Here is a 52,709-nt window from a genome sequence, read left to right as displayed (position 1 = left end):
CGATCTATGCCGCGTCGGCGGTGTTTGCGACCGCCATGTTGGCGCGCTACCAGCAGCCCGGCTGGGTCGTCACGCATGTCATGAACTGGGCCGTGGCGCTGCCGGCGCTGGTGCTGATGGCGCCGGTGTTGACCAAGCTGTATCGCCAGGTGATCCTGGGCGAAGACGATCGGCCGCTGCTACGGCTGGATTTCCGGGTGCGGCGGGTGCTGCTGGTCACGCTGGTGCTGTCGCTGATCGTGATGCTCGGCGGGCTGCCTTTCGCACTCGTTCTGGATGCGGCCCCGCGGCTGGCAGGGCACCGCGTCATCATCTGGGCGATCCTGACGGTCGCGATCCTCAGCAAGCTGGTGGCATGGTGGCTGACATTCCGGCTGGCGATCGCCCCGCCTCTGGGCGCGGCCGGCATGCGGGCGAACGCGATGGACACCGCGTATTCGTACACGCGCGGCGCGGTGCTGCGGATCACGGCGCTGAAGTTGGTGATCTACCTCCCGGTCCTCTGCGCCGTCGGGGGGCTGATGCTGCTGGGCGGCCTGTCGCCGCTGGCGCAGGCGGCGGTGCTGTCGCATCCGGCGGCGGTCGCGGTGGTGACCCTGCTGACCGCCTGCACCGAGTTCGTGGATGCCGCCGCCATGGCGCTTGCGGCCAGGGCGCTGGCGCGGCCGCGCCGGCCGGCGGAAGCCGCCGACGTGGCTGGCGTGCTTTCCGCGTGACGGTGCGCGCCGGAAGCGCTCGGTCTCAACAAGAAATTATATCAGGCGGATGAAGGCAATCCGCGTGATGCCGAGCCACGCCCCGGGGTGAGGCCGAGCAGGGCAGCGATGTCGCGGCGCGGCGCCATCAGGTCGGCGAGGGTGTAGCGGTCGAGCACCGCGAGGAACGCGTCGAGCGCTTCGTGCAGGACGTGCTTCAGCGCGCAGGCCGTATCCACGCGGCAGGCGCCGCCGTCAAAGCATTCCACCAGCGTGAGATCGGGCTCGGTGCGGCGGATCAGCTGGCCGAGATTGATCTGGTCCGGCGGCCTGCCCAGTCGCAGCCCGCCGTTGCGGCCGCGTATGGTCTCGATCTCGCCGCCCTGGGCCAGCAGGTACACGACCTTGGTCAGATGCGCCTCGGAGATGCCATAGGCGGCGGCGATATCGGCGATCCGGGCCAGGTTTTCCCGGCCCGGCTGCTCGGCCGCCAGATACATCAGGGCGCGCAGCGAATAGTCGGTGAAGGCGGTCAGGCGCATGCCGGGCTCCCGAGATCAGGCGGCTGGCCGGGGCGAAAGAACACCGCGATCCGCAGACTCTCGGCAATGCGCTGGGCCTTGGCAATGAATTTCGCCGCTTCCGCCGGCACGAACAGGGCCTGCGCCGTGGTCGCGAACAGCGCCAGCCAGTGCGGGAACAACTCCGGCGCGATGCCGGAGACGGCCCGGTGCACGGCGACGGGATTGCCGTTGTAGCGCCCGGAGGCGAGCATCACCGAGGACCAGAAGCGGCACATGGTCTGCAGATGCGCCGGCCAGTCCTCGGCGGCGATGGCGGTGTCGAACACGGGGCCGAGTGCCGGGTCGGCGCGGACCCGGTCGTAGAAGCCGTGCACCAGCAGGCGGATGCTGTCCTCGTTGATGGCGATGAGCGGGGCGGGAACGGTCATGGAGGCCTTAATAAAGCAGGAAGGCGCCGACGACGATGACGATGTTCCACACCAGCATGTTGACCATGGTTCGGATCATCATCCGGTCATCGGGCTCGGCGGCGTGCAGCAGATTCCCGACGATGTTGCCGGGCAGCAGGAACAGGTTGAGAACGAGCCGGCCCATTGCGGCGCCTTTCGGATAAGATGCATTGCCAGCACATCTTATCCCGGGCCGGAAGGAAAGCAATATTAAAAATAATCCTTATCGCCTCACCGGTCGTACAGCACGCGAATCACCACGAACCACGGATACCGCGTGTCCAGCGGCGCACCCCTGGGGGCGGCGAGCGTCCCGGCCGCAGTGACGGGAACGTGCTTCATGGTCACGGCATCGTCGACATTGCCGCCGATCACCGCGAGCTGCCCGGGGACGGCGCTGACCACGATGTCGCAATGGCTTGGAAAGTGCCGGGCCGGCAGGTCGGCGAAGCGCATGCGCCGCGCGTTGTGGCGGCCATAGCAGATCAGGTCGCCGGGCTGGGGCGCCGTCGTGTCGATCGGCTCGGCCCAGACGACCCAGCCGGCGGCCTGGCCCAGCGACATCTGCCGCGCGATATTGATGTAGGTGACGTGGGAGGGCGAATACGGAAAGCGCGGACCGGCGCCGGACATGCGCATCACGTAGCTGACGAAAGCGGCCGACCAGGCGTAGTCCTCGTCGCGGCCGGCGTCGAACACGACGTCGTCGTCATCGTGCTTGCCGGTCCAGGCGGCTTCCGTGCGGCCATTGTCCTGGCTCAGCCACCAGTACTCGCCCACGCGCTGCCACATGCCGGGCATCCGCTCGGGCTTGTCCTCGGGCGCCGGGGGCGGCCGCTCCTCGGGCGGCGCGTCGTCGACCATCTGGCCCCACGCGCGCCATTCCCGCAGCGCCATCGCCACCGCATCGGCGCGGCCGAACGGCTCGTACGGCACGCGCGCGAAGGGGGGAATGCGCAGCGGCTGCTCGGCGGCCGGCGGCGGCGTGGGGCCGGGTGGGGCGGCCTTGCACCCCGCCAGCGTCAGCACCACCGGCAGCGCGATCAGCGCCGCCCGGCGAGCGCGCGGTTCTCGAGGCGGCTGAGCAGACGGACAACGGGCCATAGCAGCAGGAAATAGATCACCGCCGCGGCGACGATCGGGGTTGGGTTGTAGGTCAGGCTTTGCGCCTGGCGGGCCTGGAACAGCAACTCCGGCAGGGCGACGACGCTGGCCAGCGAGGTCAGCTTGACCACCTCCAGCGTGTTCGACAACAGGTCGGGCATCACATTGCGCACGGCCTGGGGCAGCACGACATGGGCCAGCGCCTGCAGCCGCGACAAGCCGGTGCTGCGCGCCGCCTCGATCTGGCCGGCCGGCACGCTTTCGATGCCGGCGCGCAGCACCTCGCCGTAATAGGCGCCGGTGTTGAGGAAGAAGGCCACGGCGACGCAACCGAAACCGCCCATTTCCAGCCCGGCAAAGGGCAGGCCGGCATACAGGAAGATCAGCAGCACCAGCGGCGGGAAGGCGCGGAAGAAATCCACCCAGGCCATCAGCGGCCAGCGCACCCACTGGACCCGCACGGTGGACAGCAGCGCCAGCACCACGCCGCCGGCGAGGCCCAGCGGCACCACCAGCAGGGACAGCGCCAATGTGTTGCCCAGCCCGGCCAGCAGGATCGGCCAGGCCGCCTTCAGGATGGCGGCGTTGAGAAAGGTCTCGATCATCGCTTCCAGGCGAACCGGGTCTCGATCCAGCGCCCGAGCACCACCACCGGCAGGAACAGCACGAGATACGCCGCCGCCCCAAGCGTGAGCGGGGAGGGGTTGTAGCTGTTCGACACCGCCGACGAGGCCTGGCCCAGGATCTCCGACACCGCCACCACCGAGCCCAGCGCGGTGCCCTTGGTGATGGCGATGGTGCGGTTGGTCAGCGGCGGGATGGTGATGCGCAGCGCCTGCGGCAGCACCACGCCCAGCAGCGTCTGGCCGAAGGACAGCCCGGTGGAGCGCGCCGCCTCCCACTGGCCGCGCGGCACCGCGGTGATGCCGGCCCAGAAGATCTCCTCGGCAAACGCCATCAGCACCAGAGCGAGGCTGATCCAGGTGGACACGAAGCCGGAGGGGACGAGATCGACGCTGGGCAGGCCGAAATAGATCAGCACGATGATGACCAGCGGCGGCAGCGCGCGGAACAGGTCCACCACAAACACGATCAGCCAGTTCAAGGGCCTGATGCCCAGGCTGCGCAACAGCGCCAGCGCCAGCCCGGCGATCAGGCCGGTGACGACGATCAACGCCGCGAGCTCGATGGTGACGAACAGGCCGGAGAGGATGTCGGGCCAGTATTTCGCCATCACCTTCGCATTGAAGAAGGTCTCGACGAAACGGTCCCAGTTGCCCATCAGTGATGCTTGATCTGGCTGATGAAGGCCCGTGTCCGCTCCTGCGCGGGCGCTGCGAAGATCTGCGCCGGCGGTCCGGCTTCGACGATCATCCCTTCGTCCATGAACAGCACCCGGTCGGCGGCGGCGCGGGCGAACCCCATTTCGTGCGACACCACCACCATGGTCATGCCGCTTTCGCGCAGCTCGCGCATCACCTGCAGCACGCTGCCGACCAGCTCGGGGTCGAGCGCGCTGGTCGGCTCGTCGAACAGCATCACCCGCGGCTCCAGCGCGATGGCGCGCGCGATCGCCACGCGCTGCTGCTGCCCGCCGGAAAGCTGGGCGGGCATGTGCCCGGCGCGGTCGGCGAGGCCGACGCGGGCCAGGGCCGCCTGGCCGATCGCGTCGGCCTCGGCCCGGCCGCGCCCGGCGACCTTGCGCAGGGCCAGGGTCACGTTGCCGAGCGCCGTCATGTGCGGATAGAGGTTGAAGGACTGGAACACCATGCCGATGCGCTGGCGGGCGTGGTTGATGTCCGTGCGCGGGTCCAGGAGGTCGATCCCGTCCACCACCACGCTGCCGGAGGACGGCTCCTCCAGCCGGTTCAGGCAGCGCAGCAGGGTGGACTTCCCCGAGCCGGAGGGGCCGATCACGAACACCAGCTCGCGTTCGGCGACCTCCAGGTCGACGCCCTTGAGCACATGCAGGGCGCCGAAATGCTTGTGGATCGCGGTGGCGCGAACGATTGGTGTCGCCGCTGGGGGCGTCACCGCCGGCCTCTCAACCCTGGCACTTCAGCTCGTGCGGGGTGGGGTCGTAGCCGGGCATCCCGGGCACGCCGTAGCCGGGTGTGACCACGCGTTCCAGGTCGTCGGCGGCGGGCGCCACGCCGAACCATTTCTCGGACAGCTTCGCGATCGTGCCGTCCTTCTTCATGCAGTCGAGCGCGTCCTGCATCTGGTTGCGCAGCGCCACGCTGTCCTTGCGGAACGGCGCCGCCCAGTGCGCCTTGGTGTCCTGCAGCACCAGGTCGGCGACGAATTGCGGGTTCTTGCTGGCGGCGTATTTGATCACGGTGTTGCCGCCGAGGGTGGCGTAGGCGCGGCCCGACAGCACCGCCTGGGTCGCGTCCGGCTGGGTGTCGTAGACCTGCACGGTCAAGCCGATCTTCTCGGCCATGCTCCGCGACAGGGTCTCGTACGGCGTGCCCTTGTTCACCGCCACCGCCTTGCCCTTCAGGTCCTCCCACCCTTTGATCGGGGCCGAACCCTTCTTGATGCCGAACTCGTAGGCGGTCCACAGATAGCCCGAGGTGAACAGCATGTTCTCGGCGCGCTCTTTCGTCGCCGTCGTGGGGGCGGCGATGAAGTCGTAGCGGCCGGCCTGCAGGCCCGGGATCAGGCCGCTGAAGCTGGTGCTCTCGATGACGATGTCGCGGTGCATGCGCCGCGCCGCCTCGGTGAACAGATCGACCTGGAAGCCTTCGATGCCGCCGCCCAGCTTCGGCATGGCATGCGGGGCGAAGGTGCCGTCCACGCCGGTGCGCAGCGGCGGCAGGGCGGTCTGGGCGAACGCCGCGCCGGCGCAGAACAGCAGCGCGGCCGCCAGCGACATGCGGCGAAGGATCATCGAGGAGGCTCCCGGTTTTATTGTTTGTCGGCGAACGATGCCGTGTCGCCGGTGCGCCGGCAAGGGCCGTTGCGCCGGGATCTGGAAAATGGCACGCTCGACAGTATGTTGATTTTAATACGACAAATCGTCGTGAAATAACGATGTCCAAAGGAGACAACGCGATGCCCGACCGCAAACCCCTGACCTTCGACCGTCCGCTGCGCGGCCGCATCTATGACAGCATCGCCGAAACCATTGGCAACACGCCGCTGGTGCGCATTCCGCAGATCTGCGCGGACCACGCCATCACCGCGGATATCTGCCTGAAGCTGGAGTTCTTCAACCCGATCGCCAGCGTGAAGGATCGCATCGGCGTCAGCATGATCGTGGCGATGGAGGAGGCCGGAAAGATCGGCCCCGGCGCGGTCATCATCGAGCCGACCTCCGGCAACACCGGCATCGGGCTTGCTTTCGTCTGCGCCGCGCGCGGCTACCGGCTGATCCTGACCATGCCGGAATCGGTGTCGATCGAGCGCCGCAAGATGCTTGGCTATCTTGGCGCCGAGCTGGAGCTGACCCCGCGCGAGAAGGGCATGAACGGGGCGATCGCGCGTGCCAACGAGCTGCTCGCGGCAACGCCGGGTGCGGTGATGCCCAACCAGTTCGCCAACCCCGCCAACCCCGCCATCCACGCCCGTACGACCGCCGAAGAGATCTGGTACGACACCGAGGGCCAGGTGGACGTGGTGGTATCCGGCATCGGCACCGGCGGCACGCTGACCGGCGTGGGGCAGGCCCTGAAGCCGCGCCGGCCCAGCCTGAAGATGATCGCGGTGGAACCGGAGGCGAGCCATGTGCTGTCCGGCGGCGCGCCGGGTCCACACCCGATCCAGGGCATCGGCGCCGGCTTCGTGCCGGAGGTCCTGGATCGCAGCCAGATCGACGAGATCATCCAGGTGGGCAACGACGAGTCGTTCGAGATGGCGCGCCTGCTGGCCCGGCGTGAGGGTATTCCCGGCGGCATCTCCTCGGGTGCGGCGGTGGCGGCGACGTTGAAGCTGGCGCGCCGGCCGGAGATGGCGGGCAAGCTGATCGTGACGATCATCCCGTCCTTCGCCGAGCGCTACATCACCACGGCGCTGTTCGAAGGCTTGTGAGGAGGGGGGCTCAGACGGCGGGCTTCGTGCTCGCCGTCCGGGCCGTGCCGCGCCACATGCGCAGCACCAGCGAGCCGATGATGGCGAAGCCCACGGCGCCCAGCAGCCAGTAGACGCCCTCGGCGCCCAGCCACGCCGCGAGGTACCAGCCAGCGCTGACGAAGCTCGTCGCCCAGATGCCGGCAGCGATGAAGTTCAACACGGCGAAGCGCGCCCAGTTCATCCCCGCGACGCCGCAGGCGGCCGAGGCGACGTTGCGGATGCCGTAGGCGAAGCGGAAGGTCAGCACGAAGGCAACGCCGTAGCGGTCGAGGAAGCTGATGGCTTGCGCCAGGCGGCGTTCGGCGCCCGGGAGGCGGCGCACGGCGCGGGCGCCGTAGCGGCGGCCCAGGGTGAACCACAGCTGGTCGCCCAGGAACGAGCCGATCCAGACGCAGAACGTGAGCATCCAAGGGTCGATCAGGTCGGTGGCGCGTCCTGCCGCTGCGGCCAGCAGCACGAAGGTTTCGCCTTCGAAAAAAGCCCACCCGGCGGCGCCGGCGTAAGCCAGCATCCCCCACTCGGCCCAGAATTCCGCCACCCCGATACCGTCTCCCATCCCGACACCTGACGCGTCAGTGTGCCCCACCATACGGCGACCGCAAGTTGAAAATATGGCTTATCGCGAACCGAAACGGGTTTGCTCCGGAAAGCGTCGTGCCCGCCGTTGCCGTCAGGGGGCTAGGCCTGCTCCGGGAACAGGCCCAGCAATCCGGGTGCGCTGGCGGCACAGCGCCCACGCTCGGTCACCAGGCCGGTCACCAGGCGCGCGGGCGTCACGTCGAAGGCGGGGTTGGCGGCGGGGCTGCTTGTCGGCGTGATCCGCACGGTGGCGATCGAGCCGTCCAGCGCCCGCCCGGTGACAGTCGTCACCTCGTTGCCGCTGCGCTCCTCGATCGGGATCTCCGTGACGCCGTCGGAGACCGTCCAGTCGATGGTCGAGGACGGCACCGCCACCCAGAACGGAACCGCGTTGTCATGCGCCGCCAGCGCCTTCAGGTAGGTTCCGATCTTGTTGGCGACGTCGCCGGTGCGCGTTACCCGGTCGGTGCCGACGATCACCAGGTCCACCTTGCCGCGCTGCATCAGGTGCCCGCCGGCATTGTCGGCGATCACGGTATGGGCCACGCCGTGCTTGCCCAGCTCGAACGCGGTCAGCGCGGCTCCCTGGTTGCGTGGCCGGGTCTCGTCCACCCACACATGCACGTCGAGGCCGCGCTCATGGGCCATGTAGATCGGCGCCAGCGCCGTGCCCCAGTCCACCGTCGCCAGCCAGCCGGCGTTGCAATGGGTCAGCACGTTCACCCGCCGCCCGGTGCGGGACGCGGCCTGTTCGATCAGCTCGACGCCGTGGCGGCCGATGGACTCGCACATCGCCGCGTCCTCGTCGGCGATGGTGGCGGCCTCCTCGTAGGCGGCGCGCACCCGCTCGCCGGTCGCCGTGTTGCGCAACCGGGTCAGCATGCGGTCGATCGCCCAGCGCAGATTCACCGCGGTCGGCCGCGTCTGCGCCAGCATCGCGGCATCGCGCTCCATCGCGGCCGTCGAGGCGTCCTGGCGCAGCGCCAGGCACAGGCCATAGGCGGCGACCGCGCCGATGAGCGGGGCGCCGCGCACCTGCATGGAACGGATGGCGTGCGCCGCCTCGTTCACGCCGGTCAGCCGGATGATGTCCAGCGCCCACGGCAGCCTGGTCTGGTCGAAGATCCGGACCGACCAGCCGTCCTGCTGGTCAACCCACACGCTGCGATACGGGGTGCCATCGATCTTCATCTCAAGAAAGTCCCTGAACTCGTTGGTGTAGAACGCAAACCAAGGTGAACAGCCGGCGCGCTGTCGCAAAGTCGATGGCGACCTTGCCGCCCAGACGCTGCATCATCAACGCCGCTCCCTCGTTGTGCAGGCTGCGGCGGCCCATGTCGATCGCCTGGATGCGCGCCTCGCGGCCTTCCTCGACCGCCTTGATGTGGCTTTCCACCAGCAGCTGGTAGTCCTTGATCAGGCGGCGGAACGGCCCCAGCGCCAGCAGAAGCGTATACAGCGGCGTGTCGTCGATGCGGCGGATGTCGAAGGCGAGCCGGCCCTCCTGGATCGACAGCCGCAGGGCGTAGGGGCCGGGCTCGGCGGCGCCGGATGCGGTGCGGGCGGGCGCGAACCGGTTCTCCGCCTGCAGGTCGGCGACCGCCTGGGCGCGGTCCGCTTCCAGCAGCGGCGACAATCGTGTCAGCGCCTCGCCTTCCAGCGAGATGCGCGCCAGCCTGGCGTCCGGTCCGGCCCTGTCCAGCGTTTCATCCATCCAGCGTGTCATTCCTGCAGCCGGTCATCCGTCCGGTTCGGACTTGAGCAGCCCCAGCTTCAGCATCAGCCCCACCGTGGCCCCCTTGATCGGCCGCAGCAGCGCCAGCGACAAGGCCAGGGTCAATGGCACCCAGATCGCCGCGTGCACCCATAGCGGCGGCGTCTCAGCCTTCTCCAGCCACAGCATGCCCGGCACGACGATGTGGCCGACCACGACGATGGTGAAATAGGGCGGCGCGTCATCGGCGCGCGCCTGCCCCAGCGGCGCGTGGCAGTTGGTGCATTCCGCCACCACCCGCAGGTAGCCGGCGAACAGGCTGGTCTTGCCGCAGGCCGGGCAACGGCAGGCGAAGCCGCGCCCGAGCGCGGTCAGCAGCGGCGGCAGGGGCCAGGGCGGCTGCTTCGGGGTTCGGTCTGGGTGCCATTGGACCGGCGTGATCTCGGACAGGAGCTTGGCTTCCATGCGGGACGGGTTTCGGGTGCGGCATGCCAAAATGGGCCACCGCAGTGCAGCATTACTTGATTTGGCCGCCCCTGACGATCAAGGATTCGCGGATGGCACGGATCCTCATCGTCAATCCCAACTGCAACGGCGATTGCAGCGCCGGCATCTCCGCGGCCGTGGCGCCGTTCCGCCTGCCCGGCGGGCCGGCGCTGGACGTGGCGACTCTGGCCGAGGGGCCGCCGGCCATCTATTCCTGGCGCGACTGGCATGGCGTGGTGGAGCCGCTCTGCCGGCTGGTGGAGCGCGAGGCGGCGGACCTGTTCGTCATCGCCTGCGCCTCCGATCCCGGCATCGAGGCGGTCCGCGCCGCCACGCCCCGCCCGGTCCTGGGCGTGTTCCGCTGCGCCGTGGCCGCCGCCGCGGCGCGGGCCGAGCGGTTCGGCGTGATCGCGCTGGTGAACGCCTCGAAGGCGCGGCATTTGGCCGCTCTCCGGGCGATGGGCCTGGAGGGGCGCTTGGTCACGGAGATCGCCCTGAACGTGACGATGGAGACGCTGCTCGATCCGCACGCCGCCCAGGCCCGGCTGATCGAGGCGGGCCGCGCCCTGGTGGCCCAGGGCGCGCAGGTGGTGATCCTGGGCTGCACCGGCATGGCGCAGCACCGGCCGTTCATCGAGGCGGCCATCGGCGTCCCGGTGATCGAGCCTTGCCAGGCCGCCGCCGGCCAGGCGCTGGCAGTGGTGATGGCGGATATTGCGCCAATGACGTTGGCGGCGGATTAGCCGGGGCCGAAGGCCGGACAGCCGTGCCTGCGGTCTCTCGCGGGCGGCTGTCCCGCTACGGTGCGGCGTCCGCCGCCGGCAGGCGCCCTGCTGTCAGGCGGTGGTGTCGAGCGCGCGGGTGCTCCTGGTCGCGGTGGCGGCCGCGGCCTTGGCTTCGGTCGCGTCGTTGTCGCCATCCCCGTCATCGCGTTTCACCGTGGGCGGCTGTGCGTGCTGGATGGCCGGGGGCGAACTGGACGAGATGCCTGAGATGCTCATGGAGCGGAAACCTTCTGCAAGGGAGATGCGGAATTTTTCCGCTGGACCGTCGGTGTTTCGTCCGCCGGTGATGCGGATTATTCCGCCCCTTTGCTAATGCCGGCTTAATACCAGAGGCTACGGCTTCGACCACACCGGCGGTTCGACCGCGCCCACCTGCCCGGTGATGCGGCCATAGGCTTCCGGCCGCCGGTGCTTGTCGAAGGCGAAGATCGTCGTGCGGCCCAGGCGGCACATGTCGAGGTCGCAATCCGCGGTGATCAGCTCGTCATCCCAGCTGGTCGCCTGGGCCATGATCTCCCCTTGCGGGTTGACGATGATGGAGTGGCCGAACAGTTCGCAGCCGTCTTCGGTGCCCGCCTTGGCCACCGCCACCGCGAAGGTCGCGTTCTGGTAGGCGCCGGCCTGCACCGACAGGTGGCTGTGGAACACCCGCAGGTGATGCGCCTCGAAGCCGGCTGCCGCCTGGTTCGTGCTGGGTGTGTTGTAGCCGACCATCACCAGCTCGACGCTCTGCAGCCCCAGCACGCGCCAAGCCTCGGGCCAGCGGCGGTCGTTGCAGATCATCATGCCCATGTTCACGCCGGGCTGCCCGCCCATCGGCGCGCGGATCACGGGAAAGCCGAGATTGCCGACCTCGAAATAACGCTTCTCCAGGTGCTGCACGGCGCGGTTGGGGTCGAACTCGGCGTGGCCGGGCAGATGAACCTTCCGGTATTTCAACAGAATCTCGCCGGCGGGGCTGACCAGGATGGCGGTGTTGAAATGGCGGCGGCGGACGAGGCCGGCCGCGTCGGCCTCCTGCGCGATCTCGGCATAGCCGAGATGGAAGCCGATGCCGTAGCGCCTGGCGGCCGCGAACAGCGGGGCGGTTTCGTTCGAGGGCATGCTCTCCTCGAACCAGCGATCGGCCTCGGCGCGATCGGCGTGGTAGTGGCGCGGAAAGAACGTGGTCAGCGCCAGCTCGGGATACACCACCAGCTCGGCGCCGCGTTTGTGCGCGCGCTCCATCAGCCGGACCATGCGGTCGACCGCGACCGCGCGCGACTCGCTTTTCTGGATCGGCCCGAGCTGTGCGGCCGCGACGGTGAGAATGCGGGACATGTCGCTACTCCGGCGCCGTCGCGCCGACCTGGCCGGTGATCGGGCCGTACCAGTGCGGGCGGCGATGGGCCGCGAAATTGAACATCTTCTCCTTGCCCTGGCGGCAGGCATCGAGGTCGCAATCGGCGATGATGACCTCGTCGGCCAGCGATTTCGTTTCCGCCACCACGCGCCCGTTGGGATCGACGATGCAGGAGCCGCCGATCAGTCCCGATCCGTCCTCGTTGCCTGCCTTCGCCACCGTCACCGCCCAGGTGGCGTTCATGTAGGCGTTGGCCTGTGCGACCAGTTGCGAGTGGAATGTCCGCACCCCGGCATCCTCGCTGTCGCCGCCATTGGGGTCGTAGGCGGCGGAGTTGTAGCCGATGCACACCAGCTCGACGCCGCGCAATGCCAGCACGCGCCAGCCCTCTGGCCAGCGGCGGTCGTTGCAGATCATCATGCCCAGCACCGCCCGGCCCAGCGAGTCCGGCCCGCGGAAGGTGGGGAAGCCGGTGTCGCCGTATTCGAAATAGCGCTTCTCCAGCTGCTGGAAGCGCACGCCCGCACGCGGTTCCACGCTGCCGGGCAGATGCACCTTGCGGTACTTGCCGATCGTCGTGCCGTCGGGTGCGACCAGCACGGCGCTGTTGAAGCGCTTGCCTTCAGGCGTCAGCTCGGCGTAGCCGATGTTGAAGCCGACGCCGAGCTCGCGCGCGCGGTCGAACAGCGTCTGCACGTTCGGGTTGGGCATGGCGCGCTCGAAATACGTGTCGAGCTCCTGCGTGTCGGCGATGAACCAGCGCGGGAAGAACGTGGTGAACGCGAGCTCGGGGAACACGACCAGCTTCGCGCCGCCTGACGCGGCCGTCTCCAGCAGCGCGATCAGCCGGTCGAGCGTGTGCCTGCGCGTGTCGGCCTTCTGCGTCGGTCCCATCTGGGCGCCGGCGACGCGGATGATGCGGGACACGTCAGTGCACCTGCCGCTTGACGAACTGGCCGCTGCCGGCGGTGGCCAGCACCTCCGCTCCGTCCCAGATGGTGCGCCCGCGCAGCACTGTCGCGGCCACGCGCGCGCGCATCCGTCGGCCGTGATAGGGCGACCAGCGCATCTCCGGCCGGTCCTGGATGGTGGCTTCGTCGAAGGCGTAGTCGGCGCGTTCGAGCACCAGCAGGTCACAGTCGCTGCCGACGCGGATGGCGCCCTTCTTCGGATACAGGCCGTGCAGCTTGGCGCTGCGCTCGGCGCAATAGGTGGCCATCAGCGTCGGCGACAGGCCGCGCTCGTCCAGCAGCGTGAACATCAGAGGCGCATACGACTGCAAGCCGGTGAGCCCGGCGCCGTTGGCGAAGATGTCCGGCGAGCCCTTGCGGTCGGCGGGCCATGGCGCGTGATCGGTGGAGACATAGGCGATCTTGTCGTCCTGCAGGCAGGCCCACATGCGCTCCACCTCGTCCGCGGTGCGGAACGGCGGATTGCACTTGCCGCGCCCGCCGAGGCGGACGATGTCGTCCTCGGTCATGCACAGGTACTGGATGCAGGCCTCGCCGGTGGCGTTGAACCCGGATTGACCGCCCATGCGGCGGAACACCTCGGCGATCTCGAAGCCGCGGGCCAGCGACGAATGCGCGATGTGCACGTGCGCGCCGGTCTGCAGCCCGATCTCGAAGATTTCCAGGTCGGCCATAGTCTCGGCCAGCGGCGGGCGGGTGCGGCAATGCATGATGGCATCGGTCTTGCCTGCGGCCTTCGCCTCCGCGGTGAGGCGCTCCACCAGCTCCTGGTCCTCGTTGTGCACGGCTACCGGCAGGCCGGTCTTGGCGATCTCGCGGAACGCCGCAACCATGGTGGGGTGGTCGATGCGCGGGAAGCGAACGGCGTCGTATTCATATGTGGACAGCTTGAACGCCGAGACGCCGGCCGCCGCCAGGCCGGCGATCGCCTCGACGCCGCCGGTCTTGCGGATGGTGCCGTACAGCGCGACGTCGACATGCGCGAGCCGCTGCACCCAGCCGATCTTGTCCGCCAGCACGCTTGCATCGGTGACCGGCTGCGGCACGTCATAGGGCATATCGACGCAGGTGGTCACGCCGCCGGCGGCGGCACTGCGCGTCGCGCCCTCGATGCCGGCCCAGCCGATGGCCGACGAGGTGTGCATGTGGCCGTCGACCAATCCCGGCAGGATCATGCGCCCGCCATGATCGACGATCTCGCCTGCCGGGGGCGGCGCGCCCTGGCCGATGGCGGCGATCGTCTCGCCGCGCACGGCCACGTAACCGTTCCTGACGATCTCGGACGCCGTCACGACGTCGCCCAGGAACACGCAATCGAATGGTGCGGACACTTATATATGGACCCTCTGCTGGGGGCCGCGCTTGCCGTTACGGGCGCGCGACACTAGGAAAGCGGTGTTTTCGCCAAGGTATGGGCCCCAACGCTAGACCGCGCACGCGACGACGCCAATCCCGCTCGCCGCGCACCCCGGAGGAGTTACAGATGAAGTTGCACGACGTGAAGGTGTATCCCTCGAAGGCTCACCTCAAGCGCGAGGACCAGCTTGCCTGGAAGATCGCGGGTGTCGCTGCCGACAAGGTGGCGGTGCCGAAGGACACGACGGAGATGATCGCGAACCGGATCATCGACAACGCCGCCGTCGCCATCGCCGCGATCAACCGCCGCCCCGTCACCTCCGCACGCGGCATGGCGCTCGGGCATCCGCGCAAGGACGGCGCGACGGTGTTCGGCGTCGCCTCCGGCAAGCGGGTGAGCCCGGAATGGGCCGCCTGGGCGAACGGCGCCGCGGTGCGCGAGCTCGACATGCACGACACCTTCCTGGCCGCCGACTACGCGCATCCCGGCGACAACATCCCGCCGATCCTCGCGGTGGCACAGACGATGGGACGGTCGGGCAGGGACCTGATCCGCGGCCTGGCCACCGGCTACGAGATCCATATCGACCTGGTGCGCGCGATCTGCCTGCACGAGCACAAGATCGACCACATCGCGCATCTGGCGCCGGCACAGGCCGCCGGCATCGGCACGCTGCTCGGGCTGAAGCAGGACGTGATCTACCAGGCGGTGCAGCAGGCCGTGCATGTCAGCTTCACCACGCGCCAGTCGCGCAAGGGCGAGATCAGCAGCTGGAAGGCCTTCGCCCCCGCCCATGCCGGCAAGCTCGCGGTCGAGGCCGTGGATCGCGCGATGCGCGGCGAGGGCGCGCCCAGCCCGGTCTACGAGGGCGAGGACAGTGTGATCGCCTGGATGCTCGATGGCCCCAACGCGCACTACAACGTGCAGCTGCCGGAAGCGGGAGAGGCCAAGCGCGCCATCCTCGACAGCTACACCAAGGAGCACAGCGCCGAGTACCAGAGCCAGGCGCTGATCGACCTTGCCTTCAGGATGCGCGAGCAGATCGCCGATCTCGGCCAGATCGAGAAGATCGTGCTGCACACCAGCCATCACACCCACTACGTGATCGGCACCGGCGCCAACGACCCGCAGAAGATGGACCCGAAGGCCAGCCGCGAGACGCTGGACCACTCGATCATGTACATCTTCGCCGTCGCCCTGCAGGACGGACGCTGGCACCACGTCGATTCCTATGCTCCCAGGCGCGCCGGCCGCAAGGACACGGTGGAGCTGTGGCACAAGATCGAGACCCGCGAGGATCCGGAGTGGACGCGCCGCTATCATTCCCGCGACCCCAACGAGCTGGCCTTCGGCGGCCGGGTCGAGGTGTTCATGAAGGACGGCAGCACGCTGGTGGATGAACTCGCGGTCGCCAACGCGCATCCGCTGGGCGCCAGGCCGTTCGGCCGCGAGGACTATATCCGCAAGTTCCGCACGCTGACGGACGGCATCATCACCACCCGCGAGGCCAACCGCTTCCTGGAGGCGGCGCAGGACGTGGCGAAGCTGCCGGCGGGCGAGTTGCACCGGCTGAACGTGGCGTTGCCCGCGGACCTGCTTGCGGCCAGCAAGCCCGGCATCTTCTGAAAGGGAGGACATCGTGAGCGAGACGATCAACAAGCCGAAGAAGTCGGTGGCGCTGTCCGGCGTGCCGGCCGGCAACACCGCGCTGTGCACGGTGGGACGCACCGGCAACGACCTGCACTACCGCGGCTACGACATCCTCGACATCGCCGAGACCTGCGAATTCGAGGAGATCGCCCATCTGCTGGTGCACGGGCGCCTGCCGAACGCCGCCGAGCTTGCCGCCTACAAGGCCAAGCTGCGCTCGCTGCGCGGATTGCCGGCGGCGGTGAAGGCGGTGCTGGAGGCGACGCCGGCGGCGGCGCATCCGATGGACGTGCTGCGCACCGGCGTCTCCGCGCTTGGCTGCACGCTGCCGGAGAAGGAGGACCACAACCACGCCGGCGCCCGTGACATCGCCGACCGGCTGATGGCCAGCCTCGGTTCGATGCTGCTGTACTGGTTCCACTATTCCCAGGGCGGCCGGCGCATCGAGGTGGAGACCGACGACGACAGCATCGCCGCGCATTTCCTGCACCTGCTGCACGGCAAGGCGCCCGGTGCTTCCTGGGTGCGCGCCATGCAGACCTCGCTGAACCTGTATGCCGAGCACGAGTTCAACGCCTCGACCTTCGCCTGCCGCGTGGTGGCGGGCACCGGGTCGGACATGTACTCGGCAATCACCGCGGGCATCGGCGCGCTGCGCGGGCCGAAGCATGGCGGCGCCAACGAGTTCGCCTTCGAGATCCAGAAGCGCTACGCGACACCCGACGAGGCGGAGGCCGACATCCGTGCCCGCGTGGCGAACAAGGAAGTGATCATCGGCTTCGGCCATCCCGTCTACACGATCTCCGATCCGCGCAACCAGATCATCAAGGGCGTGGCGCGCACGCTGTCGCAGGAGGCGGGAAGCCTGCACATGTTCGAGATCGCCGACCGGATCGAGGCAGTGATGGCCGACACCAAGCGGATGTTCGCGAACCTCGACTGGTTCAGCGCGGTCTCGTACCACATGATGGGCGTGCCGACGGCGATGTTCACGCCGCTGTTCGTGATCTCGCGCACCTCCGGCTGGAGCGCGCATGTGATCGAACAGCGCGTCGACGGCAAGATCATCCGCCCGACGGCGAACTATGTCGGCCCCGAGGACCTTGCGTTCGTGCCTCTCTCCGCGCGCGGTTGAGCGAACGCGAAGGGCGCGTATCGCACGCTGCTTCAGGCCCGCAGGATCTGCATGCGCCGCGGCGGAAAGGCCGCGGCGCATTTTTTCGTGCGCAATCCGGCAAGCAACGATTGCTTTTTATTGACATTCGCGTACGAGACAGCGGATAGCGGTGACTGGCACGCATGCGTCCGATTCGCGATTCGTCAACTGGCTTCGGCATATGCGTGCGCAAGGGAAGGTACGGTCGATGGGCCGCAGACTCATCCGGTACTCGCGCAGCACATCGCGCATCGGCGCCGGGAGGGATGTTGCCCGCCGCAGGCCGAAGACATCGATGCGCAAGACGTCTTGCCGAGGCGGCGCGCTGCGCATCGACGTCCGCGGCGTGCCGGATCGGTCGGGTCGTCGCCATGCTTCGGACGCAATCGCGCCGCAGCATGATTGCCGGTTCGAAGCGATGGATCCGGTCCGTGGCCGCTCCCGTCAGGCGGCGCTTGCATGTTGCGGAACTGGCCGCTCAGGTTGCCGTTCGGACAGCCGGCGTATCCCATCACGGCAGACAAGGAGTTCCTTAACGTGAGCAACGAAGAAACCAAGACACCCCAAGCCATGGCCCTGGCCATGCGTGCGGCGACGAAGAAGGCGGCTCCGAAGAAGGCAGCCGCGAAGAAGCCGGCGGCGAAGAAGGCCGCGGCTCCCAAGAAGGCGGCGAAGCCGGCGGCGGCGAAGGCTGCCGTGAAGAAGGCGGCGGCGCCGAAGAAGGCGGCCACAGCGGCGAAGAAGCCGGCTGCCAGGAAGGCTGCCGCGCCGAAGAAGGCAGCGGCTGCCCCGAAGAAGGCCGCGGCCCCGAAGAAGGCGGCTGCTGCGAAGAAGGTGACCGCTGCGAAGAAGGTGGCGGCGCCGAAGAAGGCGGCTGCTGCGGCGAAGAAGCCCGCGGTCCGCAAGGCCGCTGCGCCGAAGAAGGCGGCTGCTGCGCCGAAGCGGGCGACGGCGGCCGCGCCGAAGCGGGCTGCTGCTTCGCGCAAGACTGCCGCGGCCAAGCCGGCCGTGCGGCGTACCCGCAAGCCGGCGGCCGAGGCTCCGACACCCGGGCCCACCACGACCGAGACCTCGAACTGAATCGAGGCCAGAGTCCGGCGTCACATGCGAAGGGCGCCCCGGCAACGGGGCGCCCTTTCCATATCGGGGATCGCCGGTGGGGATCGCCTGTGCGCCGCTATGGGCGCTACGCGAACGTCGCCAGCAGGTCGTCGACCTGGGTTGCGGTCAGCAACCGCGGTGCGGCGCCGCGCAGCAGCAGGAACAGCTTGGCCGCCTCTTCCAGTTCCTCGGCGGCATAGACGGCATCGGTCAGGGTCTTTCCTGAAACCACCGGTCCATGATTGGCCAGCAGCACCGCGCGCGCGTCACGTGCCGCCGCATGGATCGCCGGCTCCATCGCCGGATCGCCGGGGCGGTAATACGCAATGATGGGCATGCTGCGGCCGACGCGCATGACGAAATACGGCGTCAGCGGCGGGATCGGGTTCGCCGCGTCCACATCGGGCAGGCACGCGACCGCGGTGGCCATGGTGGAATGCAGATGCACTACTGCCCCCGCATCCGGCCGCGCCGTGTAGACGGCGCGGTGCATGAACACTTCTTTCGAGGGCTTGTCGCCGGATACGTGCATGAACGCGCGGTCCAGCCGCGACAGCCGCGCCGGATCCAGCCGCCCGAGCGAGGAGTTGGTGGGCGTGATGAGGTAGCCGTCATCCAGCCGCACGCTGATATTGCCGGCGCTGCCGACGGAGAATCCGCGTGCGAACAGGCTGCCGGCGAGTTCCACCAGCAGCAGGCGCGTTTGCGCTTCGGTCATGGCCGTTCCTGTGCGGTTGCGTCCAGCATGGCGAAGGATTTGAGGAAGAAGTCGCGGGCGCCGAAATTGCCGGATTTCAACGCCAGCAGCATCGGCGTGAGTCCGGCCCCCGGCGCGCCCTCGGCGTAGGTCCAGGGCACGCCTGGATCGATCTCCGCGCCGATGCGCAGCGAGCGCACGCCCAGCCGCGTCACCACTGCGCCGGAGGTCTCGCCGCCCGCCACCACCATGCGGCGCACGCCGCGCTGCACCAGGGCGCCGGCGATGTCGGCCAGCGCATGCTCCACCAGCGCGCCCGCGGCCTCGCGTCCCAGCTTCGCCTGCAGCGCCGCGACCTTTTCGGGCGGCGCGCTGGCGGCGATGACGATTGGCGCAGCCCCGAGCTTGCCGTCTGCCCAGGCGAGCGCCTGCCGCGCCAGCTCCCTGGCATCCGGCACGCTCAGCGGATCGAGCTCCAGCGTCGGCACATGTTCGCGCGCGGTGCCGATCTGGAACAGCGTGGCGCGCGAGCAGGAGCCGGCCAGCACGGCGGCGGGCCCATGCACCTCCGGCAGTGCGCCGGGATCGCGCAATGCCGGCAGCAGTCCTTTGCGGCGGAAATTCTCGGGCAGGCCGATCGCCACCCCGGAGCCGCCGGTGAGCAGCGCGTGCTCCGCCGCCGCTTCGCCGATCGCATGCAGATGCGCATCGCTCACTGCATCGACGATGGCGTAGCGCCGTCCCTGTTCCTTCAGCGCGGTCATGGCGCGGCGGATCGCGGCGGCGCCCTGGTCCACCGCCGCGAACGGCACCAGGCCCACCGTGCCGTCGGTCTGGCGCGACAGCACGCGCACCAGATTGGCATCCGTCATCGGCGTCAGCGGATGCTTTTCCATGCCGCTCTCGTTCAGCAGCGCGCTGCCGACGAACAGGTGGCCCTGGTAGACGCTGCGGCCATTGGCGGGGAAGGCGGGGCAGGCGAGGGCAAAGCCACAGCCGAGCGCTTCGACCAGCGCGTCGGCGACTGGGCCGATATTGCCCTGGTCGGTGGAATCGAACGTGGAGCAGTATTTGAAGAAGAACTGCCGGCAGCCGGCCTGCCGCAGCCAACGCAGCGCCGCCAGGCTCTCGCCGACCGCCTGGCGCACCGGCGCCGTGCGCGACTTCAGCGCCACGATGACGGCGTCGGCGTCCGGCACCGGATCGCCGGCGCCGGGCACGCCGATCAGTTGCACGGCGCGCATGCCGTTGCGCACGAGCATGGAGGCGAGGTCGGTCGCGCCGGTGAAGTCGTCGGCGATGCAGCCGAGCAGTGCCATGGCATTATTCCCGTTGTAAGGCCCTGGGTTGGCGGGCCGATTCAGCCGGCGCCCGAAACCGGCGCCGGCATCAGCCCGCTGGAGGCAGCGCCAGAATGTCGCGGTGGCCGATGCGGATGGCAAGCCGCGCCATCGCGGCCTGGCGCAGCCGCACCTGCTCCCAGGCCGCGATATCGCTGCGCCGCCCGGGCAGATGCGCCGCGGCGACCCGGGCATGCCCGTCCACCAGCGCGGACAGCATCGCGGCCGCGGTCGGCGGGATGCACCAGTCCGACGCCGCCGACGACACCGCGAAGCCGTGCGCCGCGAGCGCTTCATGCAGCACCGCCGGCGCGCGTGGCCCCAGCGCGGGGCCGAAGCCCTTGTCGCGGCCCTGATCGCGGCGAAAGCCGCTGGAGACCACGCGATCCAGCTTGTGCGCGGGCCGGAAGGCATCGCGCCCGTCGACGCTCAGGCAGGCCAGCAGCGGCGTGCGCAGGGCCGCTACGAAGCGGCCGATCCAGGCGGCGGACACCAGGTCCAGCAACGCACTGCATACCACGGCGTCCGTGTGCGCCAGCGGCATCGTTTCGGGCGCGCCGGCCAGGTCGGCGATCACGGCGTCCACCCGCCACGCGCCGGACGGCGTGTCGATCAGCAGCGCGCGCGAACCGGCGACGCCCGCTGCCGTGACGGTGAAGCCATTGGCCTCGGCCCATGCGGCGGTATCCGCGAAGGCGCGCGCGAGCAGGTCGGCATCGGCGTCGGCGAAGGTCCAGGCCTGCGCCCGGCCGATGATCGGCGCCAGCCAGCGGAACAGGCTGCCGGTGCCTGCCCCCAGATCCAGAAGGCGTGGCCGCGCCGGCAGCATGGCCGACAGGCGCTGCGCCAGTGCGGCACTCCGCGCCATCGCATCGAAGGGTGCGCGCAGCGCCAGCCAGTCGCCGTCGAAGGTCTCGGTCACCCCCGCCCCTGCGTCACGCCAGCGCCGCGGCGAAGGCGCGTGCCTGCGTCGTCCAGTCCGGCAGCGTCTGCCCGATTTTCCAGGCGGCGCCCGCGGCATCGTGGCGCAGGGGGACGTCGAAAATCAGCCGGCGCAGCGATTTCGACAGGGTTACCTCGTCGCCCGGCGCGCAGACCACGCCGGCCTGCGGTGTCACCAGCGCACCCGCGGCGCCGCCCGCGGTCACCGCCACCGGCAGCCCGCGCTTCAGCGCTTCGGCGACGGCCATGCCGTAGCCCTCGTACTGCGTCGCCAAAGCGAACACGTCGGCCTGCTGCCAGAGCGCCTCCAGCGCCTCGTCCTCGATTTCGCCGGCGAACGTCACGCGCTGGGAGACGCCCAGTTCCGTCGCCAGTGCCTGCAGCGACCGCGCGTGCACGGGGTCGCGCGGCGCGCCGGCAATGGTCAGGCGCCAGTCGAGGTCGAACAGCCGCGCCAGCGATCGCAGCAGCACGTCATGGCCCTTGCGCGGCACCAGCGTGCCGACGGACAGGATCTCGCAGCCGGGGCCGCCGGAGCCGGGGCTGCGCGGCGCGTCGTCGGTGCCCGGCACCACCACGGCGATGCGTGCCGGGTCCACGCCGAACTCCGCCGCGAGGCGTTCGGCGGTCGATTCGCTGGTCACGATCACCCGGGCGAGCCTGGGCATCAGCAGCTGCTCGACGGCGCGCAGCCGGTCGCGATCCTGCTCGGTCCTGCCGGTTTCCAGCGCCGTCGGATGATGGATGAGCCCCACGGCCTTGCGCGCGGAGAGCGCGCCGGCCAGCGCCTCGAAGGCCGGCAGGCCGAGCCCGTCGATCACCGGCACGGTATCCGCGGGCAAGGCGCCCCACGCTGCCCGCGCGGCGGCGGCCGCATTGGCATCGGCCAACGGATGGCGTCCGGCGAGCTCGACCGCAGCGGCGTCGTGGCCGGCCGCGCGCAGGCCCGCGATCATGCGCCGGTCATACGAATAGCCGCCGGATATGGCGGCGAGCGGCGCCGGGACGATCAAGGCCGCGCGCATCAGCCGATCTCCGCCTCAAACGCGGCCCAGGCCACTGGGCTTTCGCGCAACAGCACCTTCAGCCCCGTCACCGCCTTGCCGCCATCGCCCATGGCGCCGCTGCGGCACGCCGCGGCCAGCAGCGAATGGATGTGCTGCGCCATGAATTCGGTTGTGGTGTTCCGGCCCGCCAGCGCCGGCACTTCGTCGAGGTTGCTGTAATCGACGGTGTCGAGGACCCGTCGCAGCTCGGTCTTGGCCAGGCCGATATCGATCAGCAGGTTCAGATGGTCCAGCTTCGGCGCGCGGAACTCCGCCTCCACCGCATAGGTCGCGCCGTGCAGGCGCTGGGCCAGCCCGAATTCGGCGCCGCGGAAGCTGTGCGCGATCATGATGTGGTCGCAGACCGTCAGACTGAACATGCGGAATTCCCATAGGTGACGACATGGCAGAGCCCGCCCGCGAGCAGGTCGCCCATGCGCGCGGGCAGGTCGTCGAAAGCGGTGACGGATTCGACGAGCGAGTCGTAGGCAGGATCGGCCAGCAGCGACAGTGCCAGGCCCAGCCGCTGGCCATGGCTGCGCCGCCCGCGCATGGCCGGCGCCACGCTGCCCACCTGCGTCGAGACCAGGCGCAGGCGCCGCTGGTGGAACGCCTCGCCCAGCGGCAGAGCGGGGACGCGGTCGGCGAACCAGCTCGCCTCGACGATGCGCGCCTCGAACGCCGCATGATCGAGTGCCAGGCGCAGTCCGGCCTCGCTGCCGGAGGCGTGCACGATCAGTTCCTGTTCCTCGGGTGCGCCGTCAGGAGGGGCGAAGGTGCAGCCGAAGCGTTCGGCGAGCACGGCGCGGCCGGGATCGATGTCGGTGACGGTGACGGCGGCGCCGGGGATGCGCGCCAGCAGCGACGCGGTCAGCAGTCCGACAGCGCCGGCCCCTACCACCATCATCCGCTCACCGGGCAGCGGCGCCGCATCCCACAGGATGTTCAGCGCCGTCTCCATGTTGGCGGCCAGCACCGCGCGCGGCGTGGGTACCGCATCGGGCACCGGCACGCACATGGCGGCCGGTGCGTTGAAGACGTCCTGGTGCGGATGCAGCACGAAGACCCGCCTCCCGGCATCGGTCAGGCCGACGGCGCTGTATCCGTATTTCACCGGAAACGGGAAGGCGCCGTCCATCAGCGGCGCGCGCATAACGGCGTACTGGCTCGGCGGCACCCGGCCGGCGAACACGGTGGCTTCGGTGCCGCGCGAGATCCCGCTCGCGATCATGCGGATGCGCAGTTCCTCGGGGCCGGGTGCGCGCAGCGTTTCCGGCCGGATCTCGCCGCGACCTGGCGCCACGGTCCAGAAGGCGCGCGCGGCCGTCATCGGCGTGCCGCCTTCAGCGCGATGTCCAGCAGCAGGTCGTCGCCCAGCCGGTGCAGCGTCCAGTTCAGCCGGATGCCGTCTTCCGGGCGGCTGACCCCGGGCAGAGTGAAGGCGGGAATGCCGCAGCCCAGCAGCAGCGGCGCCACCGTCACGTGCAGCCGGTCCAGCACGCCGGCGGCGAGGAAGCGCGAGACGGTGACGCCGCCGCCCTCGATGAAGATTCGCCGCACCCCACGCGCCCGCAGTGCCGCGACCACGGCGCCGGGATCGAGCCCGCCGCCGGCCGCACGCGGCAACCGCACGACCTCGGCGGTGCCGAGCCGTGTCGGCCCGTCAGCATCCTCGGCGCACAGCAGCAGGGTCGCGGGCCCGCCGCGGAACACGCGGTAGCCGTCATCCAGCCGCCGGTCGGCATCGACGACCACGCGCACCGGCGACGGCCCCTGGCAAAGCCGCGTGGTCAGCAGCGGATCGTCGGCGCGCACGGTGGCCGCACCCACCAGGACGGCGTCGAACAGCGCGCGCAGCCGGTGGGTGTGCAGGATGTCCTGTTGCCCGCTGATCCAGAACGAGGTGCCGCTCGGCGTGGCGATGCGCCCATCGAGCGTCTGGGCGATGCGGCCGAGCACGAAGCATTCATCTGCGGCATCTGGTGATGCGAGCAGGGGGGCGTAAAGCGGCGCTGCCGCCACCGCCGCGGGATCGCGCGACAAGATGCGCTGCCAGCCGGCATCGTCGATCTTGCCCTGCGCGCGGATCGTATCGGTGCGATCGGTGTCCATGCAGCGCCGCCACTATCATGCGCGCGCCCGGGCCGGTAGTGGCCGGGTGGCCGCAACGCCGGCGGATCAGGCGCGGGCCGACAGGCTCACCGGCGGCATCTGCCGCGGTCCCGCTATGCCGCCGCCGGCGGTGTAGCGCGGCACGCCGCCAGCCGCCTTCGGGATCGCGCCGACGATCACGTCGATCACGCGGCCCTGCACGGCCATGGCGCGTTCCAGCAGGCGCTTGTTCTCATCGGCCAGGTCGCGCAGCCGGCCGGCGACCTGCCCGGCCAGGCGCTGCTGTTGCCCCGCCGGCGATGCATTCGCGGCCGCGGCTGCCGTCCGGGCCGCGGCGAAGGCATCGGCGGCGCGCTGCTTCTGCTCCAGCAGGCGCATCGCCGCGGGCAGGTCCATCGCGGCCAGCGCCTTGTTCTCCTGCGCCAGCGTGTCGGCCAGCGCGACGGCGGCATCGATCAGGTCCTGGGTGACGGAAGCAGTCATGCGGCGGGCTCCGTGGCGGCTTCCTGCAGGCGCAGGATCTGGTGGAATACGGGCACGGCGAGGCCAAGCCCGCCATGCGCGGCAACGTGTTTCGCGACTTCCTGCGTCAGCATCGGCTGCCAGGCGGACTCGCCGTCGCCGCCGCCGAACGGGCCATGCGCGGTGTCGACGCTGTCGAAGATCGGCGCCAGCAACTGGCCCAACGCCATCGCCTCGAAATCCTGCGCGGCCTTCCAGGCCTTCGCCGCCCCGGGCTGCGCCAACTGCACGGCGTCGGGTGGCCCCTGGGGTGTGGTGACGATGCCGGCCATCAGCGCACCTGCAGCTCGGCCTGCAGCGCGCCGGCGGCCTTGATCGATTGCAGGATGCTGATCATGTCGCGCGGCCCCACGCCGAGCGCGTTCAGGCTGGCCACCAGGTCGCGCAGCGTGAAGTTGGCGTTGAGGATGCCCAGCTTCTTGTCCGCGCCGTCATCCACCTGCACGTTGGTGCGGTTGACCGTGGTTGTGGTGCCATTCGACAGCGGCCCGGGCTGGCTCACCTCCGGCGTCTCGGTAACGCGGATGGTCAAGTTGCCCTGGGCGATCGCCACCGTGCTGACGCGCACATTGGCGCCCATGACGATGGTGCCGCTGGCCTCGTCGATCACCACCACGGCAGGACTGTCCGGGGCGACCCGCAGATCCTCGATGCGCGCCAGCGCGTCCACCACGTCGCGGCCCGCCAGATCGAGCGCCACGGTCCGCGGATCGGTGGCGCGGGCAGGGGTGCCGCCCAACGCCCGGTTCACCGCCTCGGCCATGCGCCGTGCGGTGGTCAGGTCCGGATTGCGCAACCCCAGCCGCAAGGCGGGCTTGGAGGCGAGCTGATAGCCCACCTCGCGCTCCACCGTGGCGCCGTTGGCGATGCGCGCCGAGGTCGGCACCCCGCGGGTCACCGACGCATTGGCCCCGCGCGCCGCGATCGCCCCGGTGGCCAGCGCTCCCTGGGCGACCGCGTAGACCTCGCCGTCGGCGGCCAGCAGGGGGGTGACCAGCAGCGTGCCGCCGCTCAGGTCCTTGGCGTCGCCCAGGGCGGAGACGGCCACGTCGATGCGGCTGCCGGTGCGGGCGAAGGCGGGCAGGCTGGCGGTGACCATCACGGCCGCCACGTTCTTCGTCTGCAGCCTGGCTTCCTGGTCGCGCGTGTTCACGCCCAGGCGCTCCAGCATGCCGATCAGCGACTGCCGGGTGAACACCGCCGAATCCAGCTTGTCACCGGTGCCGTTCAGCCCGACCACCAGGCCGTAGCCGACCAGCTGATTCTCGCGCACGCCCTCGACATCGGCGATGTCCTTGATGCGCACCTGCGCCCGCGCCGGCAGCGCCACGACCAGGACCGGCGCCAGGATCAGCAACAGCGACAGGATCACGCGAGGCGGCGGCATGGCGGGTCTCCGGGGGCGGCGAAGTAGCGGGGCGTCAATGTTTTGCCCCCATGCTGCGGGGCGCGGTGACGGGCATCGCAAGCCTCGTGCCAGCCGGGAATGTCGGAAAACCGATACTTCCAAGGCCGGCCACCCGGCAGGATCTGCCGGCCGGCAGGACCGGCCGGGGCGGCGTGGAGATGCGGCGGACGTGGCAGAAGGAGTGCGGACGACATGACGATCATCAGCGGCCTGGGCCCGGCCGCGCCCACGGGGCGAAGCACTGGCCGGGCTGGGGCCGGCAGGTCCGGCTTCAGCGTGCCCGGCGAGGCGCGCAGCAGCGGCACGGCCGGCGCGGCCGCGACGTCCGCGCTGTCGCTGGCCGGGCTGCTGGCCCTGCAGGCCGACGACACGGACACGGTACAGGACCGCGAGGCAAGGCGCCGCGGCCGGGACATGCTCGACGAGCTCAACGCGCTGCAGCGGGCCCTGCTGGGCGACACCGTGGATTTCACCGGGCTCAGGCGGCTGGCCACCCTGGCGGCGGACGTGCCCGCCGCGCTCGATCCGCGCCTGCGGGCGATCGTGAACGAGATCACGGTGCGGGCGAAAGTGGAGCTGGCCCGCTACGGCGCCGGATAAATTTTCTGTCCGCAAAGGGGCTTTGCACGGCCGTTCCCGATGCAGGCGGCCCGGGCAGCCGACAATGTCCGCCAAGTCCCCTTGGCGCGGCAGCATTGCATGGCTATAAGCCGCCCCGACTGACGTCCCTGGATCGATCCGGGGGACCCGGCGGCACAAGTGGCTCATTGCCTTTGTTGGCTCACTTCCGCGAAGTCCCTGCGTGCAATCCGGCCTGGGGCCGCCGTAACGCAGCAGGATCGCCACGCAATGATGGTCACACTGCCCCCTGACTACCGACCCTCGGATGACGAGGAGTTCATGAATCCGCTCCAGGTCGAGTATTTTCGCCAGAAGCTTCTGCGCTGGCGGACCGAGCTGTTGCGTGACGCGGACGGAACGTTGGCGAGCCTGTCCGAAGGCGGCATTCACGAGGCCGACATCACCGACCGCGCCAGCGTGGAGACCGACCGGGCCCTGGAGCTGCGCACCCGCGACCGGGCGCGCAAGCTGATCAACAAGATCGATCAGGCACTGACCCGCATCGAGAACGGCTCCTACGGCTTCTGCGAGGAAACCGGCGAGCCGATCGGCCTCAAGCGCCTGGAAGCCCGCCCGATCGCCACGTTGTCGATCGAGGCCCAGGAGCGCCACGAACGCATGGAGCGGGTCCACCGCGACGACTGATCATCGCGGGTCCACCGCGACGACTGATATCATCGCGGGCCTGTCGTGACGGCTGAGCAAGGACCGGGGGAGTCTCCCGGCCTTTTGTCTTGCCGGTCTTGGGGCTAGGATCACCGCCCCGGCCCGCAGAGGCCACCCATCGGGAGGATATCAATGATACGTCGCCGTCATCTGCTGCAGGCGTCCGCGGGGCTGCTGGCCGTACCCGCCATCGTCGAGAAGGTGGGCGCCCAGACTGCGTTCGACTGGAAGCAGTTCAAGGGCACCAAGCTGGAGGTCAACCTCGCCAAGTCGCCGCGCTCCGACGTGCTGCAGGCGCACCAGAAGGAATTCGAGGAACTGACCGGCATCAAGGTCGGCTCCGAGCAGATCCCCGAGCAGCAGCAGCGCCCGAAGGTGGCCATCGAGCTCAGCTCCGGCCGGCCCAGCTTCGACGTGGTGAACGTCGCCCTGCACGTGCAGAAGCGGTTGATCGAGAAGGGGAAGTGGCTGGCCGACATCCGGCCGATGCTGAAGGATCCCAAGCTCACGGTCGCCGATTTCGACTACGGCGATTTCAGCCCCGCGGTGGTCAAGGCGGCCACGGCCCCGGACGGGCTGGTGCACACGCTGCCGCTGAACCAGGACCTGTTCATCCTTTTCTACAACAAGGCGCTGCTTGCGGAGAAAGGCCTCTCGGTACCCAAGACCTATGCCGAGATGTTGGACGCCGCCGTCAAGGTCACCGACAAGACCAAGGGCGTCTACGGCTTCGTCGGCCGCGGCCTGAAAAACGCCAACATGGCGCTGTTCGACACCATCCTGCTCGGCTGGGACCAGGAGACGATCTCGGCCGACGGCAAGACCTTGCTGATGGATACGCCCGAAGCCATCGCCGCCGGGCAGTATTTCGCCAAGCTGATGCGTGAAACCTCGCCGCCTGGCGCCGTGGGTTTCAACTGGAACGAAAGCCAGACCACGTTCAGCCAGGCGCGCGCGGCGATGTGGCTGGACGGCGTGGGCTTCTCCGCGCCGCTGGTGGACAAGACCAAGTCAAAGGTGGTGGACACGGTGGGCTTCGCCGTGGTGCCGGCGGGGCCGAAGGGGCATTTTACCGCGACCTATATCGACGGCATCGGCATCGCCGAGGGCAGCCGCAACAAGGGCGCCGCCTGGCTCTACTGCCAGTGGGCCACCAGCAAGGCGATGTGCCTGGAGATGCTGCGCACCGGCTCCGGCACGCCCGGCCGGGCCAGCTCGTATGCCGACGAGGGCGTGCAGAAGGGCAGCCCGTTCCCGAAAGAGTGGTTCGACACGGTCAAGGCGTCGCTGAAGATCGCCCGCTCCGGCCTGCCGGAGATCGTTGCGGTGACGGAGTTCCGTGACGTGTTCGGCATCGCCATCACCAACACCCTCGGCGGCGCCGACGTGGCCACCGAGTTGAAGAAGGCGACCGAGACGTTCAAGCCGGTGCTGGCGAAGGAACTCACCTAGCCGACGCCGGCCTGCCTGATGCAGCGCTGAGGATGACCGGGCGGGGGATGAATCCCCCGCCCGTTGCGTGACTACACCCGCTCGATCAGCGCGGCGATGCCCTGGCCCACGCCGATGCACATGGTCGCGATCGCGCGCTTGCCGCCGCGCGCCTCCAGCGCGCTCACTGCCGTCATTGCCAGGCGCGCGCCGGACATGCCCAGCGGATGGCCCAGTGCAATGGCGCCGCCATGCGGGTTCACATGCTCGGCATCGTCGGGCAGGCCGAGCTGGCGCATCACCGCGAGGCCCTGGCTGGCGAAGGCCTCGTTCAGCTCGATGATGTCGATCTCGCCGATCGCAAGCCCGGTGCGCGCAAGCAGCTTGCGCACCGCCGGCGCCGGGCCGATGCCCATGATGCGCGGCTCCACGCCGGCGGTCGCCATCGCCACCACGCGGGCGCGCGGGGTCAGGCCATGTCGGCGGGCAGCGCCCTCGCTGGCCAGGATCAGGCCGGCCGCACCATCGTTCACGCCCGAGGCATTGCCCGCGGTGACCGTGCCCGGCGTGCGGAACGGCGTCCGCAGCTTCGCCAGCGCCTCCAGCGTGGTGTCGCCGCGCGGATGTTCATCGGTGTCGACGACGATTTCGCCCTTGCGGGTCTTGATCGTCACCGGCGTGATTTCGTGCCTGAAGAACCCCGCTTCCTGCGCCGCCTTGCATTTCTGCTGGCTGCGCAGCGCGAACCTGTCCTGGTCCTCGCGCGATACCTGGAATGCTTCCGCAACGTTCTCGCCGGTCTCCGGCATGCTGTCGATGCCGTAGCGCGTCTTCATCAGCCCGTTCACGAAGCGCCAGCCGATCGTGGTGTCGTAGATCTCGGCGGCGCGGCTGAAGGCTTCACTGGCCTTGCCCATCACGAACGGCGCGCGCGTCATGCTCTCGACGCCGCCGGCCAGCATCAGCTCGGCCTCGCCGGCGCGGATGGCGCGGGCCGCGGTGCCGACCGCGTCGAGTCCGGAGCCGCACAGCCGGTTGACGGTGGCGCCGGGCACGGCGGCGGGATAGCCGGCAAGCAGCGTGGCCATGTGCGCGACGTTGCGGTTGTCCTCGCCGGCCTGGTTGGCGCAACCGAGGTAGCAGTCGTCCAGCGCCTCCCAGTCCACATTCGGGTTGCGCTCCTTCAGCACGCGCAGCGGATGCGCGGCCAGGTCGTCGGTACGCACGTCCTTCAACACGCCGCCATAGCGGCCGATCGGTGTGCGCGTGAAGTCGCAGATGAATGCCTCGGACATGGGCCGGGTTTCCCTTCCAGCTTTGCTGGCCGGGAAGCTAGAGCAATATCGGCACGGATGGAATCGCGCCGCGGTTCCATGCCGATGACATGACGGCGTCAGAACGGCAGCAGGATATCCATCACCTGCTGGCCCCAGCGCGGGGTCTGCACGTCGGTCAACTGGCCGCGCCCGCCATAGGCGATGCGCGCCTCCGCCATGCGGTCGTGCCGCACCGTGTTGTCGCTGGCGATATCCTGCGGGCGGATCACGCCCGTCACCTGCAGGTCGCGCAACTCGCTGTTCACCCGTACCTCCTGGCGCGCCGCCACCACCAGGTTGCCGTTCGGCAGCACCTGCGTGATCACGCCGGCCAGGCGCAGCGCCACCGTCTCGTTGCGCTTCAGCTCCGCGGTGCCGGTGTTGCCGTTGTTGCTGCTGGCGGTGACCAGGTTGCTGGCCACCGCGCCGGCGAACACGCGCGGGATCGTCGTCTCGAGGCCGAACAGGTTGGGCACGCCCATGCCCTCGCTGCTGTTGCGGTTGGCCGCCGTGTTGTTCTTCAGGTCGGCGTTGTCGGTGATGTTGACCAGCACCGTCACGATGTCGCCCACCAGCGCCGCGCGCTGGTCCTTGAAGAAGGCGCGGCTGCCGCTGCGCCACAGCGCGTTGGCCTGCGGCACGGCGACCTGCGGCGCCGGCATCGGCATGGTCATGGGCCGATATGTCGGCTCCTGCGTCGGGTCGCCGCTCGGCGTCATCGATGGGGGCCGCCCGACTTCCGACAGCCGCTGCAGCGAGCCGCAGCCGCACAGCAGGACCGGCAGCAGCAGAACCAGAGCCGGCGCCCTCATTGGACGAGTCTCCCGGCGATGCTGCTGTATTGGAAGGGCCGGCCGCCGGCCGGTTGCAACGGCAGCGTGCCGGGCGCCACGCGCACCCGGTCGGGGCCGGTCACGTCGGCCTCCACCACCGCGCGCGAGGCCGGGTTCAGCACCTGGATGCGGTCGCCGATCGCGCCCGCTTCCAGCGCCTGGCCCTGCGCCAGCAAGGTCAGGCCCGGCGCCTGCAACTGCATCGTCACCCGCGCCCCTTTCTGTACCGCGGCCGGACGAGTGAGCTCGGCCAGCGGCAGTGGCTGGCCGGCCACCGCCTGGCGGCGCAGCGTGAGCCCCACCGCCTGGGCCGGATTGCGCACCACCTCGCCGCGCGCCAGCCCGGCGCGCAACCGCGTCATTCGCAGGTCGCCCGGCTGGATGATGCTGCCGGGCAGCAGGCGGCGCACGGGCACCGGCAGCTCGATCATTTCCTGCAACGTGCCGGACAGGCGCATGCGCAGCATGGGCATGCCGTCGCCGGTCACCGCCAGCAGGCCGGTGAACCGGCCGGAGGCAGCGTCGTAGTCGAGCTGTTCCATCGTGCTGCGCGGATGCGATTCGGTGGCCACCAGCGGCGCCGCGAAGCCGGGCAGGTCGATCTCCGCATCGTCCGGCGCGCCGGCGCTGGTCAGGGCCGAGCGCAGCGCCGCCACCACATCCTCGCGCGGCAGCAGCCGGCCCGGCCGGTCGAGCACGGCGCGGTCGGTGGGCGAGGCTGGGCGCCAGTCCAGCCCGAACTGGCGGGCGATGGCGGCAAGCTGCGGCGCTTCGACCACGATGCGCGCGCCGGGGCCGGGGCCGGGGCCCAGGACGCGCTCGCCGCCCGGCCCGGCATCGTCGAACAGGTCGGACAGCCGCACCACCGGCGCGTCCAGCGTGGTGAGCGGCCGCAGCGTCGCGGCCGTGGCCGACGACGCCAACGCGGTTGCGGCCAGCAAGGCGAAGAGGGAGCGCGTCATGATGGCCCCTAGCGCAGATTGGTGAGGGTGGAGAGCATCTGGTCGGACGTGGTGATCACGCGGCTGTTCATTTCATAGGCGCGCTGGGCGGTGATCAGGTTGGTGATCTCGCTGACCACGTTGGTGTTCGAGCTCTCGACGAAACCCTGCAGCACCGACCCGAAGCCGGGCGAGGCCGGCGTGCCCGTCACCGGATTGCCGCTCGCCGCGGATTGCAGGAACAGGTTGTCGCCCTGCGCATCCAGCCCGGCATCGTTGGGAAACGCCGCGAGCTGGATCTGCCCCACGGTGCTCGGCGCGGTCTGCCCGTCGATCGACACCTGCACCTGGCCGGCCGCGTTGATGGTGACATTGGTGGCGTTGCTGGGAATGGCGATGCCGGGCTGCACCAGATAGCCGTCGGCGGTGACGATCTGCCCGTCCGGCGACAGCGAGAACGTGCCGTCGCGGGTATAGGCGGTCTCGCCGGAGGGCAGGGTGACCTGGAAATAGCCGTTGCCACGCACCGCCATGTCCAGGCTGTTGCTGGTCTGCTGCAGGTTGCCCTGCTCGTTGATGCGGTAGATGGCGGCGGTCTTCACGCCCAGGCCCACCTGGGCGCCGGCCGGCACCACCGACCCGGTATCCGACGAGTTGGAGCCGACCCGGCGCAGGTTCTGGTAGATCAGGTCCTGGAACTCGGCCCGCCGGCGCTTGAAGCCGGTGGTGGTCATGTTGGCGATGTTGTTGGAAATCACTTCAACGTTGGTCTGCTGCGCCAGCATGCCGGTGCCGGCGATGTCGAGCGATCGCATGGTGCGTGCCTCCGCCGCTACAGCCGCTTCTGGGTGATCTTGTCGATCGCGGCCTGCTCGCGGTCGGCCTCGCTTTGCACCATCTGGCTCGCGAACTGGAACTCGCGCAGGTCGTTCATCATCCGCGCCAGTTCCACCGTGGGCTTGACGTTGCTCTCCTCGATCGCGCCCTGGATCACCTTGGGCGCGGCCACCGGCCGGGTCGGCACGTCGGCGTTGAACTGGCGGCTGCCCTCGGCCTTCAGCTTCTGCGGGTCATCCGGCATGACCACGCCGATCCGCCCGATCCGCCCGTTCTCGCTGCTGATGGTGCCGTCGGCGGTGACGCTCAGCGCGGCGTCGGCGGTGGAGACCTGAATCGGCCGGCCGTTCACATCGAGCAGCGCGTCGCCCTCGTTGTCGACGACGGTGCCGGCGTTGGACAGCTCGTAATGGCCGGAACGGGTCAGGCGCGGGCCCCGCGGCGTCTGCACCGTGAAGAAGCCGTCGGCGCCGACCGCGAGGTCGAGCGGGTTGCCGGTATGGGTCAGCGGCCCCGACTGGGTGTCGCGATAGGTCGCGCGGTCCTGGGTGTAGGCCATGACGCGCCCGCCCGGCGGCAGCCCCGGGGCCGGCTGGCGCATCAGCCAGTCGCTGAACAGCATGCGCTCGGCGTGGAAGCCGGGCGTGCCGGCATTGGCAATGTTGGTCGCGGTCACGTCCAGGGCGCGCTGCTGGGCGACCAGGCGGGACAAGGCGATGGTGGTGATGTTCTGCATGCGGCGGGGCTTTCGCGGGTTTGTCTCTGCGGGGTTCTCTGCCGGGATAAGGGCAAGCGGCGTGCCAGCGCCGAAGCCGCGGTTCCGTGCGGGCGGGCAGCGGTTCTGCGGCACATGCCCGGCAATCCCTGCCGGGTGCGAACGGACCCACCCGGCAGGAACGGCCGCCGCCGCAAGGCTTCGTTAATCGCTTCCCGCCAGCATGCGGCCGCGTGGCGTCCGGCGTCGGGCGCCGGTCGTTTCGGGAAGGCATGAGGCGCGGATATGGGCGCGGCGACGGCGGCTCCATCACCATCGGCCGAGGATGCAGCCGCATCTGCCAAGGGCGGCAGGAAGCGGCTGCTGCTGCTGGCGGTGCCCGTGGTGCTGTCGGGCATCGGCGCCGGGCTGTGGTTCGGCGGCATCCTTCCGCCGCTGCTGGGCATGGGCAAGGCGGGCGTGCACGCCGAGGGCGAGGCCGCCGGGCCGCCGGAAGGCGAGGCGAAGGCGAAGCCGCCCAGCTTCGCCGAGATGCCCGAGATCGTTGCCAACCTCAACGCCGGCGCGCGGCGCACCGTCTACGTCAAGCTGCGCTCCCGCCTGGAGCTGGCCAGGCCCGAGGACGAAGCGGCGGTGCAGGCGGCGATGCCCCGCCTGCTCGACATGTTCCAGACCTATCTGCGCGAGATGCGGCCGGAGGAGCTGCGCGGTTCCGCCGGCACCTATCGCCTGCGCGAGGAACTGATCGCGCGCGCCAACGTCGCGGCGGCGCCCGCGCGCGTGGTCGATGTCCTGTTCACGGAGTTGCTGATTCAATGAGCGGCAGTGAAGCCGGGTCCGGCCAGCCCCCGTCCGACGAGGATCTCGCCGCCGCCTGGGGCGCGGAGACGGAGGCCGGCGAAACCGCGTCGGTGCAGCCGGCGCGCGTGCTCAACCAGGCCGAGATCGACAGCCTGCTGGGCTTCGACGACGGCCCCGTCGACGGCGAACACCGCAGCGGCATCCAGCGCATCATCAGCTCCGGCCTGGTCTCGTACGAGCGCCTGCCGATGCTCGAGATCGTGTTCGACCGGCTGGTGCGCATCATGTCCACCTCGTTGCGCAACTTCACCAGCGACAACGTGGAAGTCGGCATCGACAACATCCTGTCGCTGCGCTTCGGCGACTACCTGAACTCGATCCCGCTGCCAGCGATGCTGGCGGTGTTCAAGGCCGAGGAATGGGACAATTACGGCCTGATGGTGGTGGACAGCGCGATGATCTACTCGATCGTCGACGTGCTGCTGGGCGGACGGCGCGGCACCGCGGCCATGCGCATCGAGGGCCGGCCCTACACCACCATCGAGCGCACTTTGGTCGAGCGTCTGATCCAGGTGGTGCTGGCCGATCTGTCGATCAGCTTCGATCCGCTCTGCCCCGTGACCTTCCGCTTCGAGCGGCTGGAGGTGAATCCGCGCTTCGCCACCATCAGCCGGCTGTCCAACGCCGCCGTGCTGGCGCGGCTGCGCATCGACATGGAAGATCGCGGCGGCCGGCTGGAGCTGCTGCTGCCCTACGCCACGCTGGAGCCGGTGCGCGAGCTGCTGCTGCAGCAGTTCATGGGCGAGAAGTTCGGCCGCGATTCCATCTGGGAGACCCATCTGGCCGAGGAGTTGTGGAACACGGATATCGACCTCGACGTGGTGCTCGACGAGCAGACCATGAAGCTGTCGGACGTGATGGCGCTGCAGCCGGGCAGCCGGATCGTGCTGAACACGCTGCCCGGGGCGATGGTGCAGCTCCGTTGCGGCGCCACCACGTTGTTCGAGGGCAAGGTCGGGCGGCGCAAGAACCGGGTGGCGGTGCGCATCGAGGGCGAGGTGCCGCGCCCGCCGGCGGGCGAGCGATGAGGGCAGCTCGCTCGGCCATGAAAGCCCCTGTTCACGATTGCCTGCCAAAACCGGCAGCAGGATGGGTGGAATGGAATGGCTGCTCGAAATAGCGCTCGTCGTGCTGCTGGCCGCGACGCTGTTCCATGCGCTCCGTCTGGAACGGGCGCTGGGCGTGCTGAAGCGCGACCGCGCCGCGTTGCAGGACCTGGTGAACGGCTTCAACTCCAGCACCCAGGCGGCGGAGCAGGGGATTGCCCGGCTGCGTGCGGCGGCGGACGGCGCCGGCCGGCACATCGCGCGCCAGACCGAGACGGCGCAGGGCCTGAAGGACGATCTGCAATTCCTCGCCGAGCGCGGCGAGCGGCTGGCCGACCGGCTGGAGCAGCTGGTGCGCGCCGGCCGCAGCCTGGTGCAGGCGCCGGAGCCGGCCGGCTACGAGGCTGCCGAGCCGGAGGCCGATCCCGCGCCGGCGACGCCGGCGGGCGCCGAGCTGCCGCGGGCGCGCAGCCAGGCCGAGCGCGACCTGCTGAAGGCATTGCGGATGGCGCGATGACGATGCCTCGTCCCGCCGGCGCCGGGTGCGGCCCGACCGGCCCCCGCGTGGCGCCATGAGCCTGCAGCTACCTTTGCCGCGGCTGCTGCCGACGACTATCGTCGCGATGGCCGCGTTGCTGGCGGTGAAATCGGTGGCGTTGGTGCGTGCCGCCGTTCCGGGGGCACCGCCGCCGGCGGCGGCGGGCGTTGTCCCCGCTGCCCAGGCCGCGACCCCGCCTGCCGCGACCCCCGCGCCGGTCGCCAGGCCCGGCCCGGCAGCGAGATCGGCCGCTGTGAAGCCGCCCGAAGTCCCGCGGGCGCCACCCGCCGACCCACCGGTCAGCGAGAGCGAGCGCGCGTTGCTGCTCGACCTGCGCAACCGTCGCAACGAGCTCGATGCGCGCGAGGCGGCACTGGCCTCGCGCGAGGCGGTTCTGTCATCGGCGGAGAAGCGCCTCGCCGCGCGGGTGAACGAGCTGACCGCGCTGCAGGGCAAGCTGGAAGCCTTGGAGAAGGCACGGCGCGACCGCGACGAAGCCAACTGGGGTGGCCTGGTGAAGCTGTACGAAACCATGAAGCCGCGCGACGCGGCCACGATCTTCAACGACCTGGACACGCAGGTGCTGCTGCAGGTGCTGGACCGGATGAAGGAGGCGAAGGCGGCGCCGGTGCTGGCGGCGATGCAGCCCGAGCGCGCCCGCCAGGTCACCGCGCAGCTCGCGCAGATGCGCGGCAAGGCGAATGCGGCGCCCGGCGCGGCGGCCCCGGCGGCGACAAAAAGCGGCGGCTGAACGGATGGATGCAATGACCGGAGCGCGGCCGTGCCGCCTCGCGAAAGGAGATGTGATGGCAATCGACAAATCCATGAACGTGCTGATCGTGGACGACTACAAGACCATGCTGCGGATCATCCGCAACCTGCTGAAGCAGATCGAGTTTCACAACGTCGAGGAAGCCACCGACGGCGCCGAGGCGCTGGCCAAGCTGCGCGGCGGCAATTTCGGCCTGGTGATCAGTGACTGGAACATGCAGCCGATGACCGGCCTGCAGCTGCTGCAGGAGGTGCGTGCGGACGGCAAGCTGAAGGCGACGCCGTTCATCATGATCACCGCCGAGAGCAAGGCGGAGAACGTGGTGGCGGCCAAGCAGGCGGGGGTGTCCAACTACATCGTCAAGCCGTTCAACGCCGAGACCCTGCGCGACAAGATCGAGAAGGTGCTGGGCCATGCGTGACGCCGATCTCGGCCGCCGGCTGGAAGAGCTGCGCGCGCGCTATCCCGCCGCCCAGCCGGATGTCATGGTCGAGGTGGTGCGCGCGGTGCTGTCCACCATGCATGGCGACCTGTCCGCGCCGCAAGCCAGCCTGTTGTCCGAAGTCGAGGAGCTGGGCCGCACCATCGCCACAGCGAAGGCCGAGATCGCGGCCCTCAAGGTGGACGACATCACCGCGAGCCACATCCCCTCGGCCACCGACGAGCTGGACGCCATCGTGGCGCACACCGCGGCGGCCACCGACAGCATCCTGGAAGTCTGCGAGACGCTCGACAGGGTCGGGGAGGCGCTGGCGAAGGATGCGGGCGCGCCCGTCGGTGCCGCCGCCGCCGCCCAGCTGCAGGACGCGACAACGCGCATCTACGAGGCCTGCAGCTTCCAGGACATCACCGGCCAGCGCATCACCAAGGTGGTGGCCACGCTGCAGGCGATCGAGGCCAAGGTGGCCTGCATGCTCGCCACCTTCGGCGAGCGGGGTGCCGGAATCGAGCGCCCGGCGCCGGCCGAGGAGATGCTGCTGAACGGCCCCCAGCTTCCGGCCAATGCGATGGACCAGACTGATATCGACAAGCTGCTGGCGAGCTTCGACTGATGCGGGCCCGGCCGGCGCCATACGCACGAATCGGCTTGCGCGCCGCTGCCGCGGTGCTGGCGCTTGCCGTGCTCGCCGGGCCGGCTTGTGGCCCGGCCGCCGCCGCCGATACGCCATCGGTGATCCTGCGCACCGGCGACCATTCCGGCTTCGGCCGCGTGGTCTTCGACCTGCCGCGCGGGACCACTGCCGAGCCGGTGCAGGACGGCGACAGGCTGGTGGTGCGCTTCACGCCACCGGTGCCGGTTTCCGCGGCCGGTCGGGCGCCGCGCAACGTACAGGCCATGACCGGCGCCTCCGGACAGGCCGAGCTGATCCTTGCGCCTGGCGCGCAGATCCGCCGCATGCGCCTGGACGGCCGGCTGGTGGTCGATTTCCTGGACCCGACATCCGCTCCGCGACCCCCCGCAGCCGCGGCAAAGCCGCCCGCGCCGCCGCGCCGGACCCATACCGTTGCCCGGACGCCCGTCCAGAGTTCGGCGAAACTCCGCGTGCCCATCCCGATGGACCGCCACACCGACGAGCCCGCCGCGCCGCCACCGGTCGCGACGGCATCCGAACCGGCCGGCACGGCCCCGGTCGCCACGGTGCAGCAAACCGCGTTGCCGGAGTCCGGCGCTGCCCCCGGGGCGCCATCCGGGCCGGTGCAACTCGCCGCCACTCCGACACCGCTTCCGGCCGGCGTGGCCGGACATGCGGCGTCGCTGCCCTTCGACACGGGCGTCGGCGCCGCCGCGTTCCGGCGCGGCGACGCGGCCCTTGTGGTGTTCGACCAGCGCCGTCCGATCGATATGGCCGCCCTTCGCGGCGATCCTGCCTTCGCGGCGGCCACGATCCAGCTGCTGCCGGCCGCCACCGTGCTGCGGCTGCCGCTCACCCCGCAGGAAGGCCTGTCGCTGACCCGCAGCGCTGCCGGCTGGACCATCGCGACCGTTCCCGTAGCCGCGGCAGACGGCGGCGCCAGGCCGATCCGCCCGGACCTCGCCGACGGCGTTCTGCGCCTGGTTGCGGAGGCGCCGGGCCAGGTCGTTTCGGTTTCCGATCCTGACACCGGCGGCGCGCTGCTGGTGGGCACGCAGCGCCAGCCCGGCCAGTCCGTTCCGGTCGCGCGCCGCACGCCGGAATTCGCCCTGCTGCGCACCTGGCAGGGCGTGGCTGTCGAGCCGGTGTCCGACGCGCTGTCGGTGCGCGTCACCGCTCAGGGCTTCACGATCGAGGCCGGCGCCGGCCGGGCGCTGGCGCTCGCGGCGCCGGCGCCGGACGCGGTGGCATCCGCCGACGCGCAACATTTCAGCCGCCGCTTCGCCTTTCCCGCCCAGCCGACAGAGATGCTGCTGCGCCGCCTGCAGGCTGCCGTGACGGCCGCCGCGGCCGCGCCGGCCCAGGCGCGTGCCGGCAAGCGCGTCGCCGTGGCGCAGGCCATGCTCGCCTTGGGCATGGGCGCCGAGGCGCAGGCCACCTTGACCATGGCCGCCACCGACGACGCCCGTATCGCCGACAACCCCGACACGCTGGGCCTGTCCGCCATTGCCGCGCTGATGGCTGGCCGCGCCGGCGAGGCCGGCGGCATCACCGATCCGCGCCTGGACGGCACCGATGAGGTGGCGCTGTGGCGGGCGGTGCGGACCGCCATGACCCGCGAGGGCGCAGCGGACGCGGCGGCGGTGTTCGCGGCCAACCTGCCGCTGCTTCTGTCCTACCCCGCCGCCATGCGCAACCGGCTGCTGCCGCTCGCCGCCGAAACCATCGCGCTGGGCGGCGAGCCCGCAATGCTGTGGCCGTTGCTGGCGCAGCGCCGGGACGACACCAGCCTGGATCTCGCCCGCGCCTTCCTGCTGGAGGCCGAGGCGCAGGCGCCGGGCGGCGACCCGAAGCCGGCGCTGGACGCCTATGACCGTGTCGCCGGCGGACCCGACCGGCTGGCGCGGGCCCGGGCGGCGGTGCGCGCCGTCGAACTGCGGCTCGCCACCGGCGCGCTGACCTCCGCCCAGGCGGCGGATGCGCTGGACAAGCTGCTATTCTCCTGGCGCGGCGACGACCGCGAGCTTGCGTTGCGCCAGCGTATCGCCGAATTGCGCGCACGGGATGGCGGCTTTCGCCCGGCGCTCGCGTTGCTGCGCGAGAGCGAGCAGATCTGGCCCGAGCAGCGTCCGGCCCTGCACGCCCGCCTTGCCGCGATCTTCGCCGATGCGCTCGCAGCCGATGCGAAGACGCCGCCGCCGCCGCTCGACCTGGTCGCCCTGGTGGAGGAGAACGCCGACCTCATTGCCGACGGCGAGGCCGGGCAGGCCCTGGCGGCGCGGCTGGCCGACCGTCTCACCGCGCTCGACTTGCCCAAGCGTGCCGTGCCCGTGCTCGAGAAGCTGGTCACCCAGGCGCCCGCCGGGGCCGTGCGCGCCGCGTTCGGCGGCCGGCTGGCCAAGGCGCGGCTGGAAGAGGGTGATCCCGCGGGCGCCCTGGCGGCGCTGACCAGGTCGGCTGCCCCGGATCTGCCGGCGCCGCTGCAAGAGAGCCGCACGCTCACCTTCGCCCGCGCGGCCGCCGTGTCCGGCGATCTGCCCAGCGCCACCGCAGCCTTGGCCGCCCTCGGCACCACGCCGGCCGCCGCACTTCGCGCCGATCTGCTGGAAGCAGCGAAAGACTGGCCTGCCGCCCTGGCAGCCCTGCGCGAGCTCGCCGCCCGAACCGTGCCGCCCGAGGGTCCGTTGAACGAGGCGCAGGCCCGCACACTGCTGCGCCTGGCCGCCGCCGCTGCCCAGACCGGCGACGAGGCGACGCTCGCGCGCTTGCGCGAGCACGACACGGCACGGCTGCCGGACGACAAGCTGGCGGAGATGTTCCGCCTGCTGACCGCCGGGCCGGTGCAGGGCGTGGCCGACCTGCCGCGCGCCGCGCAGGAGACGAAGCTGGCTCGGGCCCTGCCGGCCGCACTCAAGACCTTGACTCCCTGAACGAATCCGTTTGGCCCGCCCTGGGCGCGCCCCTGCGGGACCGGCATGCAAAAAACATAGGGCACAGGGGCGGTTTCTGCTTGCATCCCCCCCCCCTTTTGATCATTTTCCGCCGCCTTGGCCCCAGGGGGCGCACGCACGAGGCGTGACGCCCAACAGGCCGTCTGCTGGTTGGAAAGGGAGGATGCGTGATGAACGCACTCACGCCACTGGGGATGGTCTCGGATTTCCCGAGCGAGAACCAGACGAACGAAATCCGCCTCGCGGGGCCTGCGGCTGCGTCCAGTCAGGCGCTGCACGTGAGCGAAGACGAGCGCACCGACTATTTCGTCGAGCGCGACGGCATGAAATTCGCCGGCACGCATCTGCTGGTCGATCTGTGGGGGGCGAAGAATCTCGACGACCCCGCGCATATCGACGCGGCGCTGCGCGAGGCGGCGATCGTTGCCGGCGCGACGATCCTGCACAGCCATTTCCACCACTTCACGCCGAATGGCGGCGTGTCCGGCGTGGTCGTGCTGGCGGAGAGCCACATCTCCATCCACACTTGGCCGGAGCGCGATTTCGCCGCCGTGGACATCTTCATGTGCGGCTCCTGCGATCCGCGCAGGTCGATCCCCGTGCTCGAGCAGGCCTTTGGTCCCGACCGCGTGGACCTGAACGAGCAGCTGCGCGGCCGCGTCTACTAGCCAAATCGTCCCTGGTGTCGCGGGCGGGCCGGGTGCGCAACACCCGGCCCGATCCGTTTTCGTGCCGGAATCGCCCAAAGGAGTGCGACCATGACCACCGATTCGTGGATCAACGAGACGCTGTATCCCGACTGGGGCCAGCGCTTCCTGGTGAAACGCGAGCTCGCCCGCGTGCAGAGCGACTTCCAGGACATCGTCATCTTCGAGAGCTTCTCGCATGGCCGCGTGATGCTGCTCGACGGCGTGGTGCAGATCACCGAGGCCGACGAGTTCGTCTACCAGGAGATGCTGACGCATGTGCCGCTGCTGGCGCATGGCGAGTGCCGCAACGTGCTGATCATCGGCGCCGGTGACGGCGGAGTGCTGCGCCGCGTGCTGCAGCATCGCGGCGTGCAGCGCGCGGTGATGGTCGAGATCGACGGCGAGGTGATCCGCCTTGCCAAGGCGCATCTGCCGAGCATCGCCGGCGATGCCTGGACCGATCCCCGGGCCGTGGTGATCGTGGGCGACGGCATCGACTACGTGAAGCGCGCCGCCGATGCGTCGTTCGACGCCATCATCGTCGACAGCACCGATCCGATCGGCGTGGGCGAGGTGCTGTTCACCGACGACTTCTATGCCAACTGCGCGCGCATCCTGTCGCCGGGCGGGCTGATCGTGAATCAGTGCGGCGTGCCCGCCATGCAGGCCGACGAGCTGCGCGAAACCAGCGTGCGCCGGGCGAGGTTTTTTCCCCATGTCGGCGCCTATGTCGCGGCCGTGCCGACCTATGTCGGCGGCTTCATGACTCTCGGCTTCGCCGCGAAGCAGCCGGGGCTGGACCGTGTGTCGGCCGAGACGATCCGCGTGCGTGCCGAGGCGGCAGGGATTCTCGGGTCCACGCAGTACTGGACGCCGGAAATCCACGCTGGGGCATTCCACCTGCCGCCGTATATCGCGAAGCATTTGCCGAAATAAGGGCTGGAAGAGAAGGCCAGGGGCTTTGCCCCTGGACCCCAGCAAAGGCAGAGCCTTTGCAATCCTTGACTCTCTTGGCTGCGGCAGCAGCCTTCAATTGAGATCAAATATCATCCGAAGGCTGCTCATGCAGCCAAGACAGTAACGGTTTCCAAAGGCCATTGGCCCAGCCGCTTGCGGCACGCCAGTGCATGCCTGTCGCAGTCTTGGCGGGTGTAGGGCAGAGCCTTGCTCTTCCGGCCCCGCGAAGATGGTCTTGCGATCCGGTATCGGTCAGCGAGGTCCGCGGAAGTGGCTAGCTGCCCTCCTGTGGAGCGCCGCGGAACACGAGAAGAAGGTGATGCATGAGCTTCGTTCCTTGGCCCCGAGCCACCTCGGTTAGCTCTGTTCCAGCCCATGACGGCGTCATGAGATGGTCGTGACCGCCGCGCCGTCGCAGAACGTCTAGCAAGTGCTGCAAGACGCGCGCGCCCTCCTCGTCGACGTAGATTTCCACCCGGTCCTGGCCCTGATTCAGCTCAACGGTCAGCATTCTTCACCTCAAATCACATCGGGAACTTCCGTTTATCCAACGCCCGTCATTGCCGCGAGGACGGTTGACGTCGACGTGTGGTGGTTCGCTGTAACTATTGCTTGGGAAGTATCATATTAGATTCTGCGACCAAAGGATCTCGACGGGCCGGAAATGCACGAGGTCCACGCGGTCGAGCCGGCCGGAGAACGGGTGCCAGAGTTCGGCCAGCGTGGCCAGGGCGGCGCCCGTGCCGGTGCTGCCGGCAAGCTCTTCCGCGAGCGTCACATGCGGCACCCAGGCCCCGGTGCGGTAGTGCGCATGTGCTTTCGGCAGCGCGGCCGCCAGCGCAGCATGCCGTTGCAGCAGCTCGGCGGTCACGACCGGGGCGACGTAGAGTACCCCCGTGCGGCCAGGGAACACCCCAAGTCCGGCGAAGCTGATGGGCATCGCCTGCCACCCGCGCACTGCACCTTCCAGCGCGCGGCGTAGCGAGGCGGCATCGCAGCCGTCGGGAAGGATCGACATGGTGAGATGCGGCGCATAGCCGAGTCGCTTCCTGTCATCGGCGTGTCCGCCGGCGGCGAGGGCATCTTCCAGGCGCAGAACGTTTTCAGCGGACCCGGCATCGAGGCGCAGCGTGACGGCATAGGGCATGGGCGGACCGTAGCCGTCTATCCCGCGTCGGAAAAGCTCTGCACCAGGCTGCCGGAGACCAGCCGCCAGCCATCCACCAGAACGAAGAAGATCAGCTTGAACGGCAGCGACACCACGTTGGGCGGCAGCATCATCATGCCCAGGCTCATCAGCACGCTGGCCACCACCATGTCGATCACCAGGAAGGGCAAATAGAGCAGGAAGCCCATCTCGAAAGCGCGGCGCAACTCGCCGACCAGAAAGCCCGGGATCAGCGCTCGCCACGGCGTCGCGTCCAGCGACGGCGGATCGGGCAGGTGCGCGAGGTCGAGGAACAGGCGCAGATCGTCCGCCCGCAGATTGGCCGCCATGAACCGGCGGAACGGTTCGATGGCCAGGCGCAGGCCGTCCAGCTCCGTGACATGGCCTTCGGTCATCGGCAGCAGGCCCGTGGTCCAGGCCTGCTCCAGCACCGGCTGCATGACGAAGAAGGTCAGGAACAGCGCCAGCCCGATCAGCACCACGTTGGGCGGCGCGCCCTGGGTGCCCAGCGCGCTGCGCAGCAGCGACAGCACGATGACGATGCGCGTGAACGCCGTCACCATCACCAGCAGGCTGGGAGCGAGCGACAACACGGTGATGAGCGCGGTCAACTGCACGAGCCGCGCCGTGGCGCCGGCCGACCCCGCCTCGCCGAGATCGATGTTCACCGCCTGGGCGTGTGCCAGCGCGGGTGTGAGCAGCAGGGCCGACAGCAGGCTCAGGGACAGGAAGCGCCGGGTCACGGCGCCGGCCCCGTCGTGGCGGCGTCCGGCGGCGGCGGATCCAGCCAGCCCACCACCACATCCTGGTTGCCCCCGGTCAGCAGCAGCACGTGGCGCTGGTCGCAGCGCACCAGATGCAGCCGCCGGCGCGGGTCCAGCGCCAGCGCCTGCACCAGCGCCATGCGCCCGCCGGCGCCGGCGCCGAGCCGTGGCGCCAGCCCGCCGATCCGCGCGGCACGCCCGGCCAGCACGACGAGCCCCAGCACGACGGCGAGGGCGGGAACGGCGAGAAGGATCGAGTTCGTGGGCATGACGCGGCCTTTTGCCGGCGTTGCGGGAAAGCTGGGGCCAGGCCGCGTCAGGGCGGCTTGAGCGCCACGGACAGGTCGTCGAGATCGGTGCGCAGGGCGATCAGTCTGGCGCGGAAGCTGCGTCCCTGTTCCGGCGGCAGGTCGAGCGCGCGGGCGCAGAGCAGGCCGATCATGCCGTTCAGGCCATCGAGATCGACGCGGCGGCGCGCCTCGACCAGCGCGCGCGCCATGCGCAGCGTGGCGGCGATGCTGTCGGCGAGTTGCCGTGCCGCGACCAGTTGCCCGGTGGTATCGACGGGAATGAACACCTGCGCGAGGTCGTCACTGTCCTGCATGGCCGTGGTTTGTCGCACGCATCTCGTTGACGAAGCCTTTCCGGCACGCATGCGATGCCATGCGCGACATGCCGTGCGGTTAACGTCTTGTTCGCCAGCTTGCGGCAGTCTGATGCGGCTGGAAGAGGCGACCGACATGGATCTCACGCGCATCGCGCTGTTCGACCTGGCCGACAAGCGGCTCGCCTGGGTAGACAAGCGGCAGGAGCTGCTGGCGCAGAACGTCGCCAATGCGAACACACCCGGCTGGCGGTCGCGCGACCTCACGCCGTTCGCGGCCCAGCTGACCCAGGCGGAAGCAGCACCGGTGCAGACCAACCCGATGCATCTGCCGGGCGCCGCCGGCAGCAGCCCGAATGCGCGGCCGGTTCCCGGCCAGCGCGCGCCGGACGGCAACGCGGTGTCGCTGGACGTCGAGCTCACCAGGATCGCCGACACCGAGACGACGCAGGCGCTCGTGGGCGATCTCTACAAGAAATATCTCGGATTTTTCCGCACCGCTCTGGGCCGCTGAGCTGCAACGGGCCAGACCCGCAGGAGGCTGACATGGATATGGAGAAGGCGCTGACCATTTCGGCGCGCGGCATGCAGGCGCAGACCACGCGGCTGCGCATCATCGCCGAGAACCTGGCCAACCAGGACAGCACCGGCAGCTCGCCGGGGGCGCCGGCCTATCGTCGCAAGACAGTGACGTTCGGCAACGAGATGGACCGCTCGCTGGGAGTCGAGGTGGTGAAAGTCCGCGAGATCGGCGAGGACAAGAGCGATCTGCCGCTGCGCTACGATCCCGGCCATCCCGCCGCCGACGCGAACGGCTATGTGCGCACCCCGAACGTGAACAGCTTCGTCGAGGTGATGGACATGCGCGAGGCGCAGCGGTCGTACAACGCCAATGTCTCGGTGATGCAGATCACGCGCGGCATGTTGTCGCGCACGATCGAGATGCTGAAATAGGCGGCACGGCCCCGATGGCGCTTCCCACCATCACGGTCTCGCCGTCGGCGGCCGTCCAGGCCTATCGCCGCGTCGATTCCGGTGCCTTTTCCGCAACCGGCTCCGGCGCCGATTTCGGCGGCACGCTGCAGCGCGCGGTCGAAGGCGCTGTGGACGCGAACCGCGAGGCGGAAGCGAAGACGATGCAGGCGATCGCCGGCAACGGCAGCATCACCGACGTGGTCACGGCGGTTGCGAAGGCGGAGCTGGCATTGCAGACCACCGTCGCCGTCCGCGACCGCGTGGTGCAGGCCTATCAGGACATCATGAAGATGCCGATCTGAGATCGGCATCCTCCCGGCAAAAGGGCGGGACGGACATGCAGGACGGCGATGTCGGCGCGCTGCTGCGCGAATCCATGATGGTGGTGCTGAAGCTCGGCGGTCCGCCGCTCGCGACCGCATTGGCCGTCGGGCTGGTGATGTCGCTGGTGCAGGCGGTGACGCAGATCAACGAGCAGACGCTGGCCTTCGTGCCGAAGGTGCTGGCGATCTGCGGCGCCCTGCTGGTGATGGGGCCGTTCATGCTCATCACCCTGACCGACTTCGCCCATGTGGTGTTCGATCGGATGGTGGTCGTCGGCGGCCAATGAGCATGCGCGGCTGATGTCCGCCGATGATGCGGCCTTCCTCGCGCAGTTGCCGGCCTGGGCGTTTGCCACCGGCCTGCTGATCGCGCGCGTCGGCGGCGCCTGCATGCTGCTGCCCGGCATCGGCGAGCTGGAGCTGCCCGCCACCGTCCGCGCCGGCTTCACGCTGGCGCTGGTGGCGGTGCTGCTGCCGGTGGTGGCACCGCAGATTCCACCGGTTCCCGGCGACGCCCTTCGCGCGGCCGGCATGGTCGCGGCCGAGCTGGCCACCGGGCTGTGGCTGGGCTGGCTGACCCGGCTGCTGCTGGTGGCGCTGCCGATGGCGGGGCAGATCGCCGCCGGCATGGCCGGGCTTACCAACGTGCTGCAGCCGGATCCCGCGCTGGGTCCGCAGACGGCGGCGATGGCGCGGCTGCTGGCGCTGGCCGCGCCGGCGGCGGTGCTGGCAAGCGGGCTGCATGTGCTGCCGCTGTCCGCGCTCGCCGGCAGCTATACCCTCGTCCCGCCCGGCGCCTTGCTGCCCGCGGCCGATTCCGCCGAGGTCGCAGTGGGCGCGGTGGGCGAATCCTTCGCTCTGTCACTGCGCCTGGCCGCGCCGTTCGTGCTGGCTGGCACGGTCTGGCAGGTGGCGCTGGGTCTGCTGGCGCGGCTGGTGCCGCAGCTGCAGGTTTATTTCGCTGCCATGCCCGGCCAGATCCTTGGCGGCATCCTGCTGCTGGGGGTACTCGGTGGCGCCATGCTGGCGGCCTGGCAGGCCGACCTGCAATCCGCCTTTGCGGCGCTGCCCGGTCTGTAGCCGATGGCCGATCAGGAAGACCGCACCGAGGCGGCATCCGCGCGCCGGCTGCAGCGTGCCCGCGAGGAGGGCAACGTGCCGATATCGCGCGAGCTGTCGGCGCTGGCGGTGATGGGCTCGGCGGCCCTGGTTCTCGCCATGGCGGCACCGGCGATGGCGCAGGCGTTGGCGCGGCGCATGGCCGTGTTCCTGGAGCAGGCGCACCGGCTGGACCCGGTCGCGGCCATGCACGAGGCGGCGCTGGCGACGATCGCCGCCGCGGCGCCGTTCGTGCTCGCCGCTTTGGTCGCCGGGGCGGCCGCGATCCTGCTGCAGACCGGCTTCCTGCTGAACCTCTCCGCATTGATGCCGAAACTGGACCGGCTCGATCCGCGCCGCGGGCTGAAGCGCGTGTTCGGGCTCACGGTGCTGACGGAGGCCGGCAAGTCCGTGCTCAAGGTCGGCGTGGTGGCGTGGGCCGGCTGGCAGGCGCTGCCCGCGCTGATGCCGCAGCTGCGGCAGGCGCTGGCCTGGGATGCCGGCGGCCTCACCGACGGGCTGACGCGGCAGGTGATGCGCATCCTGTTCTCGATGCTCGCCGCCCAGGCGGTCATCGCGACGCTGGACGTGGTGCGGGCGCGGTTGCAGCATGCCCGCAGTCTGCGGATGAGTCGTGAGGATCTTCGTGACGAACACAAGGAGACCGAAGGCGACCCACGCATCAAGGGCCGCATTCGGCAGATCCGGGTGCAGCGTGCCCGCAAGCGCATGATGGCTGCCGTTCCGACAGCCACCGTGGTGCTGACGAACCCGACGCATTACGCCGTGGCGTTGGCGTACGACCGCGCGGGCGGCGGCGCCCCGAAAGTGGTGGCGAAGGGCGTGGACGACGTGGCGGCCCGAATCCGCGAGGTGGCGCAGCGAAGCCGCGTTCCCCTGGTTGCCAACCCGCCGCTGGCGCGCGCGCTCTACCGCGTCGCGCTCGATGCGGAGATTCCTGCTGAGCATTACAAGGCCGTTGCCGAAATCGTCGCCTATGTGTGGCGCCTGAGCGGCCGGGTGCGCGCGGCGCGCGCGGCGGAATCGCGGCTGCGGGCGGGGGCGCGCGAATGACCGCGCTGGCACGCCTGCTTGCGCGGCTGCATCGCCGCAAGGGCGCATCCAGCCTGATCGAGCGTCTGGCCGGCCCCCGGGATGGCGCGCCCGATCACCGCCCCGACGACATCGTCGAATTGCTGTTCGAGGACGCGCCATTCGGGGCGCTGGTGGTCAACCGGCACGGCCGGATCGTGCGGGCGAACCAGGCGTTGCATCAGATGGTGGGCGCCGGAGTCGATTTGGCGCGGGGCGCGCCGGCCGATCTCGTGTTCGCCGCCGACCGCCGCGAATCGGCGTGGGACGAGGTTTCGCCGGTCCTGGCCGGGCGTCTGACCGCTGCTCGCGTTTTTGTGACCAGGCTGGAAGGGGCCGTCAGCGGGGCCGATGCGCGCGACCCCTGGGAGCCGATGGTCAGCGTCTCCGCGACCGCGTTGCGCGAGGCCGACGGCGAGATCAGCGGCGCACTACTGCGCATCGCCGACATCACCTTGCAGAAGCAGCTGGAGGCGCAACTCGCCCACAGCCAGAAGCTGCAGGCGGTGGGGCAGCTTGCCGGCGGCATCGCGCACGACTTCAACAACCTGCTGACCGCGGTGCTGGGCGCCGCCGAATCGATCAGCCTGCGCCCCGACCTCGATCCGGAGACGCAGGAGGACGCGACGCATATCCAGGCCAGCGCCGCGCGGGGCGCCGCCCTGGTGCGCCAGTTGCTGGCGTTCGGCCGGCAGCAGACCCTGCAGCCGCGCGTGCTGGCGGTGAACGATCTGATCACCGACCTGTCCGGCCTGCTGCGCCGGCTGCTCGGCGGCAATGTGCGGCTGGAACTCGATCTGGAGAGCCCCGGCCGCACCGTGCGCGCCGATCCCACGCAGCTCGACCAGGTGCTGGTCAACCTGGCGGTGAATGCGCGCGACGCCATGCCGGATGGCGGCGTGCTGACCCTGCGCAGCGGCCACATGACGCTGTACCGCCCGCTGGCCCGCGGGCCGGAAACGATCCCGCCGGGCCGCTACGTGATGATCGAGGTACGCGACACCGGCACCGGCATTCCGTCCGACGTGCTGCCACGGATCTTCGACCCGTTCTTCACCACCAAGCGTGACCGCGGCGGCAGCGGCCTCGGCCTATCCACCGTGCACGGCATCATCCGCCAGTCCGACGGCTTCCTGGCGGTGGAGAGCGAGCCGGGACAGGGCACGCGCGTGCGCGTCTACCTGCCGCGCTGGGACGGGCAGGAGGCGGTGGCCATCCCGCGCGTGCCGAAGGAAACCGCGGCGACCACGGGCGAGGCGCAGGCGACGCGCACGCAGGCGATCCGCCGCGTGCTGCTGGTCGAGGACGAAGAGCCGGTGCGCCGCTTGGCCGAGCGCACACTCGCGCGCCATGGCTGGCACGTTCTGTCGGCCGAAAGCGGCGAGGCGGCGCTGGCGCTGCTGGAGGGCGAACCCGGCAGCGTCATGGCGATCGTCACCGACATGGTGATGCCCGGCATGGACGGCGCCACGCTGGTCCGCAGCGTACGGACGCGGCTGGGCCAGAAGCGTCTGCCGGCGATCCTGGTTTCCGGCTATGCCGAGGAGACGTTGCGGCGCGATCTCGATTCCACCGCGACGGCGTTCCTGCCGAAGCCATATTCCCTGAAGGAGCTTGCGGCGAAGCTGGAGGACGTGACCGCCGCCGTGGCCGCGGAGGCATCGGCCGGAAGCTGAGTCCTGTCGCGCGCCGGTTTGACACCCCGGGTGCCGCGATGTTGAGGTGGCCGCAAGGCGGATCAACCGCCAAGGGGGCGTCCATGGCGGATGCAGGCACGCGTCTTGAAGGCAAGATCGCGATTATCATCGGCGCTGGGCAGGGGCCCGGCGAGGGGATGGGCAACGGCCGCGCCACGGCCCTGCGCTTCGCGCGCGAAGGCGCGAAAGTGCTCGCCGTCGATCGGGTGCTGCCGTCCGCCGAGGAGACCGCCGTCAGGGTCGCGGAACAGGGCGGCATCTGCGTTCCCTTCGCGGCCGATGCGACGCAGGAGGCCACGCTCGCCGCCGCCATTGCCGAAGCGCGGAGCCGCTGGGGCCGGATCGATGTCCTGCACTACAATGTCGGCGTCAGCATCGCCGGCGGCGACGCTTCGCCGACCGAGATCACCGAAGCGGCTTTCGACCGCATCTGCGCGATTAACCTGCGCGGCTGCGTGATGGCGATCAAGCATGTGCTGCCGGTCATGCGCGCGCAGCGGTCCGGGTCGATCATCACCATCTCGTCGGCGGCCGCGAAGCACAACTATCCGACCGTCGCCTACAAGGCGACGAAGGCGGCGATGATCGCCTATACCCAGCAGGTGGCGATCCAGAACGCGCCATACGGCGTGCGCGCCAACGTCATCCTGCCCGGGCTGATGGACACGCCGATGGCGGTGGATACGCGGGCGCGCGCCAGCAACCGCAGCCGCGCCGAGGTGGCCGCCGAGCGCAACGCGAGGGTGCCGCTGCGCGGGCGCATGGGCACGGCGTGGGACGTCGCCAATGCGGCGCTGTTCCTGGCCTCCGACGAGGCGGATTTCATCACCGGCGTGGCCTTGCCGGTGGATGGCGGGGCGCTGGTCAACGTCGTGTAGGGAGGTGGTTCCGCGCGGCGTCCTTTCCTGCTTTGTTCTTTACAACTGTGGATTCGTGAACATAGAAGGAACAATTCCTTAACCGCTCGCCCGGCCGGACCTTCGGCCCGATTGCCGGGCCGTTGCGGGATGTGACAGACTCGACGTAATCGGCGCATGCTTCATGCCTCCACGCGTACCCCCCGGGAGATCGGATACTGATGGATAAGAACAAAGCCCTCGACGCCGCCATGGCTCAGATCGAGCGGGCTTTCGGCAAGGGCTCGATCATGCGCATGGGCGCGCGCTCGGGCGACGAGCAGATCGAGGTGATTCCCTCGGGCTCGCTGGGCCTCGATCTGGCGCTGGGCATCGGCGGCCTGCCGCGCGGGCGCATCGTCGAGATCTACGGGCCGGAAAGCTCGGGCAAGACCACGCTCGCGCTGCACGCCATCGCCGAGGCGCAGAAGCGCGGCGGCACTTGCGCCTTCATCGACGCCGAGCACGCGCTCGACCCGATCTATGCGCGCAAGCTCGGCGTGGACGTGGACAACCTGCTGATCAGCCAGCCCGACGCCGGCGAGCAGGCGCTGGAGATCGCCGATACGCTGGTGCGCTCGGGGGCGGTGGACATCCTGGTCGTGGACAGCGTCGCCGCCCTGGTGCCCCGCGCCGAGCTGGAAGGCGAGATGGGCGACAGCCATGTCGGCCTGCACGCGCGGCTGATGAGCCAGGCACTGCGCAAGATCACCGGCAGCGTCTCACGCAGCCACACCATGCTGATCTTCCTCAATCAGATCCGCCTGAAGATCGGCGTCATGTTCGGCAATCCGGAGACGACGACGGGCGGCAACGCGTTGAAGTTCTACGCGTCCATCCGCCTGGACATCCGCCGCATCGGCCAGATCAAGGACCGTGAGGCGGCTGTCGGCAACCAGACCCGCGTGAAGGTGGTGAAGAACAAGCTGGCCCCGCCGTTCCGGCAAGTGGAGTTCGACATCATGTACGGCGAAGGCATCAGCAAGGTGGGCGAGCTGATCGACCTCGGCGTGAAGGCCAATGTGGTGGAGAAGGCGGGCGCCTGGTTCAGCTATGACAGCACCCGCATCGGCCAGGGGCGGGAGAACGCCAAGCAGTTCCTACGGGATCACAAGGACATGGCGGAAGCCATTGAAAAGAAAGTGCGGGAACATGCCGGCGTGGTGACCAACATGATGGACGCGCCGGACACGGACGACGCCGAGGCGGCTGAATAGGGCGCCCTTGGACGCGCGCATCAGCCCCGACGCGGGGCTTCCGCTGGACGACGCCGATCGCGCCCTGGTCGAGGCGGCGCGGTCGGTCATGCAGCATCATTACCGCCCGTTCTGGCACACTGTGGCCGCGGCGTTGCGCGGTCGCGACGGGCGGATCTGGACTGGCGTGCATCTGGGCGCAACCGTCGGGCGCCTGTCGGTCTGTGCCGAGGCGGTGGCGCTGGGGCGCGCCGTGCTGGAGGGCGACGGCACCATCACGACGGCCGTGGCGGTGCGCCACCCCAAGCCGGAGGAGGACGATCGGAACATGGCGGTCGTCCCGCCCTGCGGCGCCTGCCGCGAGATGATGACGGATTACGCCCCGGACGCCCTGGTCATCGTGCCCGGCCCCACCGGCCTGGTGAAACTGCCGGTGCGCATTCTGCTGCCATTGCCGTATCGTCGCTGAACGGGTTCCGCCGCCCCTGCTGATCCTGGCGCCCATCGCAAGACACGGCAAACGCCGGGGCCAGGGCACTCGCAATTTGATTTGCCCGGCAAATCTATGAGATTGGCGAAGCCGATCCGCCCCATG

Annotated in this window: 63 protein-coding genes (1 of these 63 running past the window's edge); 28 read left to right on the top strand and 35 right to left on the bottom strand. The window is 69.8% G+C overall.

What is annotated here, in order from left to right; all coding sequences use genetic code 11:
* On the top strand, positions 1 to 716 hold the 3' portion of the coding sequence (locus OL599_RS11290) for a hypothetical protein (protein ID WP_264713848.1). Its footprint begins 91 nt before the window's first position; the window shows 716 of its 807 coding nt (coding positions 92–807); its start codon lies off the left edge, out of view; the stop codon is at positions 714 to 716.
* 41 nt (positions 717 to 757) lie between these two features.
* Here the strand turns inward: OL599_RS11290 and OL599_RS11285 are convergent, their stop codons facing one another.
* From OL599_RS11285 to OL599_RS11250, 8 genes are all read right to left on the bottom strand, one after another.
* Entirely contained in the window at positions 758 to 1,237 is a 480-nt protein-coding gene (locus OL599_RS11285; RefSeq protein ID WP_264713847.1) for an RrF2 family transcriptional regulator, read from the bottom strand.
* Positions 1,228 to 1,647, bottom strand: coding sequence for a group III truncated hemoglobin (locus tag OL599_RS11280; RefSeq protein WP_264713846.1), 420 nt, complete (start codon positions 1,645 to 1,647; stop codon positions 1,228 to 1,230). Before OL599_RS11280 ends, OL599_RS11285 begins: the two co-directional genes overlap by 10 nt.
* A gap of 7 nt (positions 1,648 to 1,654) precedes the next feature.
* Positions 1,655 to 1,813: a hypothetical protein gene (locus OL599_RS11275; RefSeq protein ID WP_264713845.1), complete on the bottom strand. Its 159-nt coding sequence runs from the start codon at positions 1,811 to 1,813 to the stop codon at positions 1,655 to 1,657.
* An 86-nt stretch (positions 1,814 to 1,899) separates the two neighbouring features.
* Complete coding sequence (locus OL599_RS11270) at positions 1,900 to 2,772, bottom strand: DUF2272 domain-containing protein (RefSeq protein ID WP_283949644.1); 873 nt, start codon at positions 2,770 to 2,772, stop codon at positions 1,900 to 1,902.
* Positions 2,712 to 3,377 carry an amino acid ABC transporter permease gene (locus tag OL599_RS11265; protein ID WP_264713842.1) on the bottom strand — a complete coding sequence of 222 codons (666 nt, stop codon included), beginning with the start codon at positions 3,375 to 3,377 and terminating at the stop codon, positions 2,712 to 2,714. The genes OL599_RS11270 and OL599_RS11265 overlap by 61 nt, the downstream gene beginning before the upstream one ends.
* Entirely contained in the window at positions 3,374 to 4,054 is a 681-nt protein-coding gene (locus OL599_RS11260; RefSeq protein WP_264713840.1) for an amino acid ABC transporter permease, read from the bottom strand. The genes OL599_RS11265 and OL599_RS11260 overlap by 4 nt, the downstream gene beginning before the upstream one ends.
* Entirely contained in the window at positions 4,054 to 4,806 is a 753-nt protein-coding gene (locus tag OL599_RS11255) for an amino acid ABC transporter ATP-binding protein (RefSeq protein ID WP_347403198.1), read from the bottom strand. The genes OL599_RS11260 and OL599_RS11255 overlap by 1 nt, the downstream gene beginning before the upstream one ends.
* Positions 4,807 to 4,816: 10 nt before the next feature.
* Complete coding sequence (locus OL599_RS11250; RefSeq protein WP_264713838.1) at positions 4,817 to 5,665, bottom strand: transporter substrate-binding domain-containing protein; 849 nt, start codon at positions 5,663 to 5,665, stop codon at positions 4,817 to 4,819.
* 164 nt (positions 5,666 to 5,829) lie between these two features.
* On the opposite strand from OL599_RS11250, the gene cysK reads away from it, so the two are divergent.
* Positions 5,830 to 6,804, top strand: coding sequence for a cysteine synthase A (gene cysK / locus OL599_RS11245; protein ID WP_264713837.1), 975 nt, complete (start codon positions 5,830 to 5,832; stop codon positions 6,802 to 6,804).
* Positions 6,805 to 6,814: 10 nt separating this feature from the next.
* Here the strand turns inward: cysK and OL599_RS11240 are convergent, their stop codons facing one another.
* From OL599_RS11240 to OL599_RS11225, 4 genes are all read right to left on the bottom strand, one after another.
* Entirely contained in the window at positions 6,815 to 7,402 is a 588-nt protein-coding gene (locus tag OL599_RS11240; protein WP_264713836.1) for a DedA family protein, read from the bottom strand.
* A 122-nt stretch (positions 7,403 to 7,524) separates the two neighbouring features.
* Positions 7,525 to 8,616 carry an S-methyl-5-thioribose-1-phosphate isomerase gene (mtnA, locus tag OL599_RS11235; protein ID WP_264713835.1) on the bottom strand — a complete coding sequence of 364 codons (1,092 nt, stop codon included), beginning with the start codon at positions 8,614 to 8,616 and terminating at the stop codon, positions 7,525 to 7,527.
* Between the two features lies 1 nt (position 8,617).
* Positions 8,618 to 9,139 carry a UPF0262 family protein gene (locus OL599_RS11230; protein ID WP_264713834.1) on the bottom strand — a complete coding sequence of 174 codons (522 nt, stop codon included), beginning with the start codon at positions 9,137 to 9,139 and terminating at the stop codon, positions 8,618 to 8,620.
* A 24-nt stretch (positions 9,140 to 9,163) separates the two neighbouring features.
* Positions 9,164 to 9,604, bottom strand: coding sequence for a DUF983 domain-containing protein (locus OL599_RS11225; RefSeq protein WP_264713832.1), 441 nt, complete (start codon positions 9,602 to 9,604; stop codon positions 9,164 to 9,166).
* A gap of 92 nt (positions 9,605 to 9,696) precedes the next feature.
* On the opposite strand from OL599_RS11225, the gene OL599_RS11220 reads away from it, so the two are divergent.
* Entirely contained in the window at positions 9,697 to 10,368 is a 672-nt protein-coding gene (locus OL599_RS11220; protein ID WP_264713831.1) for an aspartate/glutamate racemase family protein, read from the top strand.
* A 93-nt stretch (positions 10,369 to 10,461) separates the two neighbouring features.
* On the opposite strand, the gene OL599_RS11215 is transcribed toward OL599_RS11220, so the two are convergent.
* The 4 genes from OL599_RS11215 to OL599_RS11200 all read right to left on the bottom strand — a co-directional run bounded on the left by OL599_RS11215 (position 10,462) and on the right by OL599_RS11200 (position 14,054).
* Entirely contained in the window at positions 10,462 to 10,626 is a 165-nt protein-coding gene (locus OL599_RS11215; protein ID WP_264713830.1) for a hypothetical protein, read from the bottom strand.
* A 117-nt stretch (positions 10,627 to 10,743) separates the two neighbouring features.
* Positions 10,744 to 11,730 carry an N-carbamoyl-D-amino-acid hydrolase gene (locus OL599_RS11210; RefSeq protein WP_264713829.1) on the bottom strand — a complete coding sequence of 329 codons (987 nt, stop codon included), beginning with the start codon at positions 11,728 to 11,730 and terminating at the stop codon, positions 10,744 to 10,746.
* A gap of 4 nt (positions 11,731 to 11,734) precedes the next feature.
* Positions 11,735 to 12,679 (bottom strand): N-carbamoyl-D-amino-acid hydrolase, encoded by a 945-nt coding sequence (locus OL599_RS11205; RefSeq protein ID WP_264713828.1) that lies wholly within the window; start codon positions 12,677 to 12,679, stop codon positions 11,735 to 11,737.
* Position 12,680: 1 nt separating this feature from the next.
* Complete coding sequence (locus tag OL599_RS11200) at positions 12,681 to 14,054, bottom strand: dihydroorotase (protein WP_264713827.1); 1,374 nt, start codon at positions 14,052 to 14,054, stop codon at positions 12,681 to 12,683.
* A 152-nt stretch (positions 14,055 to 14,206) separates the two neighbouring features.
* Between OL599_RS11200 and OL599_RS11195 the strand changes: the two genes are divergently transcribed.
* The 3 genes from OL599_RS11195 to OL599_RS11185 all read left to right on the top strand — a co-directional run bounded on the left by OL599_RS11195 (position 14,207) and on the right by OL599_RS11185 (position 17,966).
* Positions 14,207 to 15,706 (top strand): MmgE/PrpD family protein, encoded by a 1,500-nt coding sequence (locus tag OL599_RS11195; protein WP_264713825.1) that lies wholly within the window; start codon positions 14,207 to 14,209, stop codon positions 15,704 to 15,706.
* Between the two features lie 13 nt (positions 15,707 to 15,719).
* Positions 15,720 to 16,865: a bifunctional 2-methylcitrate synthase/citrate synthase gene (gene prpC / locus OL599_RS11190; RefSeq protein WP_264713824.1), complete on the top strand. Its 1,146-nt coding sequence runs from the start codon at positions 15,720 to 15,722 to the stop codon at positions 16,863 to 16,865.
* A 504-nt stretch (positions 16,866 to 17,369) separates the two neighbouring features.
* The gene (locus OL599_RS11185) at positions 17,370 to 17,966 is read left to right on the top strand and encodes a hypothetical protein (protein ID WP_264713823.1); all 597 of its coding nucleotides are present in this window, start codon (positions 17,370 to 17,372) and stop codon (positions 17,964 to 17,966) included.
* Positions 17,967 to 18,072: 106 nt separating this feature from the next.
* Here the strand turns inward: OL599_RS11185 and otnC are convergent, their stop codons facing one another.
* The 10 genes from otnC to OL599_RS11135 all read right to left on the bottom strand — a co-directional run bounded on the left by otnC (position 18,073) and on the right by OL599_RS11135 (position 26,033).
* A complete protein-coding gene (gene otnC / locus OL599_RS11180; protein ID WP_264713822.1) occupies positions 18,073 to 18,705 on the bottom strand; it encodes a 3-oxo-tetronate 4-phosphate decarboxylase in 633 nt (210 codons plus the stop codon).
* The gene (otnK, locus tag OL599_RS11175; protein ID WP_264713821.1) at positions 18,702 to 20,003 is read right to left on the bottom strand and encodes a 3-oxo-tetronate kinase; all 1,302 of its coding nucleotides are present in this window, start codon (positions 20,001 to 20,003) and stop codon (positions 18,702 to 18,704) included. The genes otnC and otnK overlap by 4 nt, the downstream gene beginning before the upstream one ends.
* Before the next feature lie 70 nt (positions 20,004 to 20,073).
* Positions 20,074 to 20,946: a class I SAM-dependent methyltransferase gene (locus tag OL599_RS11170; protein WP_264713820.1), complete on the bottom strand. Its 873-nt coding sequence runs from the start codon at positions 20,944 to 20,946 to the stop codon at positions 20,074 to 20,076.
* A 13-nt stretch (positions 20,947 to 20,959) separates the two neighbouring features.
* Positions 20,960 to 21,991: a glycosyltransferase family 4 protein gene (locus OL599_RS11165; protein WP_264713819.1), complete on the bottom strand. Its 1,032-nt coding sequence runs from the start codon at positions 21,989 to 21,991 to the stop codon at positions 20,960 to 20,962.
* Positions 21,991 to 22,392 (bottom strand): 6-pyruvoyl trahydropterin synthase family protein, encoded by a 402-nt coding sequence (locus tag OL599_RS11160; RefSeq protein WP_264713818.1) that lies wholly within the window; start codon positions 22,390 to 22,392, stop codon positions 21,991 to 21,993. Before OL599_RS11160 ends, OL599_RS11165 begins: the two co-directional genes overlap by 1 nt.
* Positions 22,380 to 23,342 (bottom strand): zinc-dependent alcohol dehydrogenase, encoded by a 963-nt coding sequence (locus tag OL599_RS11155; RefSeq protein ID WP_264713817.1) that lies wholly within the window; start codon positions 23,340 to 23,342, stop codon positions 22,380 to 22,382. The genes OL599_RS11160 and OL599_RS11155 overlap by 13 nt, the downstream gene beginning before the upstream one ends.
* Positions 23,339 to 24,124, bottom strand: coding sequence for a RibD family protein (locus OL599_RS11150; RefSeq protein ID WP_264713816.1), 786 nt, complete (start codon positions 24,122 to 24,124; stop codon positions 23,339 to 23,341). The genes OL599_RS11155 and OL599_RS11150 overlap by 4 nt, the downstream gene beginning before the upstream one ends.
* A 66-nt stretch (positions 24,125 to 24,190) precedes the next feature.
* Complete coding sequence (locus OL599_RS11145) at positions 24,191 to 24,607, bottom strand: hypothetical protein (protein WP_264713815.1); 417 nt, start codon at positions 24,605 to 24,607, stop codon at positions 24,191 to 24,193.
* Complete coding sequence (locus tag OL599_RS11140) at positions 24,604 to 24,918, bottom strand: rod-binding protein (RefSeq protein WP_264713814.1); 315 nt, start codon at positions 24,916 to 24,918, stop codon at positions 24,604 to 24,606. The genes OL599_RS11145 and OL599_RS11140 overlap by 4 nt, the downstream gene beginning before the upstream one ends.
* Positions 24,918 to 26,033, bottom strand: a complete 1,116-nt coding sequence (locus OL599_RS11135) for a flagellar basal body P-ring protein FlgI (RefSeq protein WP_264713813.1) — start codon at positions 26,031 to 26,033, stop codon at positions 24,918 to 24,920. The genes OL599_RS11140 and OL599_RS11135 overlap by 1 nt, the downstream gene beginning before the upstream one ends.
* Before the next feature lie 213 nt (positions 26,034 to 26,246).
* Here OL599_RS11135 and OL599_RS11130 point away from each other — a divergent pair, with 213 nt between their 5' ends.
* The 3 genes from OL599_RS11130 to OL599_RS11120 all read left to right on the top strand — a co-directional run bounded on the left by OL599_RS11130 (position 26,247) and on the right by OL599_RS11120 (position 28,793).
* On the top strand, positions 26,247 to 26,654 hold the full coding sequence (locus tag OL599_RS11130; RefSeq protein WP_264713812.1) for a flagellar assembly protein FliX: 408 nt from the start codon (positions 26,247 to 26,249) through the stop codon (positions 26,652 to 26,654).
* A 252-nt stretch (positions 26,655 to 26,906) separates the two neighbouring features.
* On the top strand, positions 26,907 to 27,320 hold the full coding sequence (dksA, locus tag OL599_RS11125; RefSeq protein WP_264713858.1) for an RNA polymerase-binding protein DksA: 414 nt from the start codon (positions 26,907 to 26,909) through the stop codon (positions 27,318 to 27,320).
* Between the two features lie 153 nt (positions 27,321 to 27,473).
* Entirely contained in the window at positions 27,474 to 28,793 is a 1,320-nt protein-coding gene (locus tag OL599_RS11120; protein WP_264713811.1) for an ABC transporter substrate-binding protein, read from the top strand.
* A gap of 71 nt (positions 28,794 to 28,864) precedes the next feature.
* Here the strand turns inward: OL599_RS11120 and pcaF are convergent, their stop codons facing one another.
* The 5 genes from pcaF to OL599_RS11095 all read right to left on the bottom strand — a co-directional run bounded on the left by pcaF (position 28,865) and on the right by OL599_RS11095 (position 33,435).
* Positions 28,865 to 30,067, bottom strand: coding sequence for a 3-oxoadipyl-CoA thiolase (gene pcaF / locus OL599_RS11115; protein ID WP_264713810.1), 1,203 nt, complete (start codon positions 30,065 to 30,067; stop codon positions 28,865 to 28,867).
* A gap of 98 nt (positions 30,068 to 30,165) precedes the next feature.
* Positions 30,166 to 30,900 (bottom strand): flagellar basal body L-ring protein FlgH, encoded by a 735-nt coding sequence (gene flgH / locus OL599_RS11110; protein ID WP_264713809.1) that lies wholly within the window; start codon positions 30,898 to 30,900, stop codon positions 30,166 to 30,168.
* Positions 30,897 to 31,883: a flagellar basal body P-ring formation chaperone FlgA gene (gene flgA, locus OL599_RS11105; protein ID WP_264713808.1), complete on the bottom strand. Its 987-nt coding sequence runs from the start codon at positions 31,881 to 31,883 to the stop codon at positions 30,897 to 30,899. Before flgA ends, flgH begins: the two co-directional genes overlap by 4 nt.
* An 8-nt stretch (positions 31,884 to 31,891) precedes the next feature.
* Positions 31,892 to 32,677: a flagellar basal-body rod protein FlgG gene (flgG, locus tag OL599_RS11100; RefSeq protein ID WP_264713807.1), complete on the bottom strand. Its 786-nt coding sequence runs from the start codon at positions 32,675 to 32,677 to the stop codon at positions 31,892 to 31,894.
* A gap of 17 nt (positions 32,678 to 32,694) precedes the next feature.
* The gene (locus OL599_RS11095; protein ID WP_264713806.1) at positions 32,695 to 33,435 is read right to left on the bottom strand and encodes a flagellar hook-basal body complex protein; all 741 of its coding nucleotides are present in this window, start codon (positions 33,433 to 33,435) and stop codon (positions 32,695 to 32,697) included.
* Positions 33,436 to 33,699: 264 nt separating this feature from the next.
* Between OL599_RS11095 and OL599_RS11090 the strand changes: the two genes are divergently transcribed.
* The 9 genes from OL599_RS11090 (at position 33,700) to speE (ending at position 42,280) form a co-directional block, all read left to right on the top strand.
* Positions 33,700 to 34,233, top strand: coding sequence for a flagellar basal body-associated FliL family protein (locus tag OL599_RS11090; protein ID WP_264713805.1), 534 nt, complete (start codon positions 33,700 to 33,702; stop codon positions 34,231 to 34,233).
* Positions 34,230 to 35,303 carry a flagellar motor switch protein FliM gene (gene fliM, locus OL599_RS11085; protein ID WP_264713804.1) on the top strand — a complete coding sequence of 358 codons (1,074 nt, stop codon included), beginning with the start codon at positions 34,230 to 34,232 and terminating at the stop codon, positions 35,301 to 35,303. The genes OL599_RS11090 and fliM overlap by 4 nt, the downstream gene beginning before the upstream one ends.
* A gap of 70 nt (positions 35,304 to 35,373) precedes the next feature.
* On the top strand, positions 35,374 to 35,838 hold the full coding sequence (locus tag OL599_RS11080) for a DUF6468 domain-containing protein (RefSeq protein WP_264713803.1): 465 nt from the start codon (positions 35,374 to 35,376) through the stop codon (positions 35,836 to 35,838).
* Between the two features lie 55 nt (positions 35,839 to 35,893).
* On the top strand, positions 35,894 to 36,610 hold the full coding sequence (locus OL599_RS11075; protein WP_264713802.1) for a MotE family protein: 717 nt from the start codon (positions 35,894 to 35,896) through the stop codon (positions 36,608 to 36,610).
* 55 nt (positions 36,611 to 36,665) lie between these two features.
* The gene (locus OL599_RS11070; protein WP_264713801.1) at positions 36,666 to 37,052 is read left to right on the top strand and encodes a chemotaxis response regulator CheY; all 387 of its coding nucleotides are present in this window, start codon (positions 36,666 to 36,668) and stop codon (positions 37,050 to 37,052) included.
* The gene (locus OL599_RS11065; protein WP_264713800.1) at positions 37,045 to 37,683 is read left to right on the top strand and encodes a protein phosphatase CheZ; all 639 of its coding nucleotides are present in this window, start codon (positions 37,045 to 37,047) and stop codon (positions 37,681 to 37,683) included. Before OL599_RS11070 ends, OL599_RS11065 begins: the two co-directional genes overlap by 8 nt.
* Positions 37,684 to 37,718: 35 nt before the next feature.
* Positions 37,719 to 40,634 (top strand): hypothetical protein, encoded by a 2,916-nt coding sequence (locus OL599_RS11060; protein ID WP_264713799.1) that lies wholly within the window; start codon positions 37,719 to 37,721, stop codon positions 40,632 to 40,634.
* A gap of 191 nt (positions 40,635 to 40,825) precedes the next feature.
* Positions 40,826 to 41,323: an adenosylmethionine decarboxylase gene (speD, locus tag OL599_RS11055; RefSeq protein WP_264713798.1), complete on the top strand. Its 498-nt coding sequence runs from the start codon at positions 40,826 to 40,828 to the stop codon at positions 41,321 to 41,323.
* Between the two features lie 90 nt (positions 41,324 to 41,413).
* Entirely contained in the window at positions 41,414 to 42,280 is an 867-nt protein-coding gene (speE, locus tag OL599_RS11050; RefSeq protein WP_264713797.1) for a polyamine aminopropyltransferase, read from the top strand.
* Between the two features lie 643 nt (positions 42,281 to 42,923).
* Here the strand turns inward: speE and OL599_RS11045 are convergent.
* The 4 genes from OL599_RS11045 to OL599_RS11030 are packed head-to-tail and all read right to left on the bottom strand — an operon-like array spanning position 42,924 to position 44,855.
* Positions 42,924 to 43,448: a 2'-5' RNA ligase family protein gene (locus OL599_RS11045; RefSeq protein WP_264713796.1), complete on the bottom strand. Its 525-nt coding sequence runs from the start codon at positions 43,446 to 43,448 to the stop codon at positions 42,924 to 42,926.
* Positions 43,449 to 43,465: 17 nt separating this feature from the next.
* Positions 43,466 to 44,212, bottom strand: a complete 747-nt coding sequence (gene fliP / locus OL599_RS11040) for a flagellar type III secretion system pore protein FliP (RefSeq protein WP_264713795.1) — start codon at positions 44,210 to 44,212, stop codon at positions 43,466 to 43,468.
* A complete protein-coding gene (locus OL599_RS11035; protein WP_264713794.1) occupies positions 44,209 to 44,502 on the bottom strand; it encodes a flagellar biosynthetic protein FliO in 294 nt (97 codons plus the stop codon). Before OL599_RS11035 ends, fliP begins: the two co-directional genes overlap by 4 nt.
* Before the next feature lie 47 nt (positions 44,503 to 44,549).
* Positions 44,550 to 44,855 (bottom strand): hypothetical protein, encoded by a 306-nt coding sequence (locus OL599_RS11030; RefSeq protein WP_264713793.1) that lies wholly within the window; start codon positions 44,853 to 44,855, stop codon positions 44,550 to 44,552.
* Positions 44,856 to 44,949: 94 nt separating this feature from the next.
* Here OL599_RS11030 and OL599_RS11025 point away from each other — a divergent pair, with 94 nt between their 5' ends.
* The 10 genes from OL599_RS11025 to OL599_RS10980 all read left to right on the top strand — a co-directional run bounded on the left by OL599_RS11025 (position 44,950) and on the right by OL599_RS10980 (position 52,583).
* Complete coding sequence (locus tag OL599_RS11025; RefSeq protein WP_264713792.1) at positions 44,950 to 45,351, top strand: flagellar basal body rod protein FlgB; 402 nt, start codon at positions 44,950 to 44,952, stop codon at positions 45,349 to 45,351.
* 32 nt (positions 45,352 to 45,383) lie between these two features.
* Positions 45,384 to 45,791, top strand: a complete 408-nt coding sequence (gene flgC / locus OL599_RS11020) for a flagellar basal body rod protein FlgC (RefSeq protein ID WP_264713791.1) — start codon at positions 45,384 to 45,386, stop codon at positions 45,789 to 45,791.
* A 14-nt stretch (positions 45,792 to 45,805) separates the two neighbouring features.
* Positions 45,806 to 46,114, top strand: a complete 309-nt coding sequence (fliE, locus tag OL599_RS11015) for a flagellar hook-basal body complex protein FliE (protein ID WP_264713790.1) — start codon at positions 45,806 to 45,808, stop codon at positions 46,112 to 46,114.
* Between the two features lie 35 nt (positions 46,115 to 46,149).
* A complete protein-coding gene (gene fliQ / locus OL599_RS11010; RefSeq protein ID WP_264713789.1) occupies positions 46,150 to 46,422 on the top strand; it encodes a flagellar biosynthesis protein FliQ in 273 nt (90 codons plus the stop codon).
* 13 nt (positions 46,423 to 46,435) lie between these two features.
* Positions 46,436 to 47,215, top strand: coding sequence for a flagellar biosynthetic protein FliR (locus tag OL599_RS11005; RefSeq protein WP_264713788.1), 780 nt, complete (start codon positions 46,436 to 46,438; stop codon positions 47,213 to 47,215).
* A gap of 3 nt (positions 47,216 to 47,218) precedes the next feature.
* Positions 47,219 to 48,307, top strand: coding sequence for an EscU/YscU/HrcU family type III secretion system export apparatus switch protein (locus tag OL599_RS11000; protein WP_264713787.1), 1,089 nt, complete (start codon positions 47,219 to 47,221; stop codon positions 48,305 to 48,307).
* Positions 48,304 to 50,001: an ATP-binding protein gene (locus OL599_RS10995; RefSeq protein ID WP_264713786.1), complete on the top strand. Its 1,698-nt coding sequence runs from the start codon at positions 48,304 to 48,306 to the stop codon at positions 49,999 to 50,001. The genes OL599_RS11000 and OL599_RS10995 overlap by 4 nt, the downstream gene beginning before the upstream one ends.
* An 83-nt stretch (positions 50,002 to 50,084) precedes the next feature.
* Positions 50,085 to 50,900, top strand: coding sequence for an SDR family NAD(P)-dependent oxidoreductase (locus tag OL599_RS10990; RefSeq protein ID WP_264713785.1), 816 nt, complete (start codon positions 50,085 to 50,087; stop codon positions 50,898 to 50,900).
* 200 nt (positions 50,901 to 51,100) lie between these two features.
* Positions 51,101 to 52,135 (top strand): recombinase RecA, encoded by a 1,035-nt coding sequence (gene recA, locus OL599_RS10985; RefSeq protein ID WP_264713784.1) that lies wholly within the window; start codon positions 51,101 to 51,103, stop codon positions 52,133 to 52,135.
* Between the two features lie 7 nt (positions 52,136 to 52,142).
* Positions 52,143 to 52,583: a cytidine deaminase gene (locus OL599_RS10980; RefSeq protein ID WP_264713783.1), complete on the top strand. Its 441-nt coding sequence runs from the start codon at positions 52,143 to 52,145 to the stop codon at positions 52,581 to 52,583.
* Positions 52,584 to 52,709: the final 126 nt, after the last annotated feature.

It is taken from the genome of Limobrevibacterium gyesilva, assembly GCF_025989185.1.
In the GTDB taxonomy this organism is placed as follows: Bacteria; Pseudomonadota; Alphaproteobacteria; order Acetobacterales; family Acetobacteraceae; genus Limobrevibacterium; species Limobrevibacterium gyesilva.
Note: the sequence above shows the minus strand (reverse complement) of the source record. Positions and strands in the feature narration are given on the sequence as shown.

Excerpts from the sequence above, each read along its gene's own strand:
- OL599_RS11285 (WP_264713847.1), bottom strand. The coding sequence starts at position 1,237 with ATGCGCCTGACCGCCTTCACCGACTATTCGCTGCGCGCCCTGATGTAT.
- OL599_RS11280 (WP_264713846.1), bottom strand. The coding sequence starts at position 1,647 with ATGACCGTTCCCGCCCCGCTCATCGCCATCAACGAGGACAGCATCCGC.
- OL599_RS11275 (WP_264713845.1), bottom strand. The coding sequence starts at position 1,813 with ATGGGCCGGCTCGTTCTCAACCTGTTCCTGCTGCCCGGCAACATCGTC.
- OL599_RS11270 (WP_283949644.1), bottom strand. The coding sequence starts at position 2,772 with ATGGCCCGTTGTCCGTCTGCTCAGCCGCCTCGAGAACCGCGCGCTCGC.
- OL599_RS11265 (WP_264713842.1), bottom strand. The coding sequence starts at position 3,377 with ATGATCGAGACCTTTCTCAACGCCGCCATCCTGAAGGCGGCCTGGCCG.
- OL599_RS11260 (WP_264713840.1), bottom strand. The coding sequence starts at position 4,054 with ATGGGCAACTGGGACCGTTTCGTCGAGACCTTCTTCAATGCGAAGGTG.
- OL599_RS11250 (WP_264713838.1), bottom strand. The coding sequence starts at position 5,665 with ATGATCCTTCGCCGCATGTCGCTGGCGGCCGCGCTGCTGTTCTGCGCC.
- cysK (WP_264713837.1), top strand. The coding sequence starts at position 5,830 with ATGCCCGACCGCAAACCCCTGACCTTCGACCGTCCGCTGCGCGGCCGC.
- OL599_RS11240 (WP_264713836.1), bottom strand. The coding sequence starts at position 7,402 with ATGGGAGACGGTATCGGGGTGGCGGAATTCTGGGCCGAGTGGGGGATG.
- mtnA (WP_264713835.1), bottom strand. The coding sequence starts at position 8,616 with ATGAAGATCGATGGCACCCCGTATCGCAGCGTGTGGGTTGACCAGCAG.
- OL599_RS11230 (WP_264713834.1), bottom strand. The coding sequence starts at position 9,139 with ATGGATGAAACGCTGGACAGGGCCGGACCGGACGCCAGGCTGGCGCGC.
- OL599_RS11225 (WP_264713832.1), bottom strand. The coding sequence starts at position 9,604 with ATGGAAGCCAAGCTCCTGTCCGAGATCACGCCGGTCCAATGGCACCCA.
- OL599_RS11220 (WP_264713831.1), top strand. The coding sequence starts at position 9,697 with ATGGCACGGATCCTCATCGTCAATCCCAACTGCAACGGCGATTGCAGC.
- OL599_RS11215 (WP_264713830.1), bottom strand. The coding sequence starts at position 10,626 with ATGAGCATCTCAGGCATCTCGTCCAGTTCGCCCCCGGCCATCCAGCAC.
- OL599_RS11210 (WP_264713829.1), bottom strand. The coding sequence starts at position 11,730 with ATGTCCCGCATTCTCACCGTCGCGGCCGCACAGCTCGGGCCGATCCAG.
- OL599_RS11195 (WP_264713825.1), top strand. The coding sequence starts at position 14,207 with ATGAAGTTGCACGACGTGAAGGTGTATCCCTCGAAGGCTCACCTCAAG.
- otnC (WP_264713822.1), bottom strand. The coding sequence starts at position 18,705 with ATGACCGAAGCGCAAACGCGCCTGCTGCTGGTGGAACTCGCCGGCAGC.
- otnK (WP_264713821.1), bottom strand. The coding sequence starts at position 20,003 with ATGGCACTGCTCGGCTGCATCGCCGACGACTTCACCGGCGCGACCGAC.
- OL599_RS11165 (WP_264713819.1), bottom strand. The coding sequence starts at position 21,991 with ATGCGCGCGGCCTTGATCGTCCCGGCGCCGCTCGCCGCCATATCCGGC.
- OL599_RS11160 (WP_264713818.1), bottom strand. The coding sequence starts at position 22,392 with ATGTTCAGTCTGACGGTCTGCGACCACATCATGATCGCGCACAGCTTC.
- OL599_RS11155 (WP_264713817.1), bottom strand. The coding sequence starts at position 23,342 with ATGACGGCCGCGCGCGCCTTCTGGACCGTGGCGCCAGGTCGCGGCGAG.
- OL599_RS11150 (WP_264713816.1), bottom strand. The coding sequence starts at position 24,124 with ATGGACACCGATCGCACCGATACGATCCGCGCGCAGGGCAAGATCGAC.
- OL599_RS11145 (WP_264713815.1), bottom strand. The coding sequence starts at position 24,607 with ATGACTGCTTCCGTCACCCAGGACCTGATCGATGCCGCCGTCGCGCTG.
- OL599_RS11140 (WP_264713814.1), bottom strand. The coding sequence starts at position 24,918 with ATGGCCGGCATCGTCACCACACCCCAGGGGCCACCCGACGCCGTGCAG.
- OL599_RS11135 (WP_264713813.1), bottom strand. The coding sequence starts at position 26,033 with ATGCCGCCGCCTCGCGTGATCCTGTCGCTGTTGCTGATCCTGGCGCCG.
- OL599_RS11130 (WP_264713812.1), top strand. The coding sequence starts at position 26,247 with ATGACGATCATCAGCGGCCTGGGCCCGGCCGCGCCCACGGGGCGAAGC.
- dksA (WP_264713858.1), top strand. The coding sequence starts at position 26,907 with ATGGTCACACTGCCCCCTGACTACCGACCCTCGGATGACGAGGAGTTC.
- OL599_RS11120 (WP_264713811.1), top strand. The coding sequence starts at position 27,474 with ATGATACGTCGCCGTCATCTGCTGCAGGCGTCCGCGGGGCTGCTGGCC.
- pcaF (WP_264713810.1), bottom strand. The coding sequence starts at position 30,067 with ATGTCCGAGGCATTCATCTGCGACTTCACGCGCACACCGATCGGCCGC.
- flgH (WP_264713809.1), bottom strand. The coding sequence starts at position 30,900 with ATGAGGGCGCCGGCTCTGGTTCTGCTGCTGCCGGTCCTGCTGTGCGGC.
- flgA (WP_264713808.1), bottom strand. The coding sequence starts at position 31,883 with ATGACGCGCTCCCTCTTCGCCTTGCTGGCCGCAACCGCGTTGGCGTCG.
- flgG (WP_264713807.1), bottom strand. The coding sequence starts at position 32,677 with ATGCGATCGCTCGACATCGCCGGCACCGGCATGCTGGCGCAGCAGACC.
- OL599_RS11095 (WP_264713806.1), bottom strand. The coding sequence starts at position 33,435 with ATGCAGAACATCACCACCATCGCCTTGTCCCGCCTGGTCGCCCAGCAG.
- OL599_RS11090 (WP_264713805.1), top strand. The coding sequence starts at position 33,700 with ATGGGCGCGGCGACGGCGGCTCCATCACCATCGGCCGAGGATGCAGCC.
- fliM (WP_264713804.1), top strand. The coding sequence starts at position 34,230 with ATGAGCGGCAGTGAAGCCGGGTCCGGCCAGCCCCCGTCCGACGAGGAT.
- OL599_RS11080 (WP_264713803.1), top strand. The coding sequence starts at position 35,374 with ATGGAATGGCTGCTCGAAATAGCGCTCGTCGTGCTGCTGGCCGCGACG.
- OL599_RS11075 (WP_264713802.1), top strand. The coding sequence starts at position 35,894 with ATGAGCCTGCAGCTACCTTTGCCGCGGCTGCTGCCGACGACTATCGTC.
- OL599_RS11070 (WP_264713801.1), top strand. The coding sequence starts at position 36,666 with ATGGCAATCGACAAATCCATGAACGTGCTGATCGTGGACGACTACAAG.
- OL599_RS11065 (WP_264713800.1), top strand. The coding sequence starts at position 37,045 with ATGCGTGACGCCGATCTCGGCCGCCGGCTGGAAGAGCTGCGCGCGCGC.
- speD (WP_264713798.1), top strand. The coding sequence starts at position 40,826 with ATGAACGCACTCACGCCACTGGGGATGGTCTCGGATTTCCCGAGCGAG.
- speE (WP_264713797.1), top strand. The coding sequence starts at position 41,414 with ATGACCACCGATTCGTGGATCAACGAGACGCTGTATCCCGACTGGGGC.
- OL599_RS11045 (WP_264713796.1), bottom strand. The coding sequence starts at position 43,448 with ATGCCCTATGCCGTCACGCTGCGCCTCGATGCCGGGTCCGCTGAAAAC.
- OL599_RS11035 (WP_264713794.1), bottom strand. The coding sequence starts at position 44,502 with ATGCCCACGAACTCGATCCTTCTCGCCGTTCCCGCCCTCGCCGTCGTG.
- OL599_RS11025 (WP_264713792.1), top strand. The coding sequence starts at position 44,950 with ATGCGGCTGGAAGAGGCGACCGACATGGATCTCACGCGCATCGCGCTG.
- flgC (WP_264713791.1), top strand. The coding sequence starts at position 45,384 with ATGGATATGGAGAAGGCGCTGACCATTTCGGCGCGCGGCATGCAGGCG.
- fliE (WP_264713790.1), top strand. The coding sequence starts at position 45,806 with ATGGCGCTTCCCACCATCACGGTCTCGCCGTCGGCGGCCGTCCAGGCC.
- fliQ (WP_264713789.1), top strand. The coding sequence starts at position 46,150 with ATGCAGGACGGCGATGTCGGCGCGCTGCTGCGCGAATCCATGATGGTG.
- OL599_RS11005 (WP_264713788.1), top strand. The coding sequence starts at position 46,436 with ATGTCCGCCGATGATGCGGCCTTCCTCGCGCAGTTGCCGGCCTGGGCG.
- OL599_RS11000 (WP_264713787.1), top strand. The coding sequence starts at position 47,219 with ATGGCCGATCAGGAAGACCGCACCGAGGCGGCATCCGCGCGCCGGCTG.
- OL599_RS10995 (WP_264713786.1), top strand. The coding sequence starts at position 48,304 with ATGACCGCGCTGGCACGCCTGCTTGCGCGGCTGCATCGCCGCAAGGGC.
- OL599_RS10990 (WP_264713785.1), top strand. The coding sequence starts at position 50,085 with ATGGCGGATGCAGGCACGCGTCTTGAAGGCAAGATCGCGATTATCATC.
- recA (WP_264713784.1), top strand. The coding sequence starts at position 51,101 with ATGGATAAGAACAAAGCCCTCGACGCCGCCATGGCTCAGATCGAGCGG.